The organism is Saccharopolyspora hirsuta, assembly GCF_008630535.1.
Taxonomy (GTDB): domain Bacteria; phylum Actinomycetota; class Actinomycetes; order Mycobacteriales; family Pseudonocardiaceae; genus Saccharopolyspora; species Saccharopolyspora hirsuta.
Map to the genome: position 1 here is coordinate 345480 of NZ_VWPH01000006.1, position 55213 is coordinate 400692.

Here is a 55213-nt window from a genome sequence, read left to right on the forward strand (position 1 = left end):
CCCTGCGGCGCCGGGGCGCCGCTCTCGCGGCGGGGCTGGCGCTTCGGCAGCGGCGGCACCCCGCCGGGGCCGCCGACCGGCGGCTGCTGCACGGGCTGGCCGACCGGCGGCGACGGCGGTGCCGTCGGCGGGGCCGGGCGGTCCAGCTGCGGCGGCTGCTGGAGGCGGGTCGCCTCCTCGCCCGGCTGGGCCGCGTCGTGCTGGATCGGCGGCTCCGGCGGAGCGCTCGGGGCCGACGGGTCCTGGTTCGCGGTGAACAGCGGGTTGGCCCCCGCCGGTTCCGGGGCGCGCTGGGGCGCCTCCGGCTCGGGCGCGGACCGCTGCGGCAGGTCGGAGCCCGGCGTGCGCTGGGGCAGCCCGGACTCCGGCGCCCGCTGCGGCAGGTCTGCTTCCGGCGTCCGCTGGGGCAGGTCCGCCTCGGGCGTGCGCTGCGGCAACCCGGACTCCGGTGCGCGCTGGGGCGGCTCGGCCTCCGGCGTGCGCTGGGGCAGGTCCGGTTCCGGCGTCCGCTGCGGGAGGTCGGCCTCGGGCGTGCGCTGCGGGAGGTCGGCCTCGGGCGTGCGCTGCGGGAGGTCCGGTTCCGGCGCCCGCTCGGCTTCCGGCGTGCGCTGCGGCAGTTCGGACTCCGGGGCCTGCTGGGGTTCCGGCGCGGGGCGCTGCGGGAGCTCCTCGCGGGGTGCTTCCGGTGCGCTCGGGCCGTCCAGGAGGAGGCTGCCGAGCAGGTAGGCGGCGGCGTCGTCGACGCGGGCGAACCGGACGTCCTCGCCGCGGCCGGAGCCGGTGGTGACGACCCAGTCCGGGCCCTCCTGGATCAGGCAGCGGGCGTTCTCGCTGTGGCTGCCGATCCGGTAGCCCGCGCTGTCCACCCGGAAGCCGGTGAGCCGGTCGTGCAGCTTGGCCAGCACTTCCTGGGTGTCGGGCAGCTCGTCCTCGTCCGCCAGCACGTGCCGCGACCCGCCGGTCTCGACCTCGGGTTCGGCGGTCTCCGGCTCGGCGAAGTCCTGCGACTCGTCCGCGAGGTCCTGCTCATCGGTGTAGCTCGGGGCGTCGTCGGAGATGCCCGGCTCCTCGTCGGCGAAGTCCGGGGACTCCGCCGCGGAGCTCCGCGGCTCGTCGACGAGGTCCTCGTCGGAGTCGGTCGGCTGGTCGAGCAGTTCGCTCACGGCCGCGTCGCGGGTGGCGTCGTCGACCTCGGCCAGCTGGAAGCCGCGGCGGCGGATGTGCGCCAGGAACTCGGGTTCCGGCGGCACCCCGTACTGGGCCAGGTAGAAGGCGATCGCACCGGGCCACAGCCAGGTGCCGTCGGTGTGCCAGGTGCTCGGCACGACGGCGGGGCGCTCCGGGTCGAGCTGGTCCTCCTCGTCCTCGCGGGCGGCGAGCACGACCGGCGCGTTCTCCAGGTACTGGCGCAGCTGCGCGACCTCGTCGCTCGGGACCGGCTCGCGCTCGGCGACCACCGGGCGGCCCTGCTCGTCGAAGTCGTCGAAGGCGTTGGCCACCTGGAACCCGGTCGGCTCGTCGGCCTCCGGGGCCGCGGTCGGCTCGACGGCGGGCGGCTCCGCGACGGCGGGGGTCTCCGCGGCCGGCGGCTCGACCGGCGCGTCGTTGACCGGGGCCCCGGGGGTCGGGGCGGTACCGTCGATCCGCTCGCGCATCCAGTCCGGGATGTTCTCCTCGGCGCGCGGGAAGCGGCGCAGCTCGTCGACGTAGGCCGCGCGCGGCAGCGGGCGCTGCCAGCCGGGCTCGGTGTCGAAGTTGATGTCGATGCGGTAGCTGGACGGGCGCTCGACCACGTACAGCGCGCTCAGCCAGGTGCCGACGTCCGGCCGGTACATGCCCTCGCGCAGGCTCTCGAAGATCTCGCGCAGCTCGGCCGGTGGCTCCAGCGGCCGGGAACTGCCGTCCTGCGCTGCCACCTCACCCAGCAGGTCGTGGTACTCACCGGTGGCGCGGTACTCCACCGTGATCTCCTGCCAGTCCTCGGGAGCACCTTGTAACAGCAGAACCCCGATCCTGCGGGCGATCTGCTCCTGCTCTTCCGGACTGATCGCTGTCGGACGCGACATGGGTGACATCCTCCCCCTCTCGACGAGGCAACCCGACTCCACCCCGCCAAGACGCTACTCGACGCGGGCCCGGCCATGTGCGCTGTGTGGGACTTCAGTTCCGTTGATCCAGGACACGTGCGCGCGCTCAAGATCCATGTCACCGCGTGCGGTGATCTCGTCACGAGAGCCTGCCCGTTTCTCGTCCGGATGAACATCACACCACCAGGTGGATTGGACCAGCGGTGGTCACGCAGCGGCCAGCGGTCGGTGAAATTCAGTAGCGGTACACCCGTGCCAGAAGCGACAGTGGGGCGCGTGCTGCGTCCTTATCGACTTCTGGCGGCGGTGCCGCACGCGCCGAACCTGATGTTCTTCTCGCTGCTGGGACGTCTGCACATGCCAGCGCTCGGGATGGTGCTGGCGTTCCTGGTCGTGGACTGGACCGGGTCCTACGCGATCGGCGGGGTGATCGGCGCGACGATCACGGTCGGGCAGGCCATCGCCGGACCGCTGCGCGGGCGGTCCGCGGACCGCAGCTCGCCGCCGCGGCTGCTGGTGGTGACGGGTCTCGGGTCCGGGCTGGGGATGGTCGCCATCATCGGCGTGACCAGCTGGGTCGATCCGGCGCACTGGTGGCTGGTCCTGCCGGTGGCGCTGGCCACCGGGCTGTCGCACCCGCCGATCACGCAGATCGGGCGGGCGATCTGGCCGAAGCTGGCGGACGGTCCGGCGCGCGAGGCGGCCTTCGCGGTGGAGGCGACGCTGCAGGAGCTGCTGTTCGTGGTCGCGCCGATGCTCGCCGCGTTCGCGGTGGCCGTGTGGGGGCCGGTCGTGGCGATGTTCGCCTGCGCGGCGTGGGCGACGTCCGGCGCGGTGCTGTTCGCCGCCGCGTTGTGGCGCGCGGGGTTGCAGGAGGGGCTGGGCGAGCACGGGAGCGGCGCGCGGAAGTCGGGGCCTTTGTTCCGCACGCCCGGTTTCGTCTCGCTGCTCGCGTTCTTCGGGTTGCTGGTCGGCGGGTTGATCTCGGTCGACCTGGTGCTGGTGGGCTGGGCCCGCGAGCGCGGTGAGCCGGAGCTGGCCGGGGTGCTGGCGATGGTGTGGGCGGTCGGTTCGCTGATCGGCGGGCTGGTGCTCGGCGGCTCCGGCAAGCGGCCCCGGCTGTGGCTGCGGGCGTCGCTGACCGCGCTCGGGCTGGTGGCGCTGGTGCCGGTGCTGCCGCCGATCTCCGACCCGGGCTCACCGCTGCTGATCGGGGCGGTCCTGCTGGTCGGCGGGTCGGCGGTGGCGCCGACGCTGGCCGCCAGCAACGGTCGCCTGGCCGACATCGCGCCGCCGGAGCGGCGCAACGAGGCGTTCGGCTGGTTGGCCAGCGCGACCACGTTCGGCGGGGCGCTGGCCGCGCCGCTGTCCGGGACGATGCTCGACCTGGCCGGTCCGGCGGCGGCCGCCGCCGCAGCGGCCGGGCTGGCGCTGGTGGCCGCCGGACTTGTCGCATCTCACAACGCGAGGGCGTCGCGCGTCGCGCGGGACGCGGAGCAGACTGCGGTCACGTGACTCTTTCGCCGGTGAAACCTTCTGGTCCGCAACTCCGCCAGCGCGCGCTCGGCATGGTCGGCGCCGCGGCGGTCGGGGTGCTGCTCGCGGTCCAGGCCCGGATCAACGGGGCGCTCGGGGCCCGGATGGACGACGGGATCGCGGCCGGGCTGATCTCCTTCCTGTGCGGGTTCGCCGTGCTGTTCGCGGCTTCGCTGGTCGTCCCGCGCGCCCGTCGCGGGTTCCGGAACCTGGCGGCGGAGTTGCGCGCACCGGGCGGCTTGCGGCCGTGGCAGTGCCTCGGCGGGGTGTGCGGCGGGTACCTGGTGTTCACCCAGGGCATGGCCGCGACCGCGTTGGGCGTCGCGATGTTCACCGTCGCGGTGGTGGCCGGTCAGGTGAGCAGCGGGCTGGTGGTGGACCGCCTCGGGCTCGGCCCGGCCGGGCCGCAGCGCGTGACCGCGACGCGGCTCGTCGGCGCGGCGCTCGCGGTGGTGGCGGTGCTGATCTCGGTGTCCGCGCAGCTGGGCGGTGCGCACGCGAGCTGGCTGGTGCTGCTGCCCGCGCTGGCCGGGATCGGGCTGGGCTGGCAGGCGGCGGTCAACGGCCGGATGAAGCAGGCGGCGGATTCCGCGGTGTTCGCCGCGATGGTCAACTTCGGGGTCGGGATGACCGCCCTCGCGCTGGCCTTCGCGGTCGAGGTGCTGGTCCGCGGCCTGCCCGAGCTCCCCGCCGACGGCTGGCTCTACACCGGCGGCTTCCTGGGCATCTTCGTGATCGGCGGATCGGTCGCGCTGGTCCGCTACACCGGCGTGCTGCTGCTGAGCCTCGGGATGATCTCCGGCCAGCTGATCGGCGCGCTGCTGCTGGACGTGTTCGCGCCCGCCACCGGGGACGGGATCGCGCCGTCCACCGCGGTGGGTGTGCTGCTCACGCTGGTGGCCGTCGGGGTGGCGGCATTGCCGGACCGGGCGGGACGGGGCGCGCGCCGTCTGCCACGATGAACAGCCGTGAGCGCGACGATTCTGGACGGCAAGGCCACCAAGGAAGCGATCTTCGACGAGCTGCGGCCCCGGGTCGCCCGGCTCGCCGAGCAGGGCAGCGCCCCGGGACTGGCCACGGTGCTGGTCGGCGACGACCCCGGTTCGCAGTCCTACGTGCGCGCCAAGCACAACGACTGCGCCAAGGTCGGCATCAGGTCGATCCGCAAGGACCTGCCCGCCGACGTCAGCCAGGCCGACGTCGAGGCGGTGCTCGACGAGCTCAACGCCGACCCGGCCTGCACCGGTTACATCGTGCAGCTGCCGCTGCCCAAGCACCTCGACGCCGGTCCGCTGCTCGAGCGCATCGCGCCGGAGAAGGACGCCGACGGCCTGCACCCGATCAGCCTCGGTCGGCTGGTGCTGGGTGAGGAGGCGCCGCTGCCGTGCACGCCGCGCGGCATCCTCGAACTGCTGCGCCGCTACGACGTGCCGCTGGACGGTGCGCGGGTCGCGGTCGTCGGCCGCGGCATCACCGTCGGCCGCCCGATCGGCCTGCTGCTCACCCGGCGCAGCGAGAACGCCACCGTGACGCTGTGCCACACCGGGACCAGGGACCTCGCCGCCGAGGTGAGCCGCGCCGACGTGGTGATCGCGGCGGCGGGCAGGCCGAACCTGATCACCGCGGACATGGTCAAGCCGGGTGCGGCGGTGCTCGACGTCGGCGTGACCCGCACCGAGGCCGGGCTGTCCGGCGACGTGCACCCGGACGTCGCGGAGGTCGCCGGGTTCCTCTCGCCGAACCCGGGTGGGGTCGGTCCGATGACCCGCGCGATGCTGCTGACCAACGTCGTCGAGGCCGCCGAGCGCAATCGTGCGCGCTGATGGTCGCAAGAGCGACCACCGCCGCGCACGATGAGGACGGGAGGAACGTGAGCGAGCAGTCCGGCGGAAGGTCACGCCTGTTGACCTGCGTGCCGTTCGGTTTGGTGCTGCTCATCGCGGCGGTCGGGTTCCTGCTGGTGTCGATGCAGCACTGGCGGCGGGGCTCGGTGCTGCTGGCGGTGGCGCTGCTGGTCGCGGCGGTGCTGCGCGTGGTGATCCCGCAGGAGCGCGCCGGACTGCTGGTGATCCGCAGCCGCGCGGTGGACTTCCTGCTCTACAGCGGCTTCGGCGCGATGATCCTCGCGGTGGCGCTGACGATCAAGTGGTCCCAATGACGATCGAGTTCCACCTGACGCTGTGATCAGCGGTGCGGGCGGGCGGGTCGACGCGCAGTAGGGTTGCGGGTTGTGCGCATCGACCACCGGGCGGATCAGCCGGTTCGCGCCGGGATCCCCGAACACGGCCGGATTCCGCGCTACTACGCGGTGAAGATCGAGCTGCTCGAGCTGATCGAGGAGCTCGGCGAGGGGGCGGCGCTGCCCAGCGAGCGCGAGCTGGCCGAGCGGTTCGAGGTGTCGCGGGTGACGCTGCGGCAGGCGGTCACCGAGCTGATGCTCGAAGGCCGGTTGATGCGCAGGCAGGGCAGCCGGACCGTCGTCGCCCCGCCGAAGTTGGTGCAGCCGCTCGCGCTGGCCAGCTACACCGAGGGCGTCCGCTCGCAGGGCCTGGAGCCGGGCCGGACGGTGATCGACGTCGAGTGCCGGTCGGCCGACCCGCAGCTGGCGGCGGACCTCGGCCTGGCACCGGGCGATGACGTGGTGCACGTGGAGCGGGTGCTGCTCGCGGGCGGCGAGCGGGTCGGGCTGGAGTCCAGCTACCTGCCGAAGGACCGCTTCCCGGAACTGCTGGGGGAGTTCGACCCGACCGGCTCGCTGTACGCGTTCCTGCAGGAGAAGCTGGGCGTGCGCTTCGGCGAGGCGGAGGAGCGCATCGAGACCGTCCTGGCGACGCCGCGCGAGGCCTTGCTGATCGGCACCAACCCGGCGACCCCGATGATCCTGCTGCACCGCAGGTCCTGGACGCCCGACGGCGAACCGATCGAACGCGTCCGCTCCTTGTTCCGCGGCGACCGCTTCAGCTTCATCACCCACCTCCGCGACTGACCGCTGGCAGAACGAGCCGAAGCCCGGACAGCAAATATCACGAAAAGATAACTGATCTAGTCCTTCGGTCGGTGTTCACCTGGGGTTCGGTCGATCTCCACCGGGGATTCGCGGTCGGCGGCGAGCGTGTGCGGCGTGCGAGTTCTGATTGTCGGCGGCGGCGTGCTGGGCACCATGCACGCGCTGCGAGCCCTGGAGCGGGGCCACGAAGTGGTGCACCTGGAGCGGGAAGCCGAAGCGCGCGGGGCGTCCGTGCGCAACTTCGGGCTGATCTGGGTCAGCGGCCGGGAACCCGGGCCGGACCTGGAACTGGCCGTGCGCGCCCGGCAGGACTGGGAGCGCATCGCCGCGGAGGTGCCGGACCTCGGCTTCCGCGGCAACGGATCGCTGACCGTGCTCCGCACGCCCGCCGAGCTGGCGGTCGCCGAGGAGTTCGTCACCCGCCCGGACGCCGCCGAGCGCGGCACGAAACTGCTCGACGCCGCCGAGGCGCGGGCGCTGAACCCGGCGCTGCGCGGCGAGATGCTCGGCGCGCTCTGGTGCGAGCAGGACGGCGCGGTCGAGTCGCGGACCGCGCAGCCCGCGCTGCGCGCGCACCTGGCGAAGACCGGTCGCTACCGCTGGCTCCCCGGCCGCGAGGTCCGCGACGTCGGCGAGGGCTGGGTGCGCGACGACACCGGTCAGCGCTACGAGGGCGACCTGGTGATCCTCTGCACCGGCGCGGCCCTCGGCGGTCTGGTGAAGGAACTCCGCCCGGACCTGCCGGTGCGCCGGGTGCGGCTGCAGATGATGCAGACCGAACCGCTCGACGAGCAGCTGACCACGTCGCTGGCCGACGGCGACAGCATGCGCTACTACCCCGGCTACCGGGGCGCGCAGCTCGACGCCCTCAACGCCGCCGAACCGCAGCCGCAGGTGGCCGCGGACAACGGCATGCAGCTCCTGCTGGTCCAGCGGCTGCACGGCGGGCTCACCATCGGCGACACCCACGAGTACGACGAGCCCTTCGCCTTCGACGTGCACGAAGACCCCTACGAGCACCTGCGGCAGCGCGCCGAGGAGCTGCTCGGCCGCCCGCTGCCGCGGATCGTGCGCCGCTGGGCCGGGGTGTACGCGCAGACCGCGGACAAGTCGCTGGTCGTGCACCGCGAGCAGGTGCTGCCCGGCGTCTGGCTGGTGACCGGCCCCGGCGGTCGCGGCATGACCGGCTCGCCCGCCATCGCCGCCGACACCTGGCAGGAGGTCGAGTCGTGATCAAGCTGGCAGTGCTGGACATGGCGGGCACCACGGTCGCCGACGACGGCCTGGTGGAGCGGGCTTTCACCCAAGCCATCGCCGACATCGGCGTCGCCGGGACCCCGGACATGCTGGAGCACGTCCGACGCACCATGGGCGAGTCCAAGATCACCGTCTTCCGGCACCTCTTCGACGGCGACGAAACCCTCGCGCAGCAGGCGAACCAGGCCTTCGAGCACGCCTACGCGGAGCGGGTCGCCGACGGCGAGTGCAGGCCGGTCGACGGTGCCGAGGCCGCCATCCGGCAGCTCCGCGACAACGGCGTGCAGGTCGCGCTGACCACCGGGTTCTCCGAGACCACCCAGCGCCAGATCCTGGCCGCGCTGGGCTGGGAGGACCTGACCGACCTCACCCTCACCCCGGCCCAGGCGGGCCGCGGCCGCCCGCACCCGGACATGGTGCTCACCGCGCTGCTGCGGCTGGGCGTCGACGACGTGCGCGAGGTCGCCACCGCGGGCGACACCGTCTACGACGTCCAGTCCGGGCTCCGCGCCGGGGCGTCCGTCGTCGCCGGGGTCCTCACCGGCGCGCACTCGCGCGACGCGCTCACCCGCGCCGGTGCCACCCACGTCCTCGAATCCGTCCGAGACCTCCCGGAACTCCTGTCCGCAAAGGAAGATCAGTCGTGAAACGGATCAGTCGAGTCCTCGTCGGGCTGGCCGCGCTGGGCCTGCTCGCGGGGTGCGGCCCGAGCGCCGCGCAGCAGGACGCCGACTCCGACGAGCTGGTGTTCGCCGCCATCCCGTCGGAGGAGTCCGCCAGCCTGCAGCAGGACTACCAGCCGGTGCTGGACCTGCTGGCGAAGGAGACGGGGAAGAAGATCACCTTCCAGAAGGCCACCGACTACGCCGCGATCATCGAGGGGCAGCGCGCAGGCAAGATCGACATCGCCAAGTACGGGCCGTTCTCCTACGTGCTGGCCAAGAAGCAGGGCGTGGCGGCCACGGCGGTCGCCGGGCAGGTCGAGGAGCAGGGCGGCCAGCCCGGCTACGCCTCCTACGCCATCACCCGCCCGGACACCGGCATCCGCTCGCTGGCCGACTTCCGCGGCAAGAAGGTCTGCTTCGTCGACCCCACCTCGACCTCCGGCTACCTGTACCCGAAGGCCGGTCTGCTGCAGGCGGGCATCAACCCGGACACCGATGTCCAGCCGATCTTCGCCGGTGGTCACGACGCCTCGGCGATCGCGGTGGCGAAGGGCGACTGCGACGCTGGTTTCGCCTACGACAGCATGGTCGACCGGCAGCTGGTCGAGACGGGGCAGCTGCGGCCCGGGCAGCTCAGCACGGTGTGGAAGTCGGCGGTGATCCCCGGCGACCCGGTCGCGATCTCCGACGACCTCGACCCAGCGCTCAAGGAGCAGCTCACCGCCGCGCTGCGGGACCAGGCCAACAGCGATTCCCTGCGGGAGAACGGCTTCTGCACCGGGGAGTGCAGGATCGGCGACATCGACGGCTACGGGTTCGCCCCGGTCGACGACGCCTTCTACGACGGCATCCGCGAAGTCTGCGCGACCACCAGGGACGAGCAATGCCAGTGATCACCTTCGACCGGGTCAGCAAGTCCTTCGGCGACGTGCGGGCGCTCGACGAGGTCTCCCTCGACGTCCAGGCCGGTGAGGTGGCCGTGCTGCTCGGCCTGTCCGGATCGGGCAAGTCGACGCTGCTGCGGCACGTGGACGGGCTGCAGCGCGCCACCACCGGCACCGTGCGGGTGCTCGGCGAGGACGTCGGTGCGCTGCGCGGATCGGCCCTGCGCGCGCTGCGGCGGCGGGTCGGGTTCGTGTTCCAGCAGTTCCACCTGGTCGGTTCGCTGACCGTGCTGGAGAACGTGTGCACGGGCGCGCTCGGCAGCCTGCGCGGCCCGCGGCTCGGGCTGTTCACCTACCCCAAGCGCGTGCGGTTCGCCGCGATGGAGCAGCTGGAGCGGGTCGGCCTGACCGACCAGGCGCTGCAGCGCGCGGACACGCTCTCCGGCGGGCAGCAGCAGCGCGTCGCGGTGGCGCGGGCGCTGCTGCAGAAGCCGGAGATCCTGCTCGCCGACGAACCGGTCGCCTCCCTCGACCCCGACTCGGCGGCGCAGGTGATGAACCTGATCGCGGAGATCGGCCGGGAGGACGGGCTGACCGTGCTGTGCAGCCTGCACCAGGTGGACCTGGCGCTGGGCTGGGGCCACCGGATCATCGGGCTGCGGTCCGGGCAGGTCGTGCTGGACACCCCGGTCGAGGGGCTGGACCGGGACGCGGCCATGTCGATCTACGCCAAGGTCGGCTCGGCCGACCTCGCCGCGGTGGGGTGAATCCGTGACCACCACCGCAGAAGCGCCGCGGCGCACGCTCGCCCGCCCGACGCCGACCGGGACCGCGGCGGCCCTGGTCGTGCTGGCCCTGCTGGGCACGGCGATCTGGGCGTTCAGCTCGCTGCGGCTCAACGTCGCGACGTTCGTGGACGGCGCGGCCAACGCGGTCGACTTCGCCGCCCGCACCCTGCCGCTGGACTTCCCGCCGCTGGGCGAGCTGCTGGCGCTGTCCGGGCAGACCCTGGCGATCGTGGTCTGCGCGACCCTGCTCGCCTCGCTGATCAGCGTGCCCGTCGCGGTGCTCGCAGCGCGCAACACCGCGCTCGGCGGCACCAGCCGGTTCGGGGCGCGCGTGGTCATCGTGGTGGCGCGGGCGATCCCGGACGTCGTGCTGGCCATCGTGTTCTTCCGGATGTTCGGCTTCGGCGGCCTGACCGGGGTGCTGGCGATGGGCCTGCACTCCACCGGCATGATCGGCAAGCTCTACGCCGACGCCATCGAGCAGATCGACGAGGGCCCGCGCACCGCCATCCGCGCAGCGGGCGGCACCCGGCTGCAGCAGCTGGTCAGCGGGGTCCTGCCGCAGGTGATGCCGTCGTTCGTGGCGACCTCGCTGCACCGGCTGGACATCAACCTCCGGGTTTCGGTGGTGCTCGGGTTCGTCGGCGTCGGCGGGCTCGGCCAGGCGATCTCGGACGCCCTGCGCACCCTCGACTACCAGCGCGGCATGGCGCTGGCCTCGGTGGTCTTCCTGCTCTGCGTGCTGGTCGAGGTGGTGTCCGGGGCGATCCGCCGCAGCCTGCTCGGCGTGCGCGAGGAGCGCCGCGGCCCGGTCCGGCGCCGGGTGCAGGTGCCGGTTCCGCGGCGCGAGGGGGTCGTGAGCGGCAAAACCGGCTCCAGCCGGTTTTCGCACTCACGACCCATCAGTCCACCGTGGACGGCCGGGCGGGTGCGCCGCACCGGGTACTGGCTGCTGACCGCTCTGGTGGTGGCCGCCTCGATCTGGGGCGCGGACATCTCGCTCGCCCAGTTCCAGCGCGCCATCACCGACTTCGGGCCGACGCTGGCGCTGTTCTGGCCGCCGGAGACTGGCGGCATCCTCGGCGAGCTGCTGGCCGAGCTCCTGGTCACCGTCCAGATCGCGCTGGCCGCCACGCTGATCGGCGCGGTGCTCGCGCTGCCGGTGGGCGCGCTGGCCGCGAGCAACGTGGCGCCGAGCCCGGCGGTGGCGAAGTTCTTCCGCGGCGTGGTGCTCGCCGTCCGCGGCGTGCCGGAGCTGGTGCTGGCCATCGTGTTCGTGGTGATCACCGGTCTCGGCGCGGTGGCCGGTGCGCTCGCGCTGGGCGTCGGATCGGTCGGACTGCTCGGAAAGCTGGTGGCCGACTCGCTGGAGGAGGTCGACCGGGGCAAGGAGCAGGCGCTGCGCGCCACCGGGGCGGGGCGGCTCCAGGTGTTCTTCGCCGCGACCCTGCCGCAGGCCGCCCCGGCGTTCGTCGCGCACGTCCTCTACCAGCTGGATACCAACCTGCGCTCGGCGACGCTGCTGGGCCTGGTCGGCGCGGGCGGCATCGGCTACTACCTGCTCAACGCCTCCCGCGTCCTCGAATTCGGCGTGGTCACAACGGTTCTCGCGCTCACCTTCGGGGTGGTGATGCTCGTCGAGCTGCTCGCCCTCTGGCTCCGCAAGGTCGTCCGCTGAGGCGCTCAGCCCGCGGCTTCGGGGTTCGCCGGGGTCAGGTGGTGGACGGAGATCCGCTCGGTGTGCGGGGTGAGCAGGTTCCGCAGTTCGTCCGCCGCCGCGTCGAGCAGGTGGCCGTCGCGGGTGGCGTGGAGCGTTTCGAGGACGAAGACCACGCGGGTGGAGTCCTCGGTGACGCGGGTGCGGTGGGCGTCGCGGTGGTTCCAGTGGCGGGTCAGGACGCCGCGGGTGTCCGCGTAGATGATCTCGCCGGGCTTCGGGTTCTCGGTGGTGTCGGGCTCGCCGAGCGGGGTGAAGGACTCGGTGCCGTCCGCGTGGCGGATGACCACGTCGCCCACGACGTGGTCGAGGTCGAAGGCACCGGCCGGGAGGCCGTGGCGGACGGAGACGGCGTTGTAGGAGTCGACGGCCGGGTTGATGCGCGGCAGCGCTCCCCGCTTGGCCAGGCGGCGGCCGAGAGCGTCGACGCTGGGGCGGGTGCGGCGCGGGTTGGTGCCGAAGGAGCGGTAGGCGGTGTGCCAGGCCTCGATGCGGGGATCGGTCTCGTCGGCGGGGGACCAGGTCCCGTCGGCGAGCTCGCCCTCCAGCTCGGCCAGCGCCTCGGCGGTGCCCGGCCAGGGTTCGCCGCCGCGCAGGCCGGTGGCGGTGACCAGGGCGATGCGGGTGTCCGAGAAGGCGTCCGCGACGGCGGGTGCGAGGCGGAAGGCGGTCATGGGCGGTTCCGTTCTTGCTTGCGGGATCAGGACTTCCGGCGCTGACGGCTGCGGCACCCGGTCCGGCGAGCGCCGGGCGCGGCTACAATTCAGCGGAATGACCGAACGGTACACCAGTCCGACCGTCGGGTTCAACCGAGCGACCGGACGGTGCATTCGAGCGGTCAACGCTGCGAGGAGGGTGATCGGATGGCCGAGGCGGCTGCGGCCCTGCGGGCGGTCGCGCAGAACGTCCGCGCGGCTCGGGCGCGCGCCGGGCTGTCCCTGGACGAGCTGAGCAGGCGCGCGCAGGTCAGCAAGGGCGCTCTGGTCGGGCTGGAGAAGGCCCAGGGCAACCCCAACCTGGCCACCCTGGTCCGGCTCGCCGACACCCTCGGGATCTCGGTGTCCGACCTGGTGCAGGGGCCGACCGAAGACCGCGTCCGCGTCGTGGCCGCCGCCGACGTCGCACCGCTGTGGACGGGCGAGCGGGGCGGCGAGGCGCGGCTCGTGCTGACCACTTCAGGACCAGCCCCCGTGGAGGTCTGGCGCTGGCAGCTGGCCCCGGGCGAGGAGTACCACAGCAACCCGCACCAGGCCGGTGTCGTGGAGACCGTCACCGTCATCTCCGGCCGGATGGTCCTGGTCGTCGACGGCGCCGAGCACCCCGTCGAAGCCGGGCAGACCGCCACGTTCGGCGGCGACGCCCCGCACGCCTACCGGGGTTCGGGGACCGGGACCTGCCACCTGATCATGACCGTCCAGCTGCCGTCCGGGCCCTGAACCGCCGTCACTCCCACCAGAAGGACCAGGTGCGGCGACCGCGGATCTCCTGGGCGTAGGCCTCGATGGTGCCGGTCTCCTGCAGGATCCGGTCCGGGCAGAAGGTCCAGTGCTCCGCCGCCACCGCGGCCGCGTGGTCCGCGTCCTGCGGCGGGGCGGCGACGCTGAGGTCGAGGCGGTCCGGTCCGAGGCGCAGCAGCCGGACGCCGAAGCGCTCCTCCCAGCTGCGCGCCATCGCCGAGAGCCCCGCCGTGCGCGACACGTGGTTGGCCGCCCCGGACCAGCCCAGCACGGTCAGCACGTCCGCACCGCGGCGCACCGGGATCAGCGCCAGGCGGGTGTCGTCGTCGATGAACTTCGGCAGCTGCTGATTGGCCAGGATGTCCGGGTCCGCCAGCAGGTTCCCGCCGCGCGCGGGGCCGGGGCAGTGGTAGTCGAACGGCGCCAGGACCTCCAGGTCGTAGGCCGGGCCGAGGTCGTCGTCGGCCTGCACCAGGCCGTCCCAGATCCGGGCCATCACGTCGACCACCCGCCACCGGTCGATGTGCTCCAGCGGTTCCGGCGGCACGACGCCGACGGTGCAGCGCTCGCCGTAGACCTCGTCGTTGTCGCACAGCAGCAGCGGCCACAGGCCGCTCTGCCGGTGCTCCGCGCGCAGCGCGGCGACCAGCTGCGGCGCCGGGGGCTCGTCGCTGATCCAGCACAGCGGCGCGGGGTCGTCGGAGAGCGCCGTCTGCTCGGTGAGGATTTCGCCGGGCGGCAGCGGTGTCGACACCCCGGTGCCGAAGACCGCGGACAGATCGGCCGGTGCCCCCGCCTCCCGGTCGTCTTGCAACACTTCACCGCCTCCTAGCCAGACGCCCCTCATCGCGACCACCTTAGAGCCTGCCTGCGGCCACCCGGCGCGTGGCGCGAAGTCGCCGCGACGGGTGCCGGTTTCGCCCGGAAGGGACCTACTCGGCGGAAAGCCCCGGGACCAGCACGACCCGTCCGGTCTCCCGGCCGGAGATGTGCAGGTCCAGCGCCTGCGCGGCGGATTCCAGCGGGAACCGGCCGGCGATCCGCGGTCGCAGGCGTCCGCTGCCGACCATCCGGAACAGCTCGGCCAGGTCCGCGCGGAACTGCTCGTCGGACTTGACGTAGTACAGCCGCGCCCGCCGACCGCCGGTGCGGCCGAGCAGCCGCAGCAGCTCCCACCGGCCGATCCGCCCGGCGATCTTCAGGTAGGGCGCCCACCAGGGGCCGGGGTCGTGCAGGGTCCGCGCGCTGCCGTAGGAGATCAGGCTGCCGCCGGGCGCGAGCATCCGCCACGACTCGTCCAGGCTCGTCGGGCCGAGCGGGTCGAAGATCGCGTCCACGCCACCGGGCGCGAGCTCGGCGACCCGGCTGCGGACGTCGGAGGTGCGGTGGTCGATCAGCTCCATGCCGAGGTCGGCGAGCGCGGCGTGCCGGTGCGCGGACGCCGTCCCGATCACCCGCAGCCCGGCGGCCACCGCGAGCTGCGCGAGCAGGATGCCGACCCCGCCGCCGACCCCGTGCGCCAGCACCGTCTGTCCACTGCGGACGTTCCCGGCGCGCAGCAGCTGCCGGGCGGTGACCCCGTTGAGCACCACCGCGACCGCGTCGGCGGCGTCGAGCTCCTCCGGCGCCGCGACGAGGTCCCGGTCGCGGAGCTCGACGTGCTCGGCCCACGCACCGGTGACCGGCAGCGCCGCGACCCGCTGCCCGACGCGCCACCCGGACACCTCCGGGCCGACCGCCACGATCTCGCCGACCAGGTCGTAGCCGGGCACGAACGGGTTCCGCGGCTGCGCCGGGTAGCGGCCGCGCAGCATCTGGACCTCGGCGAAGGCGACCCCGGCGGCTTCGGTGCGCACCAGCACGCGGTGCGGGCGGGGCGGGTGGGGGGAGCTGGTGCGGGTGGCGACGACCTCGGTGCCGCCCAGCCCGGTGAACACGACCTCGATGCCGCTGCTCGGCACCGTCATGAGGACCTCCGCTGGCAGTCGAGCCGTCGCGAGCGGATCGCCGCGACGCGCGGGTACCGCGAAGATCGCACTGTACCGGTGCGCCAGCGGCCGGGATGCGCAGTTGGCCGGATCCGGCCGCGGAGTTCTCGGGGACTGCGGCCGGTCCGGGGTCGGAGCCGCACCGGCCGCCGCGGTCGCAGCGGGTCAGTGCCCCTGGCGGGGCACGTGGGCCTCGATCTCGCAATCGCCGCCCGGGTACACCAGGCTCTCGTGCCCGTCCTTGAAGCGCACGTAGTACGGGGGAGCCCCGTCCTGGCCGCGAACCTCGAGGATCTCGGCGATCTGATCGGCCTCGTCGACGTGCTTGCTGTGCACGTGCAGTTGGTCACCCACGGCTGCCTTCATGCCCATCACCTCCGCGGCCCCAGACTAAGTGACCGGGGCCACATTCCGCATCGGGTGCGGCGCCGGGCTCAGCCGCCGACCTTCGAGCAGGTGGTGGCCACCTGCTGGTACTTCTCCAGCTGGCTGGAGGTCCACTCGATGCTGGTGTCCATGTCGACCTGGCCGTCGGCCACCCGCTGCACCGACTGCTGCACGTCGAGCAGGTTCTGCCGCAGCGTCTGGTCCGCGGTCTTGTCGGCGAGGGTCCGGAGCTCGTCGACCTTGGCCTGCGCGTCGGCCTTGGCCTGCTCCGGATCGGCGAAGTTGGGCATGAAGCTCGCGACGTTGAGCGCCTCCAGGCAGGCGGACGCGGTGTCGAGGTCGCCCTGCGCCTCCTGGAGCCGTTCGTTGGCGTTCTCCAGGCCCTGCTGGGCCTCCTGCACCTGGCCGCACGCCGCCAGGCCGACCAGCACCGGCAGCGACAGCGCCACTGCCACGAACTTCTTTCGAGCTCGCATCTTCCCTCCGGGGCTCCGAGCGGCACCGGGGGGTGGTGCCGCTCTTGTACCCTATCGGCCCCCGGTCCCCCGATGGGTGAAATGTCGTATCCGAGCTGGTCCAGGATCGATCACGGGTTGATCCAGGCCATGATCTCCGGCGGCAGGTCGAGCTGGGCCAGCCACGGAGCCGCGCCGATCCGGTAGAGGACCACCGCGCTCAGCGCCACGGCGGCGATGGTCAGGCCGGGCCCGACCAGGGCCATCTCCACCTTGCCGCCGGTGCGCATCCGCATCGCCCTCGGCGGGGCCACCGGGTACCAGGTCTTGCCGCCCAGCGGGATCGGCCACAGCATCGGGCAGCCCTGCTCGGTGATCGCGTCGCCGATGAAGTGCGCGATGCAGCCGATCATCACCGCCACCCCGAACGCCGCCGCGTTGGTCGGCTGGTCGCCCGCCCACGCCCAGCAGGCCACGGTGAGCAGCAGCGATGCCACCGTGATGAGGATCGCGTCCGAGCTGGATGACCAGGTGTGCATGATGCCGCGGACCGCGAGGCCGGCGAAGAAGAACATCAGGATGCCCAGCGCGGTGCTCTCGCTGGTCTGCACGATGGCCGTGGTGATCAGCCCGGCGAGCACCGCGAAGATCACGGTGTGCGTGAAGCCGCGGTGGGTGCCCTCGCGGTCGCTGTCGCGCTTGGTGCGGGTGAGGCGGTAGAGGAACCCGCTGAAGCCGCTGATCCCGGCCGACGCGCCGCGCGACACGGCGCCGAACGTGCTGGCCACGGTCGACTTGGGGTGGTCGATGTCGGGCAGCAGCGCCGCCCCGGAGGCCAGCGTGGCCCCGACCACCCAGGTCTTCGGGGACAATTGCCCCAGCGCGTGCGTGTCGGCGAGAGCGGTCACGGCCGCCCACGCGGCCAAGCCGCTCATCGCGTGCGTCGGTCCGGTCGCCACTGGGCCCCCTCCAAGATCGCCCGATCACGTGATCGCCTGCGTCTGGTCGAGCCTAGAAGAAGATCACGACAGGAGATCGACGCGCCGAACAGTGGCGCATCGCGCGCTGCTGCGGGTGGTGGTCGGTGCAGGGTAGGAGGCACAATCGAACCCGATAGCAGTACGCTTGTACCGCTTGCATTCTCGCGAGAGGAGCACCCCGCCACATGAGCAAGATCAAGGTCCAGGGCACCGTAGCCGAGCTCGACGGCGATGAGATGACCCGGATCATCTGGTCCTTCATCAAGGACAAGCTGATCCACCCCTACCTGGACATCAACCTCGACTACTACGACCTCGGCATCGAGCACCGGGACGCGACCGACGACCAGGTCACCGTGGACGCCGCGAACGCGATCGCCAAGCACGGCGTCGGCGTCAAGTGCGCCACCATCACCCCGGACGAGGCCCGGGTGGAGGAGTTCGGCCTGAAGAAGATGTGGCGGAGCCCGAACGGGACGATCCGCAACATCCTCGGCGGCGTCATCTTCCGCGAGCCGATCGTCATCTCCAACATCCCGCGCTACGTCCCGACCTGGACCAAGCCGATCGTCATCGGTCGTCACGCGCACGGTGACCAGTACAAGGCCAGCGACTTCAAGGTCCCCGGCCCGGGCACCGTCACGATGACCTACACGCCGGAGGACGGCAGCGAGCCGATCGAGTTCGAGGTCGCGAAGTTCGGCGAGGACGGCGGCGTCGCGATGGGCATGTACAACTACCGCAAGTCCATCGAGGAGTTCGCCCGCGCGTCGTTCCGCTACGGCCTGGAGCGCAACTTCCCGGTCTACATGTCGACCAAGAACACGATCCTGAAGGCCTACGACGGCATGTTCAAGGACGTGTTCCAGGAGATCTTCGACAACGAGTACAAGGCCGAGTTCGACGCCAAGGGCATCACCTACGAGCACCGGCTGATCGACGACATGGTCGCCAGCGCCCTGAAGTGGGAGGGCGGCTACGTCTGGGCCTGCAAGAACTACGACGGTGACGTCCAGTCCGACACCGTGGCGCAGGGCTTCGGCTCGCTGGGCCTGATGACCTCGGTGCTGATGACCGCGGACGGCAAGGTGGAGGCCGAGGCCGCGCACGGCACGGTCACCCGCCACTACCGCCAGCACCAGCAGGGCAAGCCGACCTCGACCAACCCGATCGCGTCGATCTTCGCCTGGACCCGCGGCCTGCAGCACCGCGGCAAGCTGGACTCCACCCCGGAGGTCGTGGGCTTCGCGGACACCCTGGAGAAGGTCGTCATCGAGACCGTCGAGAGCGGCAAGATGACCAAGGACCTGGCGCTGCTCGTCGGCGGCGACCAGCAGTTCCAGACCACCGAGGAGTTCCTCGCGACGCTGGACGAGAACCTGCAGAAGAAGATGGCCAACAGCTGATCTTCCGCCGCAGCCGCGAACGCCGCTCCCGCACCGGGGGCGGCGTTCTGCACTTCCGGGCTACTCCGCGCGCACGGGCACTGGTGGGCGACACCCGGGGTGCTGAACGGGGCGTGCCGTCGGGTGCCTCCGGTGTCGCCGGTCCGGGACCCGGCCTACACCTGAGGTGTCGTGCCCGACCAGGAGGTCCGCTGTGTTCTTCGTGCCTCGTTCGCTGCTGCTCGTCGGTGCCGGTGCGATCGGCGCCCTCTACCTGCTGGGTGCCCACCAGGTGGGTGGCGCCCCCGGAGCTCCCGAGTCCTGCACCTTCCACGTCGCCGCGGACGTGCTCAACGTCCGCTCCGGGCCCGCCGCCGCGGAGCGCAAGGTCGACGCCCTGCGCCAGGGCGAGCAGGTGAGCGCCCTGCCGAACGTCGTGGACGGCTTCCGCGACCTCGGCGGCGGCCGCTGGGCGGCCCAGCAGTTCCTGCTGCCGACGCCGGGCAGCACCTGCGCCCCCTGAGAACCCGGGGGTGGTGCGAAGCCGCGATCAGGGCTCCGTTAAGCTCTAGGGCACGCGGACGACACCGCCCCGCGCGATTAGCTCAGTGGGAGAGCGCTACCTTGACACGGTAGAGGTCACTGGTTCAATCCCAGTATCGCGCACCGCAGATCAGAACCCCGGCCGACGTGCGGCCGGGGTTCTCGCGTTCCGGAACACCTCCGATCCGAAGTGGACGAACACGTCCCCCGGCCGCCGGCCGCCCGAACTCGGCTCCCGCGTCCCCGGGAGTTGGTAATCTCCGGCCATGCCCGTCCCCTCGGCCGTGCGCGAGCGGATCCGGTCGTTCCTCGACGAGGACGACGAGATCAGGTACGTCTTCCCCGCCGACGTTCTGATGAGCGTGCGGCCGAGCGTGCTGGTCGTGGTGAGCCGCAAGGCGATCACCGTGCTGTCGACGGGCTTCTGGTCCAGGCGGCGGCCGAAGTCGGTCCTCGCGCGGCTGCCCCGCGGCACCGTCCTGGGCCCGGTGGACGTGCAGTCCACCCCGTACTTCCGGCTGGACGGGATCGACTACGAGATCGACGAGGAGTACGTCGCGGTGGTCAACGCCGCCGATGCGGAGATCGCGTCACCGCGGGACTTCCCGCCGGACCCGCTCCCGGACCTGTGACCCGACCGGGTTCCGGTGGTCGTGCATCCCGAATGAGAGTCATATTCTTGTTGCGCCGCAAGGGCATTGGCTCAGTCCAATTCGGACGGTTATCTGCGTCGATCTCCCCGCCGTTACTGGTTGTGCGCGGCAACCACACGTTGTGATGACTCGATGCGAGATTTCCCGTCGTCGCTGGTAGAGATCTAACCGGACGACCGAGACAAGCCGTCCACATCCGAAATTTCCTTGCATGGAGGAGTAGTTATGATGCGCGCTCGCTGGATGCTGGGTGCTCTTGGTGCCATGGCTACGCTCGCGATGGCACCCGCTCTGCCCGCCTCGGCGCAAGCCGAGTGGGGTTACTCCACGGAAATCACCAACGTCGCGAACGGGGCGCACTGGTCCGTCCAGGGCGAGTTCTCGGCTGTCGAGAGCACCACCGCGCAGGGTCCGCGCGCCCGGTGGAACGTGGACCGGCAGCAGGACGGCACGGTCACCATCCGGAACGCGGTGACCGGGCAGTGCGCGGAGACCATGATCGAGCCCAACGCTCAGATCTTCACGGCTCCCTGCAACACCTGGGACCAGAACCAGAAGTGGAGCCTGACCCCGCGCTGGGACGGCTACGTCATCACGCCGGCGTCCGACTCGCGGCTGGCGGTCGTCGCCGGCACCGACCAGTACCGCAACACCCCGCTCGTGCTGGGGGTCCGGCCGTTCGACTCGAACGACACCCCCAACGCGGTGTTCCGCCTGAACTACTGAGAAGTACCCGGGGCGCTCCCGATTTCCGCCCCGAATCGGCTCTGGAGCCCGCTGGTCCGGTGCGGTCGTGCCGGACCAGCGGGCTTCGTCGTGCGTGCACTCCGCAGCTCGGCGAATGCGCTCACCGGTTGGAGTGATCAGCGGTGTCGCTGCCGGATCGGCGGCGGTGTTCCCCGGTAGGTTCCTGCTGCCCGCTTTCTCCGTTCGGGCGCCCGGAATTCTGTTGGCATATTCCTACCGGTGCCGTTCCGGGAAATCTGAAGTGCATTGCGAATGAAGGGAAGCACTCGATGCGTACTGCTAAGCGCGTGGTCGCCGCGGCGGTTCTGGGGCTGCCACTGCTGCTGGGGGCTGCGAGCCCGGCGCTGGCCGCTGACGGCAGGGGACCGGTCCGGCCGCCGAAGGCGTCGGAAATCCTGAAGCAGGTGCAGTCGCAGGACGCGCAGAACCACACCGTCCAGAACAACATCAACGTCTCGCCGATCACCCAGATCAACAACGGCAAGGGCGAGCAGAACGCGCTGGCCTGGACGCAGCAGAGCAACACCAACGACACCGAGCAGGACGAAGCCGCGGTGCAGGACGAGGCCTGAGCCGCGGCTGCTGTTTCCGTGCACAAAGAACTGCTTGGCCCGGTGCTCTGCGCAGCCGGGCCAAGCAGTTATTACCACTGTGCTGACTCAGTGGCGGTCAGTGGAGCTCAGTCCTCGTCGCTCTGGTACGCGCCTTCGTTCTGCTCGGTGGAGCTCGCGTTGGTCTGGTCGACCCAGTTCACCGCGTTCTGCTCGCTGTTGCTCCCCACGCTGAACTGGTAGATCGGCGAAACGTTGTAGTTCGCCTGGTCGGTGCTGGCGTCCTGGTCCTGGTTCTGGAGCTGGTCGTCGCTGTAGCCGCCGTGGGCGAGCGCCATGGCCGGGGCGCCGAGCATGATCGGCAGGCCGAGGGCGGTGGCAACAATGGCGCGCTTGACAGAACGCATCTCAGAAATACCTTTCTTGCGGAAATCGTGAATGGTGGCGGGGAAAACCGCGCGACGATGCCGGGGCATCGACCGCGCGGGTCCTGGTTGGGGATTTGGAGAAATCCCGCCGGCAGCGGGACCGCTCAAAACATTAGCGGCTCGCGATCCGGGTGCAACCCGGAAATAACTGCTCTCACCTCTTCCAGTGATCGAGAGCGTGAATATTCCAGGCGTCATTTCGCGCTGATTACCTCCGACCGGTGTTCGGCGTTGGCCCTCCGCGACCGCCTCTCGCCATTTCGGCGCACCGCATTAAGGCGATCGGATTTCGGTCACCGCGCCAGCGGAGCGCGTCGTCACCGTGGGTCAGCGGAGGGTGCTCGCATTCGATTTGCGCTGGCCTCGCGGTCGCTCGGGTCCGGTGCGCGAATCCCGTGGGATACCGGCGGTCGGTGCCGCCATCGGGTTAATTCTGATCACCGGCCGTCGCGCCGGAAGTCCGGGCCACCGCTGGATCGGGTCGACCGTCGTTCGCCGGGATTACCCGTGCGGCACGGAAATCGGCGCCAGTTCTCGGCGTTGCGTCGCGATTACCTGTTCGGGGCCGCCCGATCGGTGATCATTCCTTGCTCGCCGGGAGCGATCGTCGGCGGTGCGGTAGAAGAAGAACGGGGTTTCTATTCCGCTCGGACGGAGGATGACGCGAAATGTCCGAAATTCGGTTGCTCGGCCGGGCCGCAGCGGGTGTGGCGTGCGCGGTGGCAGTGCTGGTCCCCGGAGCCGCTGCGGCTGCGTCCGAGAACGCGGGGCAGAGCTCGGTGACGCTGTCGATCACCGAGTCCAACCGGCAGACCAGGACCGTGACCCTGAACTGCGATCCGGTCGGCGGGAACCACCCGCAGGCGGGCGCGGCGTGCCACCAGCTGCAGCTCGTCGACGGCAACTTCCAGCGCCTGGACGCGCGGACCGCGAGCAACTGCACGAAGGACCGCCGGGGCGTCGAGGCGCAGGCGCAGGGAAACTGGCGGGGCAAGCCGGTGGAGTTCCGGCTGTCGGCGGCGAACATGTGCTCCCTCAAGGCCCGCACCGGGGCGCTGTTCGACTTCTGACCGGCGGCCCGCGCAGCCGTCGGAGCAGTTCCAGTCTTGCCGGAACGGCAAGGAACGAGGCGTGAAAGCCGCCGTCCCGTGGGCCCCCCTCGCGCACTCCACGGGTTCGGAGCCAAGGCGGGTTCGAGCTCTGGGCGCGACTCGGCCCGGCGAACTGCCTGCGCCGCGTTCGAGGTGGCTTCACCGGCACCGCCGGTGGAGCCACCACCTCTCGTCCGGGCCGGGACGGGCTCGGAGGTGGACAAGGGAAAACGGCCGGTCACAACGAGAATCGGGGAGCAGACCCGCGGTCTGCTCCCCGATTCTCGCTTCCGGTCGGTCAGCAGCGACCGGTCAGGATCCGGTCGACGACGACAGCGCCGCCGCTGGTGACCACGAGCCGGGACGCCTTGTTGTTGTCGATGCTGATCGCGCTGCTGGACGTCGCGCTGCCGGTGACCTCGCCCGCGGCGCGCACGGTGCCGTCCACGGTGACGGCGTAGCCGACCCGCTGGTCGTCCTTGGCCGTGCTGCGCATCGTCAGCTGCACCGTCGGGTAGGTCTGGTGCATCGCAGCGGGTTTCAGGTTCTCCGGGATGAGGGGCGAGTCGAGTTTCACGCACTTGATCTCGCCCACCTCGACGTGCAGCGGTGGTGCGGCGGCCCAAGCCGTCGCGGTGCTGGCGGCCAGCGCTCCCAGCGCGGCCAGCAAGACCGCTGCCTCGCGGCGAATTCCCATGATCTGCCTCCTGCGGGACGTCCGGGTCGGATCGGTAACGAACGCTAGGGCGGGACCGTGCGATGCGCACGGCGAAGCCGTCGATCTCGGCGCGCACCCCGCCGGGGGACGCCGAAAGTCCTTGCGGGTGACGTATTTCCGCCGTTTCCCGTTCTTGATCGTTTCGTGATCGGGGGCGGATCTTACTTCGTGATCTCCGCGGTGGCAGCCGAGATCCTTCATCTCATCAGTTGAGTCGCGCTCGGGAAATTCGAGAGATCGCACGACGCAGGGTGATCGCTCGGCCGCCCGGGTGGCGGGTGATCCCCTTTGGGGTGGCCGGAAATGCGGGGCGGCCGGAATCGGTGGCAATGTATGTCCTGCCGGTCGGCGCACCCCCCAACTCCCGGGAAAACCGGGAGAAAACTGCCGACCCGGTGATGATCGGATCATGGATGGGAGTCAAAGGAATGCGTACTTCGCTTCGTCTTATCGGTGTCACCGCTGCCTGCGCCGCCGCGCTGGCCATCGGCTCGCCCGCGTTCGCCAGCGGTCACGGGAAGGGCCACGGCGACAACGCTTCGTCCGAGGCTGTCGGCGGCAACGGCTCCGGCGGCAACGGTGGGCTGGGCGTGAACGTGCTCAGCGGTCTGAGCATCCTGTCGAGCGGCGACGGCGGGAACGCTTCGGCCGGTAACGGCGGCAACGGTGTCGGTGGCGACGCCTCCTCCGTCGCGGGCAACGACTGACGCGATCCTGCGGCGATCATCGTCGTAGCGTCGAGCTGACGAATGTGCCGACCTGCTCCGCGCAGGTCGGCACATTTCGCTTTTCCTGAAGGTTTCCGGGTTTTCCCTGCTATGACGGGGAAAACCGGTCGCACCTACGGGTGATCGGCGTGGCGCGCCGCATGTCGGTGAGGTGGTTCCGCACGCTCCGGTGGGAGGGTTCACGCGCCGATCCGGGCGGTTCGATCCGCCGGACGGCACTGGTTCCCAATCCGATTGGAGTCATGCAGTGCGCAGTACTGTGCGTGTCCTGTTCGCCGGTCTCTCCGTGGCCGGAGTGCTCGCCATGGGTGCGTCCCCGGCGTTCGCGGCGAAGAAGGACAAGGAGTCCGACGACGACTCCACGGTCACCGCGGCGTCCGAGGGCGGCGCTGGGGGTCACGGCGGCAACGGTGGCTTCGGCATCAACTTCTGCCCCGCGATCGGTGTTCTGGCCCCGGCCTCGGCCGAGTGCGGCGCGGGCAACGGCGGCAGCGCCGACGGCGGCGACGCCGACTCGTACGCCGAGGACGACAGCAAGGACAGGGTGTACAAGCGCAGCAAGTGATCGCTGCGCCCGGGTACCGGTTCGCACTGGCCGGTACCCGGTCCCCGCAAGGAGAACGGGTCGGCCCCTGCTGGGGGCCGACCCGTTCTCGTGTTCTGCGCGGATCAGTCGTCCTCGTCGCCGTCCTCGACCGAGACGGATTCGGCGCCGTCCGCGCTCGAACCGCTCGGTCCGGCCGAGCACTCCACGGTGATCGGGTTGGTGAACGAGATCAACCGGCAGACGCTCGCGCCGCGACCTTCCTCGCCCGGGCTGCCCGCGGTACCGCGCGCGGCCTCGGCGGAGGGTTCGGCGAGCCCGTCGGGAGCGATGAGGATGCTCGGAGCGATGACGCCGAGACCGAGCACGGCGGCGCCGCCGAGCAGGCGGAAAGCGGTGTTCACCCTTGCTCCGTTCCAGACCCCCGGGTCGGGGATCTTCCTGAGATGAGCTGCTGGGGAGCTCATTCCTCCTCGCTGTCCCGGCTGTCGTCCTCGGCGTAGGCGTCCGCGTCACCGCCGTCGGCGCTGCCGCCGTTGCCCGCGCCGCACGACGCTTCGCCCTTGGCCAGCAGGCCGATCGCCGGGCAGACGTTGACGCCGAACCCGCCGTTGCCGCCCTGACCGCCGTTGCCGCCCTGGGCGGCCGCGGTGACCGTGGAGTCGTCGTCGGACTTCTTGTCGTCCTTCGCCGCGAGCGCCGGGCTGGCGCCCATCGCGAACAGCCCGGCGACCGCCGCACCGGCGAGGAGGACACGAATCGTTGTGCGCACTTCGGAAACTCCGATCTGACTGAATGCAATTTTCGTCAAACCGGCTGCGGCACCCGGATTTTCGGGTCCCGGCCGCGTGAGACGCGGTCAACCTTCCACCGGCGCGATCGGGCGCACGACCAACACGCCGAAGCGTGCCGACCGACCACACTTTCGTTTACCTGGGCGCGCTGTGCGTGGACGGGTCAGCCTCCCGCCATGGCGCCGACGATCAGGTACGGCTCCTTTCCGGCGGCGACCTCGGCCGGGAGCGGGGCGTCCGGTGACTCGTGCGAGAGGTCCTGCTCGCAGGCGAAGAAGCGGATGAACGCGCGGCGCTGCTTGGTCTCGCGGTCGCGGACGGTGCCGCGCAGCGCCGGGTACTGCGCTTCCAGCGCGTCGAGCACCGTGCGCTGCGTCGGCTCGCCGTCGACGTCCAGGACGACCTCGCGGTCGGCGATCCCGGCCAGCGTGCGCAGGTGGTTGGGGATTCGGACGCGGATCATGGCAACGTCTGCACCTCCACGGACAGGACCGCGGGCAGGTCGCGGACGATCGGCCGCCAGCTGTCGCCGGAATCGGCCGAGGCGTAGACCTGGCCCCCGGTGGTGCCGAAGTAGACGCCGCACTCGTCGAGCGAGTCGACCGCCATCGCATCGCGCAGAACGTTGACGTAGCAATGACTTTGCGGCAGTCCCTCGGTCAGCGGCTCCCACTCGCCGCCGCCGCTGCGGCTGCGGTAGACGCGCAGCTTCCCCTCCGGCGGGTAGTGCTGCTCGTCGCTCTTGATCGGCACCACGTAGACGGTGTCCGGCTCGTGCGCGTGCACGTCGATAGGGAAGCCGAAGTCCGTGGGCAGGTCACCGCTGATCTCGTACCAGGACTCGCCCGCGTCGTCGCTGCGCATCACGTCCCAGTGCTTCTGCATGAACAGCACGTCCGGGCGCTCTCGGTGCACGGCGATGCGGTGCACGCAGTGGCCCACCTCGGCGTCCGGGTCCGGGATGCCCTCCGAGCGCAGACCGTGGTTGATCGGCTTCCAGGTCTTGCCGCCGTCATCGGTGCGGAAGGCACCGGCCGCGGAGATCGCGGTGTAGAAGCGGTTCGCGTCGTCCGGCGCCTGGATGATCGTGTGCAGGCACATGCCGCCCGCGCCGGGCTGCCAGCCGGAGGCCGACCCGTGCTGCCGCAGGCCGGGCAGCTCGTGCCAGCTGTGCCCGCCGTCGGTGGTGCGGAACAGGGCGGCGTCCTCGGCCCCGGCGTGCACGGTGTCCGGGTCGGCGGGGGACGGTTCGAGGTGCCAGATCCGGTTGAACTTCCACGGCTGCTGGGTGCCGTCGTACCACTGGTGGGTGCCGGGCGTGCCGTCGTAGGCGAAGTGGTTGTCGACCGGCTGCCAGGTCCTGCCACCGTCGTCGGAGCGCTGGATCTGCTGGCCGAACCAGCCCAGCGACGGCGCGGCGTAGAGCCGGTCGGGGTCGGCGGGCGAGCCCTTGAGGTGGTAGGTCTCCCAGCCGCCGAAGTGCGGCCCGCTGATGTCCCACTCCCGCCGCTTGCCGTCGGCGGTCAGGATGAACGCACCCTTGCGGGTGCCGACGAGTACTCGGACGCGGCTCATCGCGTGCTCCCTGGAATCTAGGCCTGCGGGTTTGGGCTGGTGGCGACCGTTCGGGGGTACTGTCTACTCCCTTCACCCCCATCTCGCGCGACCAGTCCGACCAGGTGGACCGGCGGCGCCGCGAATTCTCATCGGTCGGGGCTGCTCCAACGGCCCTTGTCAGACAGGTCGATCGCGGATCGACGGCGACGTGAGGCGTGCCGGATTCGACGGGCGGTTCGGGGCTCTCCTGTGTTGTCTGACAACAACGACGGGTTCGGCATGGTGGCCAGGCGTCCGCAGCGACGGAGCTCTGCGAGCGGATCGTCGAGGCGATCCGGCAGGGCGCCTCCCCTCCCGAGCTCGACGCTGACCTGGGCCCGGTGCGCCGTCAACGTCCAGCCGGGGTTCGAGCAGCCGCTCGGCGACGGGGTCGAGGTCGCCGCGGTGGAGGATCCGGCCGATCCGGTGATGCAGCACCTGAGGACCCCCGGCCCAGGTCGTGCCTGCGGCAGGCACCCCGCTGATCGCGGCGAAGTGCGCTCGCCAGGCGCGGATTGCGGCGGTTTCGCGTGAAAACGCCGGATTCGCGCGCGAATCCGGCGGACGTGCGAAACTCCGGCGCACAGGGGGGCTCGACGGGTCCAGGAGGTTTCGCACGTGCGCATCAGATCGTTCGCCGCAATCGCCCTGCTGGGCGCGCTGGTCTCCGGCTGCGCCACGGCTCGGGGCGCCGAGCCGCTCCCGAACCTGGCCGACCTCAAGGAGTCCATCGTGGACTACCACGATTCGGGCCGCTGGGACGCCGACATCGCCCGCGCCGACGAGCACGCCAGGCAGTACCTGGCCCACCGCCTGCGGCAGGGCGTGGAGCGCCCGGCGATCGTGCTGGACATCGACGAGACCAGCCTGTCCACCTACGGCTACGAGGTGGACCACGACTTCGGCTACGACAAGGCGGCCTTCGACGACTACGTGCTGTCCCGGCAGCCCACCGCGATCGAGGCGACCCGCGACCTGGTGCGCTTCGCCGACTCGCACGGCGTCGCGGTCTTCTTCGTCACCGGCCGCCGCGAGAGCCCCGAGATGCGCGCGGCCACCGAACAGGACCTGCGCGAGGAGGGCTACCCGGAGTCCACCGCCCTCCACCTGCGCCCGACCGACGACCACGACGACTCGGTGGTGCCCTACAAGAGCGGAGCCCGAGCCGACATCGAGCGCCAGGGCTACCGGATCGTCCTCAACATCGGCGACCAGAACTCGGACCTCGACGGCGGCCACGCCGAACGAGCGGTGAAGCTCCCCAACCCGATGTACGAAGTGGACTGACGGCGTACCGCGCGGGTCCGGTCCCCGACGCCGGGCCAGCAGGTGTCCCGCAGCCCGAGCGGTCGGATCACCCGGTCCGCCACCTGCGCGGACGCCGGGCGGCCGGTGACCCGCTCGGCCAGCAGGCCCGTGAGCCGCCGGTCAGCAGTGTCGCGGCGGCCAGCCCGGCGAACAGTGTCCTCTTCATCAGCGCGCTGACGATGACGTGCGGACCCCGGTTCGGGGTGCAGCTGGCGACACCCCTGCAGGGCTGCGGTGTCGGATAACCTTCGAGTGGTGAGTCCGAAGGCGAGGCTGCGGCCGGTCGACCTGGCCCGAGCGGCGGGCATCTCCACCCAGCAGGTCCGCAACTACCTGGACGCCGGGGTGCTGCCGCCCGCGCAGCGCACCGAGACCGGATACCGGTGCTTCCACGACCGGCACCTGCGGGCGCTGCTCACCTATCGGGCGCTGGTCCGGGGATTCGGCATCCACACCGCGCAGGCGATCATGCGCGCGGTGCACGCCGACGAGCTCCCGAAGGCGTTGGAGCTGATCGACGCCGGGCACGCGGCCGCGCACGAGCAGCGGCGCAGCCTCGACGAGATCGGGGCGGCGCTGGAGGCGGTCGCCGAGCAGGACCCGGCGCCGAAGGCGGACATGCGGATCGGAGATCTGGCCGCGCACCTGGGAGTTCGCACCTCGGCGCTGCGGGTGTGGGAATCCGAGGGGCTGCTGGCGCCGGAGCGGGAACGGGGCACCGGGTACCGCTGCTACCGCGCGTCGGACGTCCGGGACGCGCAGATGATCCACATGCTCCGGCAGGGGCGCTACCCGCTGCCGCAGGTCCGCCACGTCCTGGACGAGCTGCGCCGCACCGGTAGCCGGGAGGCGCTCCGGGAGGCGATCGCCCAGCGCCGCGCGGAGCTGACCACCCGCGCCACGGCGATGCTCGAAGCCGCCAGCCACCTCCACGCCTACACCACCGGGGCGCAGCCCGAACCCCGTGACGCCCCTTGAGGTTCCGGCCCGGGTGGATGCGATTTCAATGGAAATCAGACGTCCGATTTCAATGGAAATCGCGGTGACGTGCCCCGACGGGCCGACTGCTGTGGACAGATCGCCGCAACTTCGAGGGAAGTCGCGCGGAGGGCCGGTCGCCGCCCCGACCGAGTTCCCGCACTGCCGGAGCAGCGCGGGAACTCGATCTCTTCGGGGGTTCCCGGTGCCGGGGGCAAGGTCCGCTGCGGACGTCGGCGCCGGGGTCGGGGCGGGGTCTGGGGGTGGCGCGCGGCGCCGCCGGGATCAGGCGGAGGCCGCGAGCCAGGCCGAGCGACCGGCGTGGGTCGGCATCCAGCAGCCAGCGGCCGGTGATCCCATGTCCGGTGCGGGATCGCCCAGCGCCAGCAGCTCGTTGATCACCTCGCGCGCCGAACCGTTGGTGCGCCACAGCACCTTGTTCGGGAACAGCACGTCCGGTTCGTCACCGGGGACCCGGGCCGCGTCGGCGTCGTTCTCCCCGAAGAGCTGCAGGATGTCGAAAACACCGCGGTGCACCCGGATGCCGACCACGGCGACGAGCCCACCGTCGGCATCACGCGGGTGCGCGAACTGGAAGTCGCGCGCGACCAGTGCTTGCAGGCCGTTCGTAATGTCGTACATGGCGCCACCGATATCCGTCGTGCGGTTCGGACCCTCGCTCGTGCGGTGGTCCCGGTCCCGTCAGGCGATCAGGTCGTCGAACTCGCCGTCCTTGGCTCCGTGGAGGAACGCGGCGATCTCGTCCCGGCTGTAGACCAGGGCCGGTCCCTCCGGGTAGCGGGAGTTCCTGACCGCCACCCCGCCATCTACCAGCGGTGCCAGCTCGACGCAGTTGCCCACTGCCCCGCTGTGGCGGCTCTTGCGCCACACCGCGTTGGGCAGCTGCTTCGCGGGCATACCGTTCTGGATGTTCGGCATCCGAACCCCACTTTCCCCCGACTTACGTTGCACGATCATCTGCACGTGCAGTTGATCGTGCACTCAAGTTAGCAGGTGCAGATGCACGATTGAATGCACGTGCACGCGGGTGAGATGTTGATCACTGCCGCCGCGGCCGCGTAACCAATCGGCCTTCACGTCGTTTGCGCCGAGATGAACGTCCGTGACCTGCAGGTTTCACGCGCGCGACGGCGCGAGGTCCGAACGGGGGTACGTCGTGCGGGTGAATGCGGCGGTGAACGGGTGGCTGGAAATGGCCACCGCGGATGGCTCGGTCAGGCCTGATCGAGGGCGGCCTTGAGGGTCTTGCGGGTCTGCTCCGGGGTCTGGGCGTCGACCGCCAGCCGGTGGCTGACCTTGCTGTACACCTCGACCTCGTCCGGCTTGTCCAGGTAGAGCGCGCCGCAGAGGTGTTCGAGGTAGACGATGTCCGGCAGCTCCGGCTCGGCGAAGCGCAGGATGGTGAACGCGCCCTCCGCGCCCGACCGGCCCAGCTCGAACGGCAGGATCTGCAACGTCACCGCGGCCAGGCTGGTCGCCTCGAGCAGGAACTCGATCTGCTCGCGCAGCACCTCGCGGCCGCCGATCGGGCGGTGCAGCACCGACTCGTCGATCACCGCCCACACCCGCGGCGCCTTCGGCTGGCTGAACAGCTTCTGCCGCTGCATCCGCAGCCGGACCCGGCGGTCCAGCTCGTCCTCGGTGAACTCCGGGCGGCCCTGGGTGGCCACCGCGCGGGCGTAGCGCTCGGTCTGCAGCAGGCCCGGCACGAACTGGATCTCGTAGGTCTGGATCCGGGAGGCCGACTCCTCCAGCCCGACGTAGTCCTGGAACCAGCCCGGCATCAGGTCGTTGTACCGGTGCCACCAGCCCGGTTCGTTGGACCGGCGGACCAGGTCCAAAAAGGACTCGCGCTCGGTGTCGTCGGTGACGCCGTACAGCGTCAGCAGGTCCGCGACGTCGCGCTCCTTGAACCCGACCCGCCCCAGCTCCAGCCGGCTGATCTTCGACCCGGAGCCGCGGATGGCGTACCCGGCGTCCTCGCGGGAGATCCCGCTCGCCTCCCGCAGCCGGCGCAGCTGGCTGCCGAGCACGAGGCGGCGCGCAGTGGGACCGCTGCTCGTGGCGCTGTCCGGGGCAACGCGAGACCTCCTGTGAAAGGGCACTACGACCGCTAGTCGTGATCCGGGGGTGGAACGTTACGCGAGGGGATAGTAGTGGAATCGCGCCGCAGGTCGAGCGCCTTGCCCGGATTGGCCGTACCTACCCGGCCGTAACCAGGTGAAATCGATCAAATACCCTCAGTAGGTCGGGGTGCCAGCGATTGGGGGAGGTCATGGCGCGGACCGGTGGAGCGGTTTCCGGGGGGATCGACCCCGAGCGGCCGAGCAGCGCCCGGGTCTACGACGCGGTGCTGGGTGGCAAGGACAGCTACGCGTCCGATCGGGCGGTGGTCGACGATCTGCTCGCGGTCGCGCCGGGGCTGGGCGAGCTCGCGCGCGACAACCGGGCCTTCCTGGCGCGGGCCGTCCGCTACCTGGCCGGGACGGTCGGGATCGACCAGTTCCTGGACTGCGGTTCCGGGCTGCCCGCCGAGGAGAACCTCCACCAGATCGCGCAGCGGGCCAACCCGGACGCCACCGTGGTCTACGTCGACAACGATCCGATGGTGGCGGCGCACGGCCGGGCGCTGCTCACCGAGAACGAGAACGTCCGGTTCGCGGCCGGGGATCTGACCGATCCGGCCGCGCTGCTCGCCGAACCCGTCGTCGCGCGGGGGCTCGACTGGTCGCGCCCGATCGCGCTGCTCCAGCTCAGCACCCTGCACCACGTGCCGGACGAGGTCGGCATGCCGGAGCTGATGGCCCGCTACCTCGACGCGCTGCCGCCCGGTTCGTTCCTGGTGCTGAGCCACATCTTCCAACCCGGCGCGGAGGACCCGGAAGCCGCTGCGCTGGCCGAGCGGCTGGAGGCGACCTTCCTGAACAGCGCGCTGGGCAGCGGTTGGTTCCGCACCCGCGAGGAGATCACCGCGTGCTTCGCGGGTGCGGAGATCTTCGAGCCGGGGCTGGTCGTGCTGGCCGACTGGTGGCCGGACGGTCCGCGCGCGGAACCGCTGGAGCCGGTCCGGCGGCTCCTCCTCGGTGGTATCGCCCGGAAGGAGTGAGGATGGCCGGGCTCTCGCCGCGACTCGCCGCGATCGTCGACGCCCTGTCGCTGCGGCCGGGGATGCGCGTCCTGGAGGTGGGCGGAGCTCCGGGCGCCGCCGCGCTGGCGGTGTGCGAGCGGATCGGCCCTGACGGGCACGTCCTGATGATCGACCGCTCGGCCAAGGGGATCGCGCTGACCGAGCGCAACGCCGCTTCGGCCATCGCCGGAGGACTTCTGAGCGTCCGGTGCGTGGCTGCGGAGGACTTCGCGCTGCTGCCCGGTGAAGCCCCCTTCGACTTGGCGTTCGCCGTCCGGGTGGGCGCGTTCGACGGTCGGCACCCGAAGGCGGGTGTCGAGGCGCGGCGGCGGATCCGGGAAGCGCTCGTGCCGGGCGGGCGGCTCTTCATCGACGGCGGGGCGCCGCTCCGCGAGGTCGACCTCTCGTGACGTGCGGCGATTTCGCGCGAAATCGGCCTAGTTCTCGAAGGTCTCGACCCGGGTCGGGCCGTCGTGCCAGGTGGCGATCAGCGTCGATGCGCGGTCGACGGCGCTGAACTCCACCCGCAGCCACCCGTCCGCGTGCTCCCAGGTCTGCACCGTGTAGCCGGAGCGCGGGGTCGCCGAGATCAGCGCTGCGCGCTCCGGGCGCACCGAGAGCACGACCGTGCCGCCGTCGACCTCGTAGGTGCGCACGTCCTCGGCGATCTCCGTCGTCGGCTCCGGAGTTGGGATGTCCACTGTGGACGTGGCGGACGTGCGCGGTGGCGCGCTGGGAGGTGGTGGCGCGCTCGGCGGCGGGGGCGGGGGCTGCGTCGGCGGGACGACGACCGGGCGGGCCACCGGTGGTGGGTCGGGCTGGTCGAACACCGCGCCGTGGATGACGTCGCGCACGCCGAGCCAGGTCACCGTGACGGCGGCGGTGGTCGCCGCCAACCACACGCCGGCGTAGGTGAAGGCTCGATGCACTCGCACGGGAGCGCAATCTTCCACACCTGCACCGGCTCCGCGCAAGCGCCGGTCGCGTGGTGAGGTTCACCGAAACACGAACAACTCTCACTGTCCCGTTATGGTGCCCGCCATGGCTGTGGTGCTGGTTGTCGAGGACGATCCGGTGGTGCGCGCTGCGCTGATCCGCGACCTGACCGCGCGGGACTGGGTGGTCCGCAGCGTCGGGACCGCCCTCGACTCGTTGCGGGAGGTGTCCGAGCACCCACCGGACGTCATCATCCTCGACCTCGGGCTGCCGGACCTCGACGGCGGCGAAACGCTCAAGATGATCCGCGGCGTCTCCGACGTGCCGACCATCGTCGCGACCGCCCGCGACGACGAGACCGAGATCGTCCGCCTGCTGCGCGCGGGCGCCGACGACTACCTGGTCAAGCCGTTCTCCAGCGAACACCTCAACGCCCGCATCGAAGCCGTCCTGCGCCGCGCCCGCGGTGCGCAGCCGACGCAGGTGATCACCGTCGGCGGCCTGCGCATCGACACCGAGAGCCGGGTGGCCGCGCTCGACGGCACCGAGCTGGAGCTGACCCGCCGCGAGTTCGACCTGCTCACCTACCTCGCCTCGCGGCCGGGGCGGGTGGTGCCGCGCCGCGAGCTGCTCTCCCAGGTGTGGCGGCAGTCCTACGGCGACGACCAGACCATCGACGTCCACCTGTCCTGGCTGCGCCGCAAGCTGGGGGAGAGCGCCGCCGAACCCCGCTACCTGCACACCGTGCGCGGGGTCGGGGTCAAGCTCGTGGAACCGGAATGAGGCGCACCGTCGTCCTGGTGGCGCTGGCGGTGACCTCGATGGTCGCGCTGGCGTTCCTCATCCCGTTGGGCCTGATGATCCGCGAGATGGCCCGGGACCAGGCGATGTCCGACGCCGAGCGGCAGGCCGTCGCGCTCGCCCCGGTGCTGGCCACCACGGACGACCCCGCGCTGGTCGGCAAGGCGGTGGCCAGCACCCGCGCCGGTCAGCTGGACCGCATCGCGGTGCACCTGCCGGACGGCGGCGTGGTCGGCACCAGCCGGGCTGGTGCGGGTGACGTCCGACTGGCGCTGGTCGACGCGCGCACCGCGACCGTCGAGGTGCCCGGTGGGGCGGCGTTCGTGCAGCCGATCGCGCTGGACGGCGGGCGCACGGCGGTCGTCGAGGTCTTCGTGCCGGAGGCCGAGCAGGCCCGCGGCGTGCTGCGGTCCTGGCTGGTGCTCGGCGGGGTCGGGTTGCTGCTGGTCATCGGCTCCCTGCTGGTCGCCGACCGGTTGGCGGCGCAGATGGTGCGCGCGACGATCCGGCTGGCGGACGCCTCGTCGGCGCTGGGCGCGGGAGACCTCGGCGTCCGGGTGGACCCCAGCGGCCCGCCCGAGCTGGTGGCGGCGGGCCAGGCGTTCAACACCATGGCGGACCGGGTGCGCCAGCTGCTGGCCGCCGAGCGCGAGATGGCGGCGGACCTGTCGCACCGGCTGCGCACGCCGCTGACCGCGTTGCGCCTCAACGCCGAAGCGCTGGGTGACGACCAGGCCGCCGAGCAGACCCGCCTCGCCATCGACCGCCTGGAGCGCGAGGTGGACCTGGTCATCACCAGCGCCCGCCGGGCCGGTCCGGGCGAGGACCCGGACTGCGACGTGGCGGCGCTGCTGCGCGAGCGGCTGGAGTTCTGGTCGGCGCTGGCCGAGGACCAGCAGCGGCCGTGGAGCCTGCGCGGCGCGGACGGATCGGTGCGGGTCCCGGTGCCCGGCACGGAGCTGGCGGCGTCCGTGGACGCCGTGGTGGGCAACGTCTTCCGGCACACCCCGGAGCGGACCGAGTTCGTGGTGTCGTTGCAGCGCAACGACGGTGTGGTCGGGGTGATCGTGGAGGACGCGGGACCGGGCGTGGCGGAGCTGTCCGAGGCGGTGCAGCGCGGCCGCAGCAGCGCCGGGTCGACCGGGCTGGGCCTGGACATCGCCCGCCGGGTGGCGGAGTCGACCGGCGGGCGCCTGGCGGTGGACCGCTCCAGCCTCGGCGGCGCCCGGGTGTGCATGTGGCTCTGGCAGCGCCCGGCGGCACCGAGGTCGACCCGCCGCCGTGACCGCCGCCGCACCCGCCCGGCGAGGTGACCGATACGCGCGGAGGCCAAGTCGTGCCTGACCAGCCGGAACGTGCGCGCGCAGGTCTTCCCGGGGCCGGGCGACCGCGTCGGCTGATCGTCGGGGGCGGTGGTTACCCTCGCGGATGTGCTGACTGTGTCGAGCGTGAACGTCAACGGCCTGCGCGCCGCCGCCAAGAAGGGCTTCGTGGAGTGGCTGGCCGCCACCGGCGCGGACGTCATCTGCATGCAGGAGACGCGCGCGGAGCCCGACCAGCTCACCGCCGCCGTCCGCGAGCCCGAGGGCTGGCACACGGTGCTCGCGCCCAGCTCGGCGAAGGGCCGCGCCGGGGTGGCGATCTACAGCCGCACCGAGCCCGAGGCGGTGCGCATCGGCTTCGGTTCGGCGGAGTTCGACGAGAGCGGCCGGTACGCGGAGATCGACCTGCCGGGGCTGGTGCTCGGCAGCCTGTACCTGCCCAGCGGGGACGTCGGCACGCCGCGCCAGGACGAGAAGGAACGCTTCATGAAGGAGTTCCGCCAGTACCTGGACGAGCTCCGCGAGCGCGCCGCGGCCGACGGCCGCGAGGTCCTGGTGTGCGGTGACTGGAACATCGCGCACCAGGAGATCGACCTGAAGAACTGGAAGGCCAACCGGAAGGAGGCGGGCTTCCTCCCGGAGGAGCGGGCCTGGCTGACCGGCCTGTACGAGAGCGGCTACACCGACGTGGTCCGCCACCTCCACCCGGAGGGCCCCGGCCCGTACTCCTGGTGGTCCTACCGCGGCAAGGCCTTCGACAACGACTCCGGCTGGCGGATCGACCTCCACGTGGCCACCCCGGGCCTGGTCGAGCGCGCGACGTCCGCGGTGGTGGAGCGCGCCGAGACCTACGACCAGCGCTGGTCCGACCACGCCCCGGTGACCGTGACCTACGACGTGTGAGCGCGGTCAGCGCTTCTGGTAGGTCAGGTGGACCACTCCTCCGGGGAGGGGGTGGGCGCTGGTCAGGTCGAACTGCTCGGGGTGGAAGTCGCCGTCGAACAGGGGGATTCCGGCTCCGGCGACCACCGGGTTGAGCTTGATGAGCAGCTCGTCGATCTCCGGGCGCAGGGCGGCCGCCAGCTTCGCGCCGCCGACCAGCCAGATCTTCTTGCCCGGCTCGGCCTTCAGCTCGCGGACCTTCTCGACCGGGTCCGAGGCGACGAGCTGCACACCGGGGTCCGGGCTCTCGGTCATCGTCCGCGAGAACACGTAGTGCTTCAGGTGGGCGTAGGCGTTGGTGATGCCCGCCTGCAGGCCGATCTCGTAGGAGCTGCGGCCTTCGACGACGGTGTCGAAGTGCTTCGCCTCGGCGTCGGCGATGCCGAGCGGTTCGCGCAGGTGCGTGGGGATGATCTCCGGGAGTTCCTCCAGCAGCCGCGGCAGGTACTCCGGCTTCGGTTCCATGAGACCGGTGCTGGCCGGGTCCGAGCGGTCGGGCGCGGCGATGAAGCCGTCGATCGTGCTGGCCACGCAGTAGGTGAGCTTTCGCAAGGGGCCTCCCGTTGACCACTCCGGCTGTAGTGCTTCAAATGTAGTACTATGGGCGTAGTGGTTGTCAAGGGCTTTCTCGGAGGAAGGCATGGTGCAGAACCCAGAGCGGCGGATCGCCCTGGTCGACGCGGCGATCGAGGTGCTGGCGCGGGATGGTGCGCGCGGCCTGACCTTCCGCGCGGTGGACGCCGAGGCGGGGGTGCCCAAGGGCACCGCGTCGAACTACTTCGCCAACCGGGACGACCTGCTCAACCAGGTCGGCGCGCACATCCACCGGCGGCTCGCGCTCGACCCGGCGGGGGTGGAGGCGGCGCAGCTGCCGCCGTCGCGGGAACTCCTCACCGAGCTGATGCGCGCGCTCTACCACCACATTTCCGACGACCGCACCGGCTGGCTGGCGCTGCTGGAGCTCCGCCTGGAGGCCACCCGCCGCCCGGAGCTCCAAGCGGCGCTGACGAGAACCCTGCGCGACAACCTCATGTTGAACGTCGAGGGCCACCGCGAAACCGGAAACCCCGGCGACGACATGACGGTGGTCCTGCTCTACTACGCGATGACGGGCCTCATCCTCGAACACCTGACGGTCCCCGAAGTCCTCTCCGGCTACGACGAGGACGACCTGATCGACACCTTCGTCACCCGTTCCCTCGGCACCTGACTCAAGCTCCCAGCAGCTTCAGCAGCTCGTCGCGCTCGGCGTTGTCCCGCAACATGTTCCGTGCTCGCACGAGGTGATCGGTCGCGGCGATCTCGATCTCGAAGGCGTTCACCGCGGGGCGTGCGTCGAGGTAGCGGGTTGACCAGTCCGCTACCTGCGACCACGAGTACAACGACCAGCCTTCGCTGGAAAGCGGAGCGGGGAACCCGCCGGGCCCGCGGCGCGCGGTGGCCAGCAGCCTGACGCTCTCGTAGGTCCGCCCCAGCCGTTCCGCGATGGTGCGCAGCGGTACCAGGTCATCGCTCTGCACACCTTCGACTCGGAATCCGGCGCGCTCGCAGTCCTGGATCGCGGTCACGAGTGCTCGGCCGAGGGATGGGGCATCTCGGGTGAAGTGCACCAAGGTGACCCCGGTCTGGATCTCCACCGTGCCGTCGTCGCAGCCGGCTTCGAACAGCGCGTCCAGCCCTGCGTCATCCGGTTCTCGGTCGAGGATCAGCGTGAACTCGTGGTTTCTCATCCGCACTCCTGGTGTCTTCGCACGAACTTGCAGATCTCTTTTGCCTGGTTCTCCGGCACCCCGGGGGGCACCAGATCGGGAGTCTGCTGCGGCAGTTCGCGCAGATCACGACGCCCCAACGATGCCCCCGGTGTTGCGCCACCACTAAGAACCCGATGCGCTCGGCGTGCTTGAGCGCATCGGCGATCTGCTTCTTGGGGTGCCGCCCACTGCTGATCATGTTGCAAGTGTGCAACGCTGCGTTGTGAGTGTACAACGCTCGATCGGGCGGTTCCAGGTCAGCGGGCGATGAGGTCGTTGAGCGGGGTGCTCGGGTCGGCGAGGGCGTCCGGGTCGACCGCGGTTCCCGAGGTGATCAGGGTTTTCAGCTGGTCCTGGACGTCCCAGACGTTCACGTTCATCCCCGCCAGGACGCGGCCGCCGTCCAGCCAGAAGGCGATGAACTCGCGGGCCGCCACGTCGCCGCGGAAGACCACCCGGTCGTACCCGCCCGGGTCGACGTGGCCCAGGTACTCCATGCCGATCCCGCCCGCATCGGGGTCGTACTGGTCGGTGAAGAAGTAGGGCAGCTCGGAGTACTCGGCGTCGCGGCCCAGCATCGCCGCCGCCGCGGTCGCCGGTTGGTTCAGCGCGTTCGCCCAGTGCTCCACGCGGATCTGCTTGCCCAGCAGCGGGTTGAAGGCGTTGGCCACGTCACCGGCCGCCACGATGTTCGGGTCCGGGGTGCGCAGCGAGGCGTCCACCAGGACGCCGTTCTGCACCCGCAGGCCGCTCTGCGCCGCCAGCGACACCTCCGGGTCCACGCCGATCGCGACCAGCACCGCGTCGGCGGGGAGCTCGGTGCCGTCGGTCAGCCGGACGCCGGTCGCGCGACCGCCCGCGGTGCGGATCTCGTCGACCGCGGTGCCGAAGCGGAACTCGACGCCGTGCGCCCGGTGCAGGTCGGCGAACACCTGGGCGACCTCGGGACCGAGCACGCGCAGCAGCGGCAGCTCGGCGGTCTCCACGACGGTCACCGCCACCCCGGCGGTGCGGGCCGCGGCCGTGACCTCCAGGCCGATCCAGCCCGCGCCGACCACGACGAGCCGTTCGACCCGGGCCAGGGTCCGCTTGATGCGGTCGGAGTCCTCGACGTTCCGCAGGTGCAGCACACCCTCGGCGTCGGCGCCGGGCACCGGCAGCGAGCGGGGGTGCGCACCGGTGGCGAGCAGCAGCTTGTCGAAGTCGATGCGGTTGCCGTCGCTGAGCTCGACCTGCCGCAGCGCCCGGTCGATCCGCTGCACCGAGACGCCGAGCTGGAGGTCCACCCGGTTCTCGGCGTACCAGCCCTCCTCGTGCACGTAGGCCGCGTCGAAGCCGCTCTTGCCCAGCAGGTAGTCCTTCGACAGCGGTGGTCGCTCGTAGGGCCGGTGCGGTTCGTCGCCGAGCAGCGCGATCCGCCCGTCGAACCCCAGCGCACGCAGCGCCTCGGCGCCCTTGGCCCCGGCCATCCCGGCGCCCACGATCACGAATCTCTCCGAGTCCCCCACGATCGACCTCGCTCCCACCGGTTTCCACTCCGATCGAGCGTCCGTCCCGGCGTTCCGCCAAGCAACCCAAAGGGCACCTCGACCGGCTCGGCCGGTCGAGGTGCCCTTCAGCCATCACCTGTTCGGGGTGGGGAGGACTGCAGTTTCAATTGAAACTGCGGTTCCCCGCAGCCGTGATCGCAGTTTCAATTGAAACTGCGCTGGCCCGCGGTCAGCGCACCGCGTCGAGGGCGTCGATCAGCCCCGCGCCGTAGAAGCCCGCGCCGCTCTTGCCGCCCGCGCAGACCGCGTCCGGCTTGCCGTCGCCGTCCGGGTCGTAGTTCTGCGGGCACTCCAGGGCGTCGGCCTGGTTGGCCAGCGCGCCGATCGTCTGCTGGGCGTTCCACTCCGGGTGGGTGCTGCGCAGCAGCGCGACCACACCGGCCGCGTGCGGACCGGCCATCGAGGTGCCCTGCATCCAGCCCCAGCCGCCGCCGGGCACGGTGGACAGCACCCGGCCGTTCTGCGACGGGGTGTCCGGGATCTGGTTCTTGTCGCCGCCCGGGGCGGTCACCGTGATGGACCGCATCCCGTAGTTGGAGTAGTACGACTTCACCGCGTCGACGCCCACCGCGGACACCGACACCACGCCCGGCAGCTCGCCCGGCAGCACGTGGCACTCGTGCCCGGTCCGGCGGTCCTGCGTGGGGCCGCCGTTGTTCGGGCTGTTGGTGTCGCGGATCGGCTTGGACAGGTCCCAGTTGCTGTTGCCCGCCGACGTCACGGTCACGACGTCCTTGCTGTTGGCGTAGTCGACCGCCCGGCGCACCGCCTCCGCCGCGGCCCGCTGGTCCGGGTCGCTGTCGCACCACAGGTACCACGGGTCGACGAAGTAGGAGTTGTTGGTGACGTCGATGCCCTGCTCAGCGGCCCAGATGAATCCGCAGATCGCGTACTCCGGGTAGATGAACCCGTCGTCGTCGATCAGCCGCACCGAGGCTAGGCGGACGTCCGGCGCGACACCGGTGACGCCGACGCCGTTGCGGGCGGCGGCGATGGTGCCCGCCACGTGCGTGCCGTGGTCCTGCGTCGGGTCCTGCGGCTGCCAGGCCTCCTGGCGGGTGTCCGGGACGCCCTCGTTGACGCAGCTCACCGACTTGGACACGTCCAGGTTCGGCGCGAGGTCGGGGTGCGTCGGGTCGATGCCGTAGTCCAGCACGCCGACGGTGACGTCCTCGCTGCCCTGCGAGATCCGGTGGGCCTGGTCGACCTTGATCTGCCGCATGTCCCACTGCTCGGGCTCCAGCGGCTCCTGCCCGGCCTGCGCGGCGAACGCCGCGGCGTTGACGGTGCCCTCCAGCGATTCCAGACGCGTCGACTGGGCGGGCGGGAGCTGCTCGGCGAGGTTGCGGGTGTTGCCCGCCTGCTCGACCGCGGGCTGGGCGCGCACCGCGTCGGCGAAGGCCGGGTCGGGGGAGGTCGCCACGACGACCCCGATCTGCGGCCAGCTCTGCACCACGGTGCCGCCGACGGCGCGGACCGATTCCTCGGTCTGCCGCAGGCCGTCCCCGGTCGGCCCGAGCACGACGAAGTGCGCGGGTGCGGCGGTGCTCGCCGGTGCGGGCTCGGCGGTGCTGATGACGCCGACCGGAACCAGCAGCGCCAGCGCGAGGGCCGATCCGGCGATGCGCGCCGTCCGTCCCCTCAGTCCTTTGCGTGACACGCGTCCCTCCTATGGAGACAATGTGTGATCCACCCAGAGCTATTCGTCGGATTCTGCGCCTGTTTCGGGGATGCCCGGTAGGGCGGAATGGAGTAATTAGCTAGCCGAGAGTGAGCTGTGCGCCACGTGCTTGGCGGCTGCGCGTCGCGTCGTCGCCGACTTAGAGTCGGTTGGTGTCGGTCGTAGATGTGCAACTCGCCCAGCCGGATCCCACCCCGAGCTCGTCGGCCATGCGCCGGGCGCTGCGCCGGGCCACCGACGGCGTTTCGCTGGACGCCGCCGAGGCCGCCGTGCTGCTGCACGCCCGCGGCGATGACCTGGAGAAGCTGCTCGCCGCGGCGGGTCGCGCGCGGGACGCGCACCTGGTCGCGGAGGGGCGGCCCGGAGTGGTCACCCACGCCCGCAACGTGTTCATTCCGCTGACCCGGTTGTGCCGGGATCGCTGCCACTACTGCACGTTCGCCACCGTCCCGCACCGCGTCGAGTCGGCGTTCCTGGAGCGCGAGGAGGTGGTGGAGATCGCCCGGCAGGGCGCCGCCGCCGGGTGCACCGAAGCGCTGTTCACCTTGGGCGATCGGCCGGAGGAGCGCTGGTCGGCGGCCGCGGACTGGCTGGAAGCGCGCGGCTACTCCTCCACTGTGGACTACGTGCGGTCCTGCGCGATCGCGGTGCTGGAGGAGACCGGGCTGCTGCCGCACCTCAACCCCGGGGTGCTGTCCTGGTCGGAGCTGACCAGGCTGAAGCCGGTCGCGGCGAGCATGGGCATGATGCTGGAGACCACCGCCGAGCGGCTGTGGCGGGACAAGGGCGGGCCGCACTTCGGCAGCCCGGACAAGGAACCCGCGGTCCGGCTGCGCGCGCTGGAGGACGCCGGGCGGGTCGCGGTGCCGTTCACCAGCGGGATCCTCATCGGCATCGGCGAAACCCGCACCGAGCGCGCCGAATCGCTGCTCGCGCTGCGCAGCATCGCCCGCCAGTACGGGCACCTGCAGGAAGTCATCGTGCAGAACTTCCGCGCCAAGCCCGACACCGCGATGCGCGACGTGCCCGACGCCGACCTGCACGACCTGGCCGCCACCGTCGCGGTCGCGCGCCTGCTGATGCCCTCCGGGGTCAGCGTGCAGGCACCGCCGAACCTGGTCGGCGACCAGCAGCTGCTGATGCTGCGCGCCGGGATCGACGACTGGGGCGGGGTGTCCCCGGTGACCCCGGACCACGTCAGCCCGGAACACCCCTGGCCCCAGCTGGACGACCTGGCCGCGACCACCGCGGAGGCCGGGTTCGAGCTGCGCGAACGGCTCACCGCCTACCCGCGCTACGTGCGCGCCGGGCTCGCCGGTGACAGCACGCAGTGGCTGGACCTGCGGGTGGCCGGGCACGTGGCGGCGCTGGCCGGTCCGGACGGCCTGCGGGAGCCGGACGCGGAGATCGTCGGTCGGGAGTGGCAGGAACCGGACGGCGGGTTCGAGTCCATCGGCCGCACCGACCTGCACCGCAGCATCGACACCGAGGGCCGCACGGAGGACCGCCGCGGCGACTTCGACACCGTCTACGGCGACTGGGACGAGCTGCGCGCCCAGCTGCCCGCCGGAACCGCCCCGGAGCGGCTCGACGCCGACGTGCGCGCCGGGCTCCGGCTGGCCGGTTCCGACCCGGCCGCGCTGCTCGACGAGGCGCACCGCGATGCGGCGATGGCCTTGATGACCTGCGACGGAGCCGCGCTGGACGAGCTCTCGCGGATCGCCGACGAGCTGCGCCGGGAGGTCGTCGGCGAGGACATCACCTACGTGGTCAACCGCAACATCAACTTCTCCAACATCTGCTACGTCGGCTGCCGGTTCTGCGCTTTCGCGCAGCGCGAGCGCGACGCCGACGCCTACCGGCTTTCGCCGGAGGAGGTCGCCGACCGCGCCGACGAGGCGTGGCGGGCCGGGGCCACCGAGATCTGCATGCAGGGCGGCATCGACCCGCGGCTGCCGGTGTCCGGCTACGCCGACCTGGTGCGGGCGATCAAGCAGCGGGTGCCGGAGATGCACGTCCACGCCTTCAGCCCGATGGAGATCGTCAGCGCGGCGGCCAAGGCGGGCGTGAGCATCGCGGACTGGCTGGCCGAGCTGAAGGAGGCCGGGCTGGGCAGCATCCCGGGCACCGCGGCGGAGATCCTCGACGACGAGGTGCGCTGGGTGCTGACCAAGGGCAAGCTGCCCGCCGCCGAGTGGATCGAGGTGGTCAGCACCGCGCACCGGCTGGGCATCCCGTCCTCGTCGACGATGATGTACGGCCACGTGGACACGCCCGAGCACTGGCTGGGCCACTTCCGGACGCTGGCCGGGGTGCAGGACACCGCGGCCGAGCACGGCAACGCCGGGTTCACCGAGTTCGTGCCGCTGCCGTTCGTGCACCGCAACGCGCCGATCTACCTCGCCGGGCTCGCCCGGCCGGGCCCCACGCGCCGGGACAACCGCGCGGTGCACGCGATGGCGCGCGTGCTGCTGCACGGTCGCATCGACAACGTCCAGTGCTCGTGGGTCAAGCTCGGCGACGCCGGGACGACCGAGGTGCTGCACGGCGGGGCGAACGACGTCGGCGGCACCCTGATGGAGGAGACCATCAGCCGGATGGCGGGTTCCGAGCACGGTTCGGAGCGCAGCGTCGAGGAGCTGCACGAACTGGCTGCTCGGGCGGGGCGTCCGGCGCGGCAGCGGACCACGACCTACGGGCGCGCGGGGCGCGTTCAGCTGGGGGTCAGCCCGGCCTGAGCTGCGGTTTCAGCGCAACTTCCATTGAAATCGGACGTGCGATTTCAATGGAAGTTGCGCCCCTCGGAGGCCGTTGCCTCGAACGAGTGTGAGTTGTGCCACTGAGGTCGCTGGATCGGGTGGCCGTTCGGGTGGCTGATCCGGTCGCTGGCCTGCGTCGTTGATCGTTGAACAGCCCCGGATTCGCGTGCATTCCGGCGGAAAATATGATCATTCCGTCGTGGTCGGTTTACGCAAAGCGACCGCAGGCGTTACGGCCGACCGGTACGGTCCGCCACCAGACTCGGACGAATGCTGACCCGATCGGGTCAACTGTCGTTAGGGAGGCGCGCTCGTGCGTAGCCGAATATCTCGCGTGGCCACGCGAGTCTCCGCGCTCGGTGCCGTCGTCGCCGCGGTGTTGCTGGCGACCGCGACGGGGGCCACCGCCGAACCGCTGGCGCTGTCCGTGCGCGGACCGCTGGACTCGCTGGCCACTCCGGTCGGCCTCACCGCCGTCGGGCTCGGCGTGGTCGGCATGGTCGCGGGCGTGTTCCGGAAGAAGAAGGTCCACCCCGAGAACCAGCGCAAGACCTCCTGACCCGGGAGGTCGTTCCCACCGCCGGGGCGGGGCTTGCGAGAATCGGCACGTGAGCAGCGACACCGCACCCCAGAACAGCCAGTCCGCGGCTCGGCCGCGCGTGTTGTCCGGCATCCAGCCGACCGCCGATTCGTTCCACCTCGGCAACTACCTGGGCGCCCTGCGGGAGTGGGTCGCCATGCAGGACACCCACGAGACCTTCTACAGCGTCGTCGACCTGCACGCCATCACCGTCGAGCAGGACCCGGCGCAGCTGCGCCAGCGCACGCGGCTGTCCGCCGCCCAGCTGCTCGCGCTCGGCATCGACCCGGACCGCTCCACGCTGTTCGTGCAGAGCCACGTCCCGGAGCACGCCCAGCTCAGCTGGGTGCTCGAGTGCCTGACCGGCTTCGGCGAGGCCGGTCGGATGACCCAGTTCAAGGACAAGTCCGCCCGGCAGGAGGCCGACCACGTCAGCGTCGGTCTGTTCACCTACCCGGTGCTGCAGGCCGCGGACATCCTGCTCTACCAGGCCGACGCGGTCCCGGTCGGCGAGGACCAGCGCCAGCACCTGGAGCTGACCCGCAACCTCGCGCAGCGGTTCAACTCCCGCTACGGCAACACCTTCACCGTCCCGGCCGCGCACATCCCCAAGGCGACCGCGAAGATCTACGACCTGCAGGACCCGACCTCGAAGATGAGCAAGTCGGTGCCCGCCGGGGTCGTCGAGCTGCTGGAGGCGCCGAAGCGGTCGGCGAAGAAGATCCGCTCCGCGGTCACCGACCTGGAGCGCGAGATCCGCTACGACGTGGACAACAAGCCGGGCATCAGCAACCTGCTGGTGATCTACTCGGCGCTGACCGGCCGCAGCGTCGCCGAGCTGGAGACCGCCTACGAGGGCAAGGGCTACGGCGACCTGAAGAAGGACCTCGGCGAGGTCGTGGTCGAGTTCGTCACGCCGTTCCAGGAGAAGGTCCAGGGCTACCTCGACGACCCGGCGGAGCTGGACAAGGTGCTGCACCGCGGCGCCGAGCGGGCCCGCGAGGTCGCCGCGCAAACGCTGCGCACCGTCTTCGATCGGGTGGGCTTCCTTCCGCCGATGGGCTGATCTGATCAACAGCGGGTAGCCTGCTGCCGTTCGGGGGAAGCCGTTGCGGCGGGAGGTGCACCGTGACCGGGCAGCAGGAGGAGAAGCCGGGACGGTTGGCGCTGCTGCGGCGCAAGCACGCGTGGCTGGACCGGCTGATCCGCGCCTTCGCGCGGTACCAGAAGCAGTACGGCGACTACTACGCCGCGGCGATCACCTACTTCAGCGTGCTCGCGCTGGTCCCGCTGCTGATGATCGCCTTCGCGGCGGCCGGTTTCGTGCTGGCCGGGAACCCCGACCTGCTCGGGCGGCTGCAGGACTCGATCACCTCGGCGGTGCCGAGCCCCGCGATGAGCCAGATGCTGACCGGCATCGTCGACCAGGCGATCCGCCAGGCCGGAGCGGTCGGGGTGATCGGCCTGCTCACCGCGCTGTACTCCGGCCTGGGCTGGATGACCAACCTGCGCGAGGCGCTGACGGCGCAGTGGACGCAGGTGCCGGACCAGCAGCCGATGCTGCGCCGGATGCTCTCCGACCTGCTGTCCCTGATCGGCCTCGGCGCGGCGATGGCGGTCTCGTTCGGCATCAGCGCCCTCGGCGGCCTCGGGCTGCGGCTGTTCGAGCTGGTCGGCATCCAGCACACCGCGGCGGCGGTGTTCACGCTCCGCGTGCTGACCACGGTGCTGTCCCTGACGGCGAGCTGGCTGGTGTTCCTGTGGGTGCTGGCCAGGCTGCCGCGCAAGCCGGTCACCCTGCGCAGCGCGCTGTGGGGCGCCCTGTTCGCCGCGATCGGCTTCGAGCTCCTCAAGCAGGTCGCGGTGATCTACCTGAACAGCGTCACCAGCTCCCCGGCCGGGGCGGCGTTCGGCCCGATACTCGGTCTCCTGGTGTTCGCCAACCTGACCTCGCGCTTCGTCCTGTTCGTGACGGCCTGGACGGCATCGGCCCCGGAGAACATGGAAGTGACCCCGCCGCCCCCGCCCGGCCCGGCGATCATCCGCCCGGTGATCCAGGTCCGAGACCGCGTCGGCGCGCGCACCACGGCGGGCCTGGTGGGTCTGGGAGCCCTGGCCGGGTGGGCCTGGCGCCGCAAGCGCTGAGCATCACCCGGCGATGTCGGCGAGCAGCGCGGCGAGGTCGGCGGGGCGGGAGAGCATCGGCCAGTGCCCGGTCGGCAGGTGGTGCAGGTCGACACCGGCCAGCACCGCGAACGCCGGGTCGCCGCTGTCGATCATGGCCTGCACGTCCTGCGGGGAGAAGGTCGTCGCGATCACCGAACGCGGCACGTCCGGGGTGGGGTCCGGTCGCTGCAAAGACTGCGCGGCGGTGCGGAACGGCTGCGGGGTGCACTTGGTGCGCATGCGGGTGAGCTGCTCGTCGTCGAGCCCGGCGAGGTCCTCGGGGCCGAAGTCGGGGAGCGGGAGGAGCCAGCCGTCGCCGTCGGTCGCGACGCTCTTGCGCCACGCCTCCTGGACCTCCGGCGGGTTGAAGCCGAGCACCGACGCCCCGGCGGGCATCGGGGCGGCGTCCACGTAGACCACGCGCGCGATCCGTTCCGGGCAGCGGTCGCCCACGGCGGTGACCGGCGCGTTCGCGCCGCTGTGCCCGACCAGCACGACGTCCCGCAGGTCGCCGTCCTCGAGGAGCCGCACCAAGTCGGCGATGTGCGCCTCGAGGTCCACCTCGGGGGTCGCTTCGGCGGCGCGGTCGGCGAGACCGGGCAGCGTCACCGGGTGCACTTCGTGCCCGGCCGACCTCAGCTCCCGGGTCACGTCCTCCCAAGCCCAGGCCCCGAGCCAGAAACCGGGCACCAGCACGAACGTCGTCATAGTCGCACTCCTCGTCTGTCCACTTCGCTGCGGCGACGATAGACCCGGTGTCCGACAGGCCCGTCCTGGTTCTGCGTCTACTCGATCAGACCGGCGCGGCGGTACACCGACTCCAAGTAGGCGCGGGCTCCGGCTGCGTCGAGCGGTTCCGGCTGGACCAGCCGGAACATCACCGCGCCGACCACCATGTCGATCAGCACGTCCAGGTCGGCGTCGGCCGCGAGCGAGCCCTCGGCCTGCGCGCGCTCCAGCAGCACCCGGGTGATCTGCCGCCGGGGCACTACGTAGTTCTCCCAGTAGGTCGCCATCAGCTCGGGGTGGCTGACGCTCGCCCCGAAGACGCGGGCGATCATCGCGCGCAGGCGCGGGTCGGCGATCGCCTCGGCCAGCCCGGGCAGGAGCTCCCGGATCAGCGTCGCCAGCGGCACGTCGGCGACGTCGGCCGGTGCCGTTTCGGGGATCTCGTCGCGGGCGGACTCGATCGCGGCGGCCAGCACGGCTTCCTTGGAGTCCCACCGCCGGTAGACGGTGAGCTTGCCGACCCCGGCGCGCTTGGCGATCTGCTCGATGCTGGTGCCCTCGACGCCGCCTTCGATGAACAGGTCCAGCGCGGCCCGGAGGATCGCCCGATCCGCCTCGGGATTCCGCGGCCGTCCACGCGCAGTACCGCCTCTCCGCGATTCATCGTGGTGGTTGCGTTTGGGGGCGATCTTGCGTTTCGGGGTTTCTTGTGGCCGGGTTGCGTCACGGTCCCCTGAGGTGCGGTTGGGTGGGGATGCGTTACTCATCGGCTCTCCCGGTTCGCAGCGTTGTTTCGAGCCAGTGCGCCAGCTCGGCTGCGTTGGTGCCGCGCCAGGCCAGGTGGGCGTCGGGGCGGACCAACCAGATCTCGTCGCGCGGGTGCGCCGGTGTCAGGTGCACGGCGGCGTCTCCGAGCGGAGTGGCGATCTCCTGGTTGGCGAGGACCGCCCAGCGGCCTCGGAGTTCTGCGTGGAGTCGGGTGCGGCGGTTGCCGTTCTGGCACGCCAGGTCCGGGATCCGGTCGCCGGGGCGGGGGCGTGGTCCGCGGCGGGAGCCGAGCGGGCCCTTTCGGTAGTTCACCCACAGCTGCGACGCCAGCCAGGTTCCGCGCCGCTGGACCACGTCGAGGTTGGCCACGCGGGTGAACAGGTTGCGCACCGCTCGGCCGACGACGCCTCCGGCCAGCATGAGCTTGGTGTTCGCCGTGGTGCCGCGCAGGACCTCCTCGGCCAGCGGGCGCCGTTCGGCCTGGTAGGTGTCCAGCAGTGCGGCTTCGGCGCGCCCTTGCAGCACCAGGGCGAGCTTCCACGCGAGGTTCTCGGCGTCGCCGATGCCGGTGTTCATGCCCTGGCCGCCGAACGGGCTGTGGATGTGCGCGGCGTCCCCGGCGAGCAGGACCCGTCCGGCGCGGTAGCTGTCGGCGAGTCGGCGGTGGATGCGGAAGGCCGAGGTCCAGGTGGCCCCGCGCAGGCGCGCGTCGGTCCGGCCGGTGCGCTCGGTGAGCAGTCGGCGCAGCTGCGCCAGGACGTCGTCCTCGACGTGCTCGACGTCGGCCATCAGCCGCCACCGGTCGTCGGTGGCGCTGTGCATCGGCATCGCGATGAACAGCCCGTCCCGGGCGAACCAGCTCGACGAGCCGCTGCGGTCCAGGTCCCAGTCGGCGTCGACGTCGGCGAGCAGCCACTGGTCCACCAGCCGCGCGCCGGGGAAGCCGATGCCGACGAGCTTGCGGACCGCGCTGTGCGCGCCGTCGCAGCCCACCACGTAGTCCGCGTGCGCGGTTTCGCCGGAGATCGTGGCCGTCACGCCGTCGGAGCCCTGCGCCAGGTCGGTGAGCTCGCGGCCCCACTCGACGGTGCCGCCGAGCTCGGCCAGCCGTCGGCGCAGCACGGCCTCCACCTCGGCCTGCGACACCAGCAGCGCGGAGAGCTGGTTGCCCTCGACCTCGCCGAAGCTGACGGTGGCCAGCGGCTTGTCCGCGGCGTGCATGGTGATCCGGATGGCGTGCTGCGCGCGGTCCGGCAGATCGCCGAGCGCGCCCAGCCGGTTCAGCACCTCCACGCCGCGCGCGTGCAGGATGTTCGCCCGCGACGTGGTCGCCGGTTCGGCAGCTCGATCGACGACGCGGACCGGCACGCCGTGCGCTCTCAAGCCGCACGCCAGCGCTAAGCCGGTAGGACCGGCACCCACCACGAGAACGCGCATCGTCCGCTCCAATTAGTTAACGATACGGGGCCGTTAACTAATTGAACCACGGCCGAGGACCGCCCGGTAGTGCTCCGGGATCAGGGGTGGTCGTCGCCGCTGCTGCGCCGCCGCCGGGCCAGAGCCGCCCGGCGCCGCTGCACCGCGATCGCGGCGGCCACCGCGACACCCGCCGCGGCCAGCAGGGCGAGCGGTCCGCCGACCGTGCCGAACGGGGACGAGTCCGTCGGCTGCGCCTGCACCTGGTCCGCCTCCGGCTCGCCGTCCGCGGGCGGTGCCGGGGAGGTGGTGACCAGCTCGCCGACCGGCTCGCCGCCCAGCGCGAAGCCGTAGTCCAGCAGCCGCATGGTCTGCGCGGACTGCCGGACCGGCTGGTTCTCGCCGCGCATCAGCACCGCCACCAGCCGCCGCCCGTCGCGCTCGGCCGCGCCGATGAAGGTGTGCCGGGCGTCGTCGGTGAACCCGGTCTTGCCGCCCAGCCCGCCCGGGTAGGCCCGCAGGACCTGGTTGTCGCTCCAGACCTCCAGCGGCGGGCCGCCCGGCGCGCCCGGCAGGAACGCCTGGTGGGTGCCCGCGATCTTGGCGAACTCGGGTTCCTGCATCGCCACCCGGAAGATGACCGCCAGGTCGTAGGCGGAGGTGCTCATGCCGGGACCGTCCAGCCCGGACGGGGTGGCCGTGCGGGTGTCCAGCGCCCCGAGCGATGCGGCCAGCGCGTTCATCTTGTCGACGGTGGCCGCCACACCGCCCATCTTCATCGCGAGCGCGTGCGCTGCGTCGTTGCCGGACCGCAGGATCAGGCCGGTCAGCACCTCCCGGACCGTGTAGGTGCTGCCCGGGAAGAGGCCGACCCGGCTGCCCTCCTGGTTCGCGTCCTCCTGGGTGGCCACGAGCGTGTCGTCCAGCCGCAGCTCGCGGAGCGCGGTCAGCGCGGTCAGCACCTTGATGGTGGACGCCGGGCGGTGCCGGGCGTGCGGGTCGTGGGCGGCCAGCACCTCACCGGTGTCCAGGTCCGCGAGCACCCAGCTGGCGGCGGTCACCTCGGGCGGCGGTGCGGGCGCGCCGGGCGGGAGGACCGGCCCGCAGCTGCCCAGCTGGTCGCCGCCGACCGGGGTCTCGGGCACCGGCACCGGCTCCGGGGCGGGCTCGCCGGGCGGCGGCACCTCGGAGGTGTCCACCGCCGGTGGCGGCGCGGCGGCGGGGCAGTCCTGCGCGTGCGCGGTGCCGCTCAGGAGCGGGAGCGCGACGCCGAGAGCGCAGAGGGCGATCTTGGTGCGAAGCAGGAGGACCGAACCGCGGGCACTTCGAGGCACACGCAGCAGGCTAGCCAATCCCCGCCCCGCGCGTACCGGCGACGCCCACCCGGACCGGTGGGTGAGGCGGGTTACAGCGGATACTGGCCCCGTGACGATTTCGCGACGTGTTGCGCTGTTCCTGCTGGCCTTCGGCGTGTGGTCCTACCTGCTGTGGCCGAACTTCGTGCGCAACATCTGGAACAGCGACCGCTCCTGGGCCGACGGCTCCCCGACGAGCTACCTGATCGTCCACCTGGTGATCGCGGTGGTCTCCCTGGTCCTGGGCACGATCATCGGAGTCCTCGGCTGGCGAGCCCTCCGAGCAGCCCGCAAGAACACCACCGCCTGACTCACCGCGGGAAGCGGATGTCGCCGCCCTCGGCGCGGCGGCCGCGGTCGTGCTGCCCGGATTTCGGCCGCGAACAGCGGGCCAAAGCAAAACCGGCGCCCACCCCGAGGGGCGAGCGCCGGTTTTTGCGTTGGTGCGCGTCAGCGGCGGCGGAACATCAGGGCCCGCTTGACCTCCTGGATCGCCTTGGTGACCTGGATGCCACGCGGGCAGGCGTCCGTGCAGTTGAAGGTCGTGCGGCAGCGCCACACACCGTCGACGTCGTTGAGGATGTCCAGGCGCTCCTCGGCACCCTCGTCGCGGCTGTCGAAGATGAACCGGTGGGCGTTGACGATCGCCGCCGGGCCGAAGTAGTTCCCGTCCGACCAGTACACCGGGCACGACGTGGTGCACGCCGCGCACAGGATGCACTTGGTGGTGTCGTCGAACCGGGCCCGCTCGGCCACCGACTGGATCCGCTCCCGGGTCGGCTCGTTGCCCGAGGTGATCAGGTACGGCTTGATCGACCGGTACGCCTCGAAGAACGGCTCCATGTCGACGATCAGGTCCTTCTCCACCGGGAGGCCCTTGATCGGCTCGATGGTCAGCGTGGTCTCGCCGCCCTTGGCCAGCAGGTCCTTCATCAGCACCTTGCAGGCCAGCCGGTTGACGCCGTTGATCCGCATCGCGTCGGACCCGCACACGCCGTGCGCGCAGGACCGGCGGAAGCTCAGCGAACCGTCGATGTACCACTTGATGTAGTGCAGCAGGTTCAGCACCCGGTCCGAGGGCAGCGCCGGGATCCGGTAGGACTCCCAGTGCAGGTCCTCGTCGGTCTCCGGGTTGTACCGCAGGATCTTGACGGTCACCATCGTGGCGTCGTCGGGGATCGGCGGTGCGTCGTCCGGGATCTGGTTCGTCTCGGGGGAAGTGGTGGCGGCGGTCATCAGTACTTACGCTCCATCGGCTGGTACCGGGTGACGACGACGGGCTTGTAGTCCAGCCGGATGTCGGCCTGGAAACCGGTCAGCCCCAGCGGGGCGTCCGGGTCCTCCTCCTCCGGCAGCACCTTGTACTGCATGCTGTGCCGCATGAAGTTGACGTCGTCGCGGGCGGTGTAGTCCTCGCGGGCGTGCCCGCCGCGGGACTCCTTGCGGGCCAGCGCGGCGTTGACCAGGGCCTCGGCCAGGTCGAGCAGGAAGCCCAGCTCGATGGCCTCCAGCAGGTCGGAGTTGTACCGCTTGCCCTTGTCGTGCACGGAGATCCGGCCGTAGCGCTCCTTGAGCGCCTGCACGTCCGACAGCGCCGTCTTCAGCGTCTCCTCGGTGCGGTACACCGAGGCGTTGGCGTCCATCGTCTGCTGCAGCTCGGTGCGGATCGTGGCGACCCGCTCGCCGCCGTGCGCGGTGCGCAGGTGGTCGACCATGCCCTCGACGAGCTTGGTCGGGTTCTCCGGCATGTCGACGTGGTCGTGGCCGAGCGCGTACTCCGCGGCGGCGATGCCGGACCGGCGGCCGAACACGTTGATGTCCAGCAGCGAGTTGGTGCCCAGGCGGTTCGAGCCGTGCACCGAGACGCAGGCGCACTCACCGGCGGCGTAGAGGCCGGGGATGATGTTCTCGTTGTCCCGCAGGACCTCGCCCTGCACGTTGGTGGGGATGCCGCCCATCGCGTAGTGCGCGGTCGGGTAGACCGGCACCGGCTCCTCGGTCGGCTCCACGCCCAGGTAGGTGCGGGAGAACTCCATGATGTCCGGGAGCTTCGCCTCGAGCAGATCCTCACCGAGGTGGGTGACGTCGAGCAGCACGTAGTCCTTGTTCGGACCCGCGCCGCGGCCCTCCAGCACCTCCAGGGCCATCGACCGGGCGACGATGTCGCGCGGTGCGAGGTCCTTGATGGTCGGGGCGTAGCGCTCCATGAACCGCTCGCCGTCGGCGTTGCGCAGGATGCCGCCCTCGCCGCGGACGCCCTCGGTGATCAGGATGCCGAGGCCGGCCAGACCGGTCGGGTGGAACTGGTAGAACTCCATGTCCTCCAGCGGCAGGCCCTTGCGGTAGACGATGCCCATCCCGTCACCGGTCAGGGTGTGCGCGTTCGACGTGGTCTTGAAGACCTTGCCGAAACCGCCGGTGGCGAAGATGACCGCCTTGGCGTGGAAGACGTGGATCTCGCCGGTGGCCAGCTCGTAGGCGACGGCGCCGGTGCAGACCTGCTGCCCGTCCGGGCCCTCGCTGAGCATGATGTCCAGGACGTAGAACTCGTTGTAGAACTCCACGCCGTGCTTGACGCAGTTCTGGTACAGCGTCTGCAGGATCATGTGGCCGGTGCGGTCCGCGGCGTAGCAGGCGCGGCGGACCGGGGCCTTGCCGTGGTCGCGGGTGTGGCCGCCGAACCGGCGCTGGTCGATCTTGCCCTCGGGGGTCCGGTTGAACGGCAGCCCCATCTTCTCGAGGTCCAGGACCGCGTCGATGGCCTCCTTCGCCATGATCTCGGCGGCGTCCTGGTCGACCAGGTAGTCACCGCCCTTGATCGTGTCGAAGGTGTGCCACTCCCAGTTGTCCTCCTCGACGTTGGCCAGCGCCGCGCACATGCCGCCCTGGGCGGCACCGGTGTGCGAGCGGGTGGGGTAGAGCTTGGTCAGCACGGCGGTGCGGGTGCGCTGCCCGGATTCGATCGCGGCGCGCATCCCGGCGCCCCCAGCGCCGACGATGACCACGTCGTACTTGTGGAATTGCATGGTCGCCTCCTCGGGCGGCGGCGAGGTCCGGGGTAGGCGACGACCTCGCCGCGATGTGGTCGTCTGCGGCTAGCCGATGTTCGGGTCGAAGGTGAACAGGACGAAGGTGCCCAGACCCACGGTCAGCACGACCGAGACGTACAGCAGCATCTTCAGCCAGAAGCGCGTGCCGTCCTTGCGCGAGTAGTCGTTGATGACGGTACGCAGCCCGTTGCCACCGTGCAGGCCGGCCAGCCACAACATCGTCAGGTCCCAGAACTGCCAGAACGGGGACGACCAGCGGCCCGCGACGAAGGCGAAGTTGATCCGCTGCACGCCACCGTCCAGGAAGAGCATGATCAGCAGGTGGCCCAGCACCAGGAACAGCAGGACCACACCGGACAGCCGCATGAACAACCAGCTGAAGAGCTCGAAGTTGTTGCGGCGGGCGGCCGACCGGGACGGGGTGCGCGGCTTCTCCACGGAAAGCGGTGCGTCGGTGACGGTCATTGCGCTCAACCCCCGAAGAACTCGTTGACCGCGCGGCTGAGCAGGCTGATCGCCGCCGGGATCATCAACACCAACCAGAGCACCACCACGGTCCACAGCATCGGCTTCTGGTACTTGGTGCCCTTCGACCAGAAGTCGACCAGCATCACGCGGATGCCGTTGAACGCGTGGAACAGCACGGCCGCCAGCAGACCCAGCTCGAACAGGATCATCAGCGGGTGCTTGTAGGTCTCGATGGTCGTGTCGTACGCGTTCGGCGAAACCCGGACCAAGGCGGTGTCCAGAACGTGCACGAACAAGAAGAAGAAGGTGAGTACGCCCGTGATCCGGTGGGCGACCCACGACCACATGCCCAGATCGCCGCGGTAGAGACGCCCCTTGGCGCGCGGCGCGGTGGCGCGCTGCGGTGCGTCGGCCGCGGAGGCGGTGGTGCTGGCCATGGTGGAAGGCCTCCAACCTCGCTGGTGGACTGACGGCCCCGTCCGGGAACATGAGCGACCGGCCCCGAGTCGCAGTTGGTCC

Annotated in this window: 61 protein-coding genes and 1 tRNA gene (1 of these 62 running past the window's edge); 33 read left to right on the top strand and 29 right to left on the bottom strand. The window is 71.2% G+C overall.

The genetic code is table 11. From position 1 onward, the window contains the following. On the bottom strand, window positions 1–2066 hold the 5' portion of the coding sequence (locus F1721_RS35340) for a glycohydrolase toxin TNT-related protein (protein WP_150067253.1). It extends 517 nt beyond the left edge of the window; only the first 2066 of its 2583 coding nucleotides appear in the window; the start codon lies at window positions 2064–2066; its stop codon lies off the left edge, out of view. Between the two features lie 297 nt (window positions 2067–2363). On the opposite strand from F1721_RS35340, the gene F1721_RS14930 reads away from it, so the two are divergent. The 10 genes from F1721_RS14930 to phnE all read left to right on the top strand — a co-directional run bounded on the left by F1721_RS14930 (window position 2364) and on the right by phnE (window position 11902). After that, window positions 2364–3602 carry an MFS transporter gene (locus F1721_RS14930; protein ID WP_150067431.1) on the top strand — a complete coding sequence of 413 codons (1239 nt, stop codon included), beginning with the start codon at window positions 2364–2366 and terminating at the stop codon, window positions 3600–3602. 11 nt (window positions 3603–3613) lie between these two features. Continuing rightward, window positions 3614–4585, top strand: coding sequence for a DMT family transporter (locus F1721_RS14935; protein ID WP_246154901.1), 972 nt, complete (start codon window positions 3614–3616; stop codon window positions 4583–4585). A gap of 6 nt (window positions 4586–4591) precedes the next feature. After that, entirely contained in the window at window positions 4592–5446 is an 855-nt protein-coding gene (locus F1721_RS14940; RefSeq protein WP_150067254.1) for a bifunctional methylenetetrahydrofolate dehydrogenase/methenyltetrahydrofolate cyclohydrolase, read from the top strand. 47 nt (window positions 5447–5493) lie between these two features. Beyond that, window positions 5494–5781, top strand: a complete 288-nt coding sequence (locus F1721_RS14945; protein ID WP_150067255.1) for a DUF3017 domain-containing protein — start codon at window positions 5494–5496, stop codon at window positions 5779–5781. A 72-nt stretch (window positions 5782–5853) separates the two neighbouring features. Beyond that, the gene (locus F1721_RS14950; RefSeq protein ID WP_246154904.1) at window positions 5854–6609 is read left to right on the top strand and encodes a GntR family transcriptional regulator; all 756 of its coding nucleotides are present in this window, start codon (window positions 5854–5856) and stop codon (window positions 6607–6609) included. A gap of 135 nt (window positions 6610–6744) precedes the next feature. After that, complete coding sequence (locus tag F1721_RS14955; protein WP_150067257.1) at window positions 6745–7863, top strand: TIGR03364 family FAD-dependent oxidoreductase; 1119 nt, start codon at window positions 6745–6747, stop codon at window positions 7861–7863. Beyond that, window positions 7860–8534, top strand: coding sequence for a phosphonatase-like hydrolase (locus tag F1721_RS14960; protein ID WP_150067258.1), 675 nt, complete (start codon window positions 7860–7862; stop codon window positions 8532–8534). The genes F1721_RS14955 and F1721_RS14960 overlap by 4 nt, the downstream gene beginning before the upstream one ends. Beyond that, window positions 8531–9445, top strand: a complete 915-nt coding sequence (locus tag F1721_RS14965) for a phosphate/phosphite/phosphonate ABC transporter substrate-binding protein (protein ID WP_150067259.1) — start codon at window positions 8531–8533, stop codon at window positions 9443–9445. The genes F1721_RS14960 and F1721_RS14965 overlap by 4 nt, the downstream gene beginning before the upstream one ends. Next, on the top strand, window positions 9436–10203 hold the full coding sequence (gene phnC, locus F1721_RS14970) for a phosphonate ABC transporter ATP-binding protein (protein ID WP_150067260.1): 768 nt from the start codon (window positions 9436–9438) through the stop codon (window positions 10201–10203). Before F1721_RS14965 ends, phnC begins: the two co-directional genes overlap by 10 nt. 4 nt (window positions 10204–10207) lie before the next feature. Then, window positions 10208–11902, top strand: a complete 1695-nt coding sequence (gene phnE / locus F1721_RS14975) for a phosphonate ABC transporter, permease protein PhnE (RefSeq protein ID WP_150067261.1) — start codon at window positions 10208–10210, stop codon at window positions 11900–11902. Window positions 11903–11907: 5 nt separating this feature from the next. On the opposite strand, the gene F1721_RS14980 is transcribed toward phnE, so the two are convergent. Then, window positions 11908–12615: a B3/B4 domain-containing protein gene (locus tag F1721_RS14980; RefSeq protein ID WP_150067262.1), complete on the bottom strand. Its 708-nt coding sequence runs from the start codon at window positions 12613–12615 to the stop codon at window positions 11908–11910. Between the two features lie 189 nt (window positions 12616–12804). On the opposite strand from F1721_RS14980, the gene F1721_RS14985 reads away from it, so the two are divergent. Then, window positions 12805–13377: a helix-turn-helix domain-containing protein gene (locus F1721_RS14985; protein ID WP_150067263.1), complete on the top strand. Its 573-nt coding sequence runs from the start codon at window positions 12805–12807 to the stop codon at window positions 13375–13377. Between the two features lie 7 nt (window positions 13378–13384). Here the strand turns inward: F1721_RS14985 and F1721_RS14990 are convergent, their stop codons facing one another. From F1721_RS14990 to F1721_RS15010, 5 genes are all read right to left on the bottom strand, one after another. Continuing rightward, complete coding sequence (locus F1721_RS14990; RefSeq protein ID WP_246154928.1) at window positions 13385–14215, bottom strand: DUF4253 domain-containing protein; 831 nt, start codon at window positions 14213–14215, stop codon at window positions 13385–13387. 115 nt (window positions 14216–14330) lie between these two features. Then, on the bottom strand, window positions 14331–15365 hold the full coding sequence (locus tag F1721_RS14995) for a medium chain dehydrogenase/reductase family protein (RefSeq protein WP_150067265.1): 1035 nt from the start codon (window positions 15363–15365) through the stop codon (window positions 14331–14333). Window positions 15366–15551: 186 nt separating this feature from the next. Next, window positions 15552–15752 (bottom strand): DUF1918 domain-containing protein, encoded by a 201-nt coding sequence (locus F1721_RS15000; protein ID WP_150067266.1) that lies wholly within the window; start codon window positions 15750–15752, stop codon window positions 15552–15554. 68 nt (window positions 15753–15820) lie between these two features. Continuing rightward, a complete protein-coding gene (locus F1721_RS15005) occupies window positions 15821–16249 on the bottom strand; it encodes a hypothetical protein (RefSeq protein ID WP_150067267.1) in 429 nt (142 codons plus the stop codon). 110 nt (window positions 16250–16359) lie between these two features. Beyond that, complete coding sequence (locus F1721_RS15010) at window positions 16360–17187, bottom strand: metal-dependent hydrolase (protein WP_150067268.1); 828 nt, start codon at window positions 17185–17187, stop codon at window positions 16360–16362. 206 nt (window positions 17188–17393) lie between these two features. On the opposite strand from F1721_RS15010, the gene F1721_RS15015 reads away from it, so the two are divergent. The 6 genes from F1721_RS15015 to F1721_RS15040 all read left to right on the top strand — a co-directional run bounded on the left by F1721_RS15015 (window position 17394) and on the right by F1721_RS15040 (window position 21108). Continuing rightward, window positions 17394–18614, top strand: a complete 1221-nt coding sequence (locus F1721_RS15015) for an NADP-dependent isocitrate dehydrogenase (RefSeq protein ID WP_150067269.1) — start codon at window positions 17394–17396, stop codon at window positions 18612–18614. Window positions 18615–18807: 193 nt separating this feature from the next. After that, window positions 18808–19116 carry an SH3 domain-containing protein gene (locus tag F1721_RS15020; protein ID WP_150067270.1) on the top strand — a complete coding sequence of 103 codons (309 nt, stop codon included), beginning with the start codon at window positions 18808–18810 and terminating at the stop codon, window positions 19114–19116. 71 nt (window positions 19117–19187) lie between these two features. Continuing rightward, a tRNA-Val gene (locus F1721_RS15025) sits at window positions 19188–19259 on the top strand. 143 nt (window positions 19260–19402) lie between these two features. Beyond that, complete coding sequence (locus F1721_RS15030; protein WP_150067271.1) at window positions 19403–19768, top strand: hypothetical protein; 366 nt, start codon at window positions 19403–19405, stop codon at window positions 19766–19768. Window positions 19769–20053: 285 nt separating this feature from the next. After that, window positions 20054–20515: an RICIN domain-containing protein gene (locus F1721_RS15035; RefSeq protein ID WP_170301487.1), complete on the top strand. Its 462-nt coding sequence runs from the start codon at window positions 20054–20056 to the stop codon at window positions 20513–20515. A 290-nt stretch (window positions 20516–20805) separates the two neighbouring features. Continuing rightward, window positions 20806–21108, top strand: a complete 303-nt coding sequence (locus tag F1721_RS15040; RefSeq protein ID WP_150067273.1) for a hypothetical protein — start codon at window positions 20806–20808, stop codon at window positions 21106–21108. 107 nt (window positions 21109–21215) lie between these two features. Here the strand turns inward: F1721_RS15040 and F1721_RS15045 are convergent, their stop codons facing one another. Continuing rightward, the gene (locus F1721_RS15045) at window positions 21216–21494 is read right to left on the bottom strand and encodes a hypothetical protein (protein WP_150067274.1); all 279 of its coding nucleotides are present in this window, start codon (window positions 21492–21494) and stop codon (window positions 21216–21218) included. A gap of 689 nt (window positions 21495–22183) precedes the next feature. Here F1721_RS15045 and F1721_RS15050 point away from each other — a divergent pair. Further along, window positions 22184–22585: an SSI family serine proteinase inhibitor gene (locus F1721_RS15050; RefSeq protein ID WP_150067275.1), complete on the top strand. Its 402-nt coding sequence runs from the start codon at window positions 22184–22186 to the stop codon at window positions 22583–22585. Between the two features lie 319 nt (window positions 22586–22904). On the opposite strand, the gene F1721_RS15055 is transcribed toward F1721_RS15050, so the two are convergent. Beyond that, a complete protein-coding gene (locus F1721_RS15055) occupies window positions 22905–23303 on the bottom strand; it encodes a hypothetical protein (RefSeq protein WP_150067276.1) in 399 nt (132 codons plus the stop codon). 449 nt (window positions 23304–23752) lie between these two features. On the opposite strand from F1721_RS15055, the gene F1721_RS15060 reads away from it, so the two are divergent. Both F1721_RS15060 and F1721_RS15065 read left to right on the top strand, forming a co-directional pair. Then, complete coding sequence (locus F1721_RS15060) at window positions 23753–24031, top strand: hypothetical protein (protein WP_150067277.1); 279 nt, start codon at window positions 23753–23755, stop codon at window positions 24029–24031. Window positions 24032–24299: 268 nt separating this feature from the next. Further along, window positions 24300–24617 (top strand): hypothetical protein, encoded by a 318-nt coding sequence (locus F1721_RS15065; protein WP_211840483.1) that lies wholly within the window; start codon window positions 24300–24302, stop codon window positions 24615–24617. 104 nt (window positions 24618–24721) lie between these two features. On the opposite strand, the gene F1721_RS15070 is transcribed toward F1721_RS15065, so the two are convergent. The 4 genes from F1721_RS15070 to F1721_RS15085 form a co-directional block, all read right to left on the bottom strand. After that, window positions 24722–25000 carry a hypothetical protein gene (locus F1721_RS15070; RefSeq protein ID WP_150067278.1) on the bottom strand — a complete coding sequence of 93 codons (279 nt, stop codon included), beginning with the start codon at window positions 24998–25000 and terminating at the stop codon, window positions 24722–24724. Between the two features lie 59 nt (window positions 25001–25059). Next, entirely contained in the window at window positions 25060–25368 is a 309-nt protein-coding gene (locus F1721_RS15075; protein WP_150067279.1) for a hypothetical protein, read from the bottom strand. Window positions 25369–25553: 185 nt separating this feature from the next. Beyond that, a complete protein-coding gene (locus tag F1721_RS15080) occupies window positions 25554–25853 on the bottom strand; it encodes a MoaD/ThiS family protein (protein ID WP_150067280.1) in 300 nt (99 codons plus the stop codon). Next, the gene (locus tag F1721_RS15085) at window positions 25850–26965 is read right to left on the bottom strand and encodes a WD40/YVTN/BNR-like repeat-containing protein (protein WP_150067281.1); all 1116 of its coding nucleotides are present in this window, start codon (window positions 26963–26965) and stop codon (window positions 25850–25852) included. The genes F1721_RS15080 and F1721_RS15085 overlap by 4 nt, the downstream gene beginning before the upstream one ends. Before the next feature lie 639 nt (window positions 26966–27604). On the opposite strand from F1721_RS15085, the gene F1721_RS15090 reads away from it, so the two are divergent. After that, window positions 27605–28273 (top strand): HAD family acid phosphatase, encoded by a 669-nt coding sequence (locus F1721_RS15090; RefSeq protein ID WP_150067282.1) that lies wholly within the window; start codon window positions 27605–27607, stop codon window positions 28271–28273. A 276-nt stretch (window positions 28274–28549) separates the two neighbouring features. Further along, complete coding sequence (locus tag F1721_RS15100; RefSeq protein WP_246154929.1) at window positions 28550–29272, top strand: MerR family transcriptional regulator; 723 nt, start codon at window positions 28550–28552, stop codon at window positions 29270–29272. Window positions 29273–29557: 285 nt separating this feature from the next. Here the strand turns inward: F1721_RS15100 and F1721_RS15105 are convergent, their stop codons facing one another. From F1721_RS15105 to F1721_RS15115, 3 genes are all read right to left on the bottom strand, one after another. Beyond that, window positions 29558–29914: a hypothetical protein gene (locus F1721_RS15105; protein WP_150067285.1), complete on the bottom strand. Its 357-nt coding sequence runs from the start codon at window positions 29912–29914 to the stop codon at window positions 29558–29560. A 60-nt stretch (window positions 29915–29974) separates the two neighbouring features. Beyond that, window positions 29975–30211: a DUF397 domain-containing protein gene (locus F1721_RS15110; protein WP_150067286.1), complete on the bottom strand. Its 237-nt coding sequence runs from the start codon at window positions 30209–30211 to the stop codon at window positions 29975–29977. A 296-nt stretch (window positions 30212–30507) separates the two neighbouring features. Then, on the bottom strand, window positions 30508–31326 hold the full coding sequence (locus F1721_RS15115; RefSeq protein ID WP_150067287.1) for a helix-turn-helix domain-containing protein: 819 nt from the start codon (window positions 31324–31326) through the stop codon (window positions 30508–30510). A 242-nt stretch (window positions 31327–31568) separates the two neighbouring features. Between F1721_RS15115 and F1721_RS15120 the strand changes: the two genes are divergently transcribed. Together F1721_RS15120 and F1721_RS15125 are read left to right on the top strand one after the other, a co-directional pair. Next, window positions 31569–32399, top strand: a complete 831-nt coding sequence (locus F1721_RS15120; protein ID WP_150067288.1) for an SAM-dependent methyltransferase — start codon at window positions 31569–31571, stop codon at window positions 32397–32399. A 2-nt stretch (window positions 32400–32401) separates the two neighbouring features. Continuing rightward, entirely contained in the window at window positions 32402–32830 is a 429-nt protein-coding gene (locus tag F1721_RS15125) for an SAM-dependent methyltransferase (RefSeq protein ID WP_150067289.1), read from the top strand. A gap of 27 nt (window positions 32831–32857) precedes the next feature. On the opposite strand, the gene F1721_RS15130 is transcribed toward F1721_RS15125, so the two are convergent. Further along, window positions 32858–33355, bottom strand: coding sequence for a hypothetical protein (locus F1721_RS15130; RefSeq protein WP_150067290.1), 498 nt, complete (start codon window positions 33353–33355; stop codon window positions 32858–32860). 106 nt (window positions 33356–33461) lie between these two features. On the opposite strand from F1721_RS15130, the gene F1721_RS15135 reads away from it, so the two are divergent. From F1721_RS15135 to F1721_RS15145, 3 genes are all read left to right on the top strand, one after another. Then, window positions 33462–34139 carry a response regulator transcription factor gene (locus tag F1721_RS15135; RefSeq protein WP_150067291.1) on the top strand — a complete coding sequence of 226 codons (678 nt, stop codon included), beginning with the start codon at window positions 33462–33464 and terminating at the stop codon, window positions 34137–34139. Further along, window positions 34136–35470 (top strand): sensor histidine kinase, encoded by a 1335-nt coding sequence (locus F1721_RS15140; RefSeq protein ID WP_150067292.1) that lies wholly within the window; start codon window positions 34136–34138, stop codon window positions 35468–35470. Before F1721_RS15135 ends, F1721_RS15140 begins: the two co-directional genes overlap by 4 nt. 117 nt (window positions 35471–35587) lie before the next feature. Continuing rightward, on the top strand, window positions 35588–36382 hold the full coding sequence (locus tag F1721_RS15145) for an exodeoxyribonuclease III (protein ID WP_150067293.1): 795 nt from the start codon (window positions 35588–35590) through the stop codon (window positions 36380–36382). 6 nt (window positions 36383–36388) lie between these two features. Here the strand turns inward: F1721_RS15145 and F1721_RS15150 are convergent, their stop codons facing one another. After that, window positions 36389–36973, bottom strand: coding sequence for a dihydrofolate reductase family protein (locus tag F1721_RS15150; protein ID WP_150067294.1), 585 nt, complete (start codon window positions 36971–36973; stop codon window positions 36389–36391). Between the two features lie 88 nt (window positions 36974–37061). On the opposite strand from F1721_RS15150, the gene F1721_RS15155 reads away from it, so the two are divergent. After that, window positions 37062–37631 carry a TetR/AcrR family transcriptional regulator gene (locus tag F1721_RS15155; protein WP_150067295.1) on the top strand — a complete coding sequence of 190 codons (570 nt, stop codon included), beginning with the start codon at window positions 37062–37064 and terminating at the stop codon, window positions 37629–37631. A gap of 1 nt (window position 37632) precedes the next feature. On the opposite strand, the gene F1721_RS15160 is transcribed toward F1721_RS15155, so the two are convergent. From F1721_RS15160 to F1721_RS15170, 3 genes are all read right to left on the bottom strand, one after another. After that, on the bottom strand, window positions 37633–38151 hold the full coding sequence (locus F1721_RS15160) for a hypothetical protein (RefSeq protein WP_150067296.1): 519 nt from the start codon (window positions 38149–38151) through the stop codon (window positions 37633–37635). 278 nt (window positions 38152–38429) lie between these two features. Beyond that, entirely contained in the window at window positions 38430–39659 is a 1230-nt protein-coding gene (locus F1721_RS15165) for an NAD(P)/FAD-dependent oxidoreductase (RefSeq protein ID WP_281288761.1), read from the bottom strand. Between the two features lie 232 nt (window positions 39660–39891). Continuing rightward, entirely contained in the window at window positions 39892–41382 is a 1491-nt protein-coding gene (locus F1721_RS15170; protein ID WP_246154931.1) for a S8 family peptidase, read from the bottom strand. Window positions 41383–41612: 230 nt separating this feature from the next. Here F1721_RS15170 and F1721_RS15175 point away from each other — a divergent pair, with 230 nt between their 5' ends. The 4 genes from F1721_RS15175 to yhjD all read left to right on the top strand — a co-directional run bounded on the left by F1721_RS15175 (window position 41613) and on the right by yhjD (window position 46887). After that, window positions 41613–44141, top strand: coding sequence for a bifunctional FO biosynthesis protein CofGH (locus F1721_RS15175; protein ID WP_246154984.1), 2529 nt, complete (start codon window positions 41613–41615; stop codon window positions 44139–44141). 355 nt (window positions 44142–44496) lie between these two features. Next, window positions 44497–44721 (top strand): hypothetical protein, encoded by a 225-nt coding sequence (locus F1721_RS15180; protein ID WP_150067299.1) that lies wholly within the window; start codon window positions 44497–44499, stop codon window positions 44719–44721. Between the two features lie 49 nt (window positions 44722–44770). After that, a complete protein-coding gene (gene trpS / locus F1721_RS15185; RefSeq protein WP_150067300.1) occupies window positions 44771–45808 on the top strand; it encodes a tryptophan--tRNA ligase in 1038 nt (345 codons plus the stop codon). Window positions 45809–45870: 62 nt separating this feature from the next. Continuing rightward, on the top strand, window positions 45871–46887 hold the full coding sequence (yhjD, locus tag F1721_RS15190) for an inner membrane protein YhjD (protein WP_150067301.1): 1017 nt from the start codon (window positions 45871–45873) through the stop codon (window positions 46885–46887). Window positions 46888–46890: 3 nt separating this feature from the next. Here the strand turns inward: yhjD and F1721_RS15195 are convergent, their stop codons facing one another. The 4 genes from F1721_RS15195 to F1721_RS15210 form a co-directional block, all read right to left on the bottom strand. Next, window positions 46891–47616 carry an alpha/beta fold hydrolase gene (locus F1721_RS15195; RefSeq protein ID WP_150067302.1) on the bottom strand — a complete coding sequence of 242 codons (726 nt, stop codon included), beginning with the start codon at window positions 47614–47616 and terminating at the stop codon, window positions 46891–46893. 77 nt (window positions 47617–47693) lie between these two features. Then, window positions 47694–48404 carry a TetR/AcrR family transcriptional regulator gene (locus F1721_RS15200; RefSeq protein WP_150067303.1) on the bottom strand — a complete coding sequence of 237 codons (711 nt, stop codon included), beginning with the start codon at window positions 48402–48404 and terminating at the stop codon, window positions 47694–47696. Beyond that, window positions 48397–49842: an FAD-dependent monooxygenase gene (locus tag F1721_RS15205; protein ID WP_150067304.1), complete on the bottom strand. Its 1446-nt coding sequence runs from the start codon at window positions 49840–49842 to the stop codon at window positions 48397–48399. Before F1721_RS15205 ends, F1721_RS15200 begins: the two co-directional genes overlap by 8 nt. 80 nt (window positions 49843–49922) lie before the next feature. Continuing rightward, on the bottom strand, window positions 49923–51155 hold the full coding sequence (locus tag F1721_RS15210; RefSeq protein WP_246154933.1) for a D-alanyl-D-alanine carboxypeptidase family protein: 1233 nt from the start codon (window positions 51153–51155) through the stop codon (window positions 49923–49925). Window positions 51156–51246: 91 nt separating this feature from the next. Here F1721_RS15210 and F1721_RS15215 point away from each other — a divergent pair, with 91 nt between their 5' ends. Then, window positions 51247–51486, top strand: a complete 240-nt coding sequence (locus tag F1721_RS15215; protein ID WP_150067305.1) for an SCO4848 family membrane protein — start codon at window positions 51247–51249, stop codon at window positions 51484–51486. Window positions 51487–51626: 140 nt separating this feature from the next. Here F1721_RS15215 and F1721_RS15220 read toward each other — a convergent pair whose 3' ends face one another. The 4 genes from F1721_RS15220 to sdhC form a co-directional block, all read right to left on the bottom strand. Continuing rightward, a complete protein-coding gene (locus F1721_RS15220) occupies window positions 51627–52412 on the bottom strand; it encodes a succinate dehydrogenase iron-sulfur subunit (RefSeq protein ID WP_150067306.1) in 786 nt (261 codons plus the stop codon). After that, window positions 52412–54202 (bottom strand): succinate dehydrogenase flavoprotein subunit, encoded by a 1791-nt coding sequence (gene sdhA, locus F1721_RS15225; RefSeq protein ID WP_150067307.1) that lies wholly within the window; start codon window positions 54200–54202, stop codon window positions 52412–52414. Before sdhA ends, F1721_RS15220 begins: the two co-directional genes overlap by 1 nt. A gap of 69 nt (window positions 54203–54271) precedes the next feature. After that, window positions 54272–54691: a succinate dehydrogenase hydrophobic membrane anchor subunit gene (locus F1721_RS15230; RefSeq protein ID WP_150067308.1), complete on the bottom strand. Its 420-nt coding sequence runs from the start codon at window positions 54689–54691 to the stop codon at window positions 54272–54274. A gap of 5 nt (window positions 54692–54696) precedes the next feature. Then, on the bottom strand, window positions 54697–55131 hold the full coding sequence (sdhC, locus tag F1721_RS15235) for a succinate dehydrogenase, cytochrome b556 subunit (protein WP_150067309.1): 435 nt from the start codon (window positions 55129–55131) through the stop codon (window positions 54697–54699). Between the last annotated feature and the right edge of the window lie 82 nt (window positions 55132–55213).

Coding starts and splice junctions, on each gene's coding strand:
- phnC (WP_150067260.1), top strand. CDS start 9,436: ATGCCAGTGATCACCTTCGACCGGGTCAGCAAGTCCTTCGGCGACGTG.
- F1721_RS14980 (WP_150067262.1), bottom strand. CDS start 12,615: ATGACCGCCTTCCGCCTCGCACCCGCCGTCGCGGACGCCTTCTCGGAC.
- F1721_RS14985 (WP_150067263.1), top strand. CDS start 12,805: ATGGCCGAGGCGGCTGCGGCCCTGCGGGCGGTCGCGCAGAACGTCCGC.
- F1721_RS14995 (WP_150067265.1), bottom strand. CDS start 15,365: ATGACGGTGCCGAGCAGCGGCATCGAGGTCGTGTTCACCGGGCTGGGC.
- F1721_RS15000 (WP_150067266.1), bottom strand. CDS start 15,752: ATGAAGGCAGCCGTGGGTGACCAACTGCACGTGCACAGCAAGCACGTC.
- F1721_RS15005 (WP_150067267.1), bottom strand. CDS start 16,249: ATGCGAGCTCGAAAGAAGTTCGTGGCAGTGGCGCTGTCGCTGCCGGTG.
- F1721_RS15015 (WP_150067269.1), top strand. CDS start 17,394: ATGAGCAAGATCAAGGTCCAGGGCACCGTAGCCGAGCTCGACGGCGAT.
- F1721_RS15030 (WP_150067271.1), top strand. CDS start 19,403: ATGCCCGTCCCCTCGGCCGTGCGCGAGCGGATCCGGTCGTTCCTCGAC.
- F1721_RS15035 (WP_170301487.1), top strand. CDS start 20,054: ATGGCTACGCTCGCGATGGCACCCGCTCTGCCCGCCTCGGCGCAAGCC.
- F1721_RS15040 (WP_150067273.1), top strand. CDS start 20,806: ATGCGTACTGCTAAGCGCGTGGTCGCCGCGGCGGTTCTGGGGCTGCCA.
- F1721_RS15045 (WP_150067274.1), bottom strand. CDS start 21,494: ATGCGTTCTGTCAAGCGCGCCATTGTTGCCACCGCCCTCGGCCTGCCG.
- F1721_RS15050 (WP_150067275.1), top strand. CDS start 22,184: ATGTCCGAAATTCGGTTGCTCGGCCGGGCCGCAGCGGGTGTGGCGTGC.
- F1721_RS15055 (WP_150067276.1), bottom strand. CDS start 23,303: ATGGGAATTCGCCGCGAGGCAGCGGTCTTGCTGGCCGCGCTGGGAGCG.
- F1721_RS15060 (WP_150067277.1), top strand. CDS start 23,753: ATGCGTACTTCGCTTCGTCTTATCGGTGTCACCGCTGCCTGCGCCGCC.
- F1721_RS15080 (WP_150067280.1), bottom strand. CDS start 25,853: ATGATCCGCGTCCGAATCCCCAACCACCTGCGCACGCTGGCCGGGATC.
- F1721_RS15085 (WP_150067281.1), bottom strand. CDS start 26,965: ATGAGCCGCGTCCGAGTACTCGTCGGCACCCGCAAGGGTGCGTTCATC.
- F1721_RS15105 (WP_150067285.1), bottom strand. CDS start 29,914: ATGTACGACATTACGAACGGCCTGCAAGCACTGGTCGCGCGCGACTTC.
- F1721_RS15110 (WP_150067286.1), bottom strand. CDS start 30,211: ATGCCGAACATCCAGAACGGTATGCCCGCGAAGCAGCTGCCCAACGCG.
- F1721_RS15120 (WP_150067288.1), top strand. CDS start 31,569: ATGGCGCGGACCGGTGGAGCGGTTTCCGGGGGGATCGACCCCGAGCGG.
- F1721_RS15125 (WP_150067289.1), top strand. CDS start 32,402: ATGGCCGGGCTCTCGCCGCGACTCGCCGCGATCGTCGACGCCCTGTCG.
- F1721_RS15135 (WP_150067291.1), top strand. CDS start 33,462: ATGGCTGTGGTGCTGGTTGTCGAGGACGATCCGGTGGTGCGCGCTGCG.
- F1721_RS15140 (WP_150067292.1), top strand. CDS start 34,136: ATGAGGCGCACCGTCGTCCTGGTGGCGCTGGCGGTGACCTCGATGGTC.
- F1721_RS15155 (WP_150067295.1), top strand. CDS start 37,062: ATGGTGCAGAACCCAGAGCGGCGGATCGCCCTGGTCGACGCGGCGATC.
- F1721_RS15160 (WP_150067296.1), bottom strand. CDS start 38,151: ATGAGAAACCACGAGTTCACGCTGATCCTCGACCGAGAACCGGATGAC.
- F1721_RS15175 (WP_246154984.1), top strand. CDS start 41,613: ATGCGCCGGGCGCTGCGCCGGGCCACCGACGGCGTTTCGCTGGACGCC.
- F1721_RS15195 (WP_150067302.1), bottom strand. CDS start 47,616: ATGACGACGTTCGTGCTGGTGCCCGGTTTCTGGCTCGGGGCCTGGGCT.
- F1721_RS15200 (WP_150067303.1), bottom strand. CDS start 48,404: ATGAGTAACGCATCCCCACCCAACCGCACCTCAGGGGACCGTGACGCA.
- F1721_RS15205 (WP_150067304.1), bottom strand. CDS start 49,842: ATGCGCGTTCTCGTGGTGGGTGCCGGTCCTACCGGCTTAGCGCTGGCG.
- F1721_RS15220 (WP_150067306.1), bottom strand. CDS start 52,412: ATGACCGCCGCCACCACTTCCCCCGAGACGAACCAGATCCCGGACGAC.
- sdhA (WP_150067307.1), bottom strand. CDS start 54,202: ATGCAATTCCACAAGTACGACGTGGTCATCGTCGGCGCTGGGGGCGCC.
- F1721_RS15230 (WP_150067308.1), bottom strand. CDS start 54,691: ATGACCGTCACCGACGCACCGCTTTCCGTGGAGAAGCCGCGCACCCCG.
- sdhC (WP_150067309.1), bottom strand. CDS start 55,131: ATGGCCAGCACCACCGCCTCCGCGGCCGACGCACCGCAGCGCGCCACC.